At 56.4% G+C, this 57,671-nt stretch carries 47 protein-coding genes (1 of these 47 running past the window's edge); 29 read left to right on the top strand and 18 right to left on the bottom strand.

What is annotated here, in order from left to right:
- Both JFT85_RS23980 and JFT85_RS23985 read right to left on the bottom strand, forming a co-directional pair.
- Positions 1–644, bottom strand: partial view of a methyl-accepting chemotaxis protein gene (locus tag JFT85_RS23980; protein WP_053257418.1) — the 5' portion only. It extends 922 nt beyond the left edge of the window; the window shows 644 of its 1,566 coding nt (coding positions 1–644); its start codon is at positions 642–644; its stop codon lies off the left edge, out of view.
- 73 nt (positions 645–717) lie between these two features.
- The gene (locus JFT85_RS23985) at positions 718–1,509 is read right to left on the bottom strand and encodes a CPBP family intramembrane glutamic endopeptidase (protein ID WP_053257417.1); all 792 of its coding nucleotides are present in this window, start codon (positions 1,507–1,509) and stop codon (positions 718–720) included.
- Positions 1,510–1,929: 420 nt separating this feature from the next.
- On the opposite strand from JFT85_RS23985, the gene JFT85_RS23990 reads away from it, so the two are divergent.
- Positions 1,930–2,790: a DMT family transporter gene (locus tag JFT85_RS23990; RefSeq protein WP_053257416.1), complete on the top strand. Its 861-nt coding sequence runs from the start codon at positions 1,930–1,932 to the stop codon at positions 2,788–2,790.
- A gap of 69 nt (positions 2,791–2,859) precedes the next feature.
- Here JFT85_RS23990 and JFT85_RS23995 read toward each other — a convergent pair whose 3' ends face one another.
- Complete coding sequence (locus tag JFT85_RS23995) at positions 2,860–4,263, bottom strand: FAD/NAD(P)-binding protein (RefSeq protein WP_187601800.1); 1,404 nt, start codon at positions 4,261–4,263, stop codon at positions 2,860–2,862.
- Positions 4,264–4,854: 591 nt separating this feature from the next.
- Between JFT85_RS23995 and JFT85_RS24000 the strand changes: the two genes are divergently transcribed.
- From JFT85_RS24000 to JFT85_RS24040, 9 genes are all read left to right on the top strand, one after another.
- Complete coding sequence (locus JFT85_RS24000; protein WP_083272171.1) at positions 4,855–5,829, top strand: glycosyltransferase family 2 protein; 975 nt, start codon at positions 4,855–4,857, stop codon at positions 5,827–5,829.
- 4 nt (positions 5,830–5,833) lie between these two features.
- Positions 5,834–6,904: a dTDP-glucose 4,6-dehydratase gene (gene rfbB / locus JFT85_RS24005; RefSeq protein ID WP_069551465.1), complete on the top strand. Its 1,071-nt coding sequence runs from the start codon at positions 5,834–5,836 to the stop codon at positions 6,902–6,904.
- The gene (rfbD, locus tag JFT85_RS24010; protein ID WP_078827120.1) at positions 6,901–7,797 is read left to right on the top strand and encodes a dTDP-4-dehydrorhamnose reductase; all 897 of its coding nucleotides are present in this window, start codon (positions 6,901–6,903) and stop codon (positions 7,795–7,797) included. Before rfbB ends, rfbD (JFT85_RS24010) begins: the two co-directional genes overlap by 4 nt.
- A gap of 2 nt (positions 7,798–7,799) precedes the next feature.
- A complete protein-coding gene (gene rfbA, locus JFT85_RS24015; RefSeq protein ID WP_201230541.1) occupies positions 7,800–8,684 on the top strand; it encodes a glucose-1-phosphate thymidylyltransferase RfbA in 885 nt (294 codons plus the stop codon).
- Complete coding sequence (gene rfbC / locus JFT85_RS24020) at positions 8,684–9,229, top strand: dTDP-4-dehydrorhamnose 3,5-epimerase (RefSeq protein ID WP_201230543.1); 546 nt, start codon at positions 8,684–8,686, stop codon at positions 9,227–9,229. Before rfbA (JFT85_RS24015) ends, rfbC begins: the two co-directional genes overlap by 1 nt.
- Positions 9,229–10,050 (top strand): ABC transporter permease, encoded by an 822-nt coding sequence (locus JFT85_RS24025; RefSeq protein WP_201230545.1) that lies wholly within the window; start codon positions 9,229–9,231, stop codon positions 10,048–10,050. Before rfbC ends, JFT85_RS24025 begins: the two co-directional genes overlap by 1 nt.
- Entirely contained in the window at positions 10,040–11,461 is a 1,422-nt protein-coding gene (locus JFT85_RS24030; protein ID WP_201230546.1) for an ABC transporter ATP-binding protein, read from the top strand. Before JFT85_RS24025 ends, JFT85_RS24030 begins: the two co-directional genes overlap by 11 nt.
- Positions 11,462–11,464: 3 nt before the next feature.
- On the top strand, positions 11,465–15,193 hold the full coding sequence (locus JFT85_RS24035; RefSeq protein WP_201230550.1) for a glycoside hydrolase family 99-like domain-containing protein: 3,729 nt from the start codon (positions 11,465–11,467) through the stop codon (positions 15,191–15,193).
- Between the two features lie 260 nt (positions 15,194–15,453).
- On the top strand, positions 15,454–15,930 hold the full coding sequence (locus JFT85_RS24040; RefSeq protein ID WP_201230552.1) for a hypothetical protein: 477 nt from the start codon (positions 15,454–15,456) through the stop codon (positions 15,928–15,930).
- Positions 15,931–19,004: 3,074 nt separating this feature from the next.
- Here the strand turns inward: JFT85_RS24040 and cysN are convergent.
- Both cysN and cysD read right to left on the bottom strand, forming a co-directional pair.
- A complete protein-coding gene (cysN, locus tag JFT85_RS24045) occupies positions 19,005–20,891 on the bottom strand; it encodes a sulfate adenylyltransferase subunit CysN (RefSeq protein WP_201230554.1) in 1,887 nt (628 codons plus the stop codon).
- Positions 20,891–22,333: a sulfate adenylyltransferase subunit CysD gene (cysD, locus tag JFT85_RS24050; protein ID WP_274610650.1), complete on the bottom strand. Its 1,443-nt coding sequence runs from the start codon at positions 22,331–22,333 to the stop codon at positions 20,891–20,893. Before cysD ends, cysN begins: the two co-directional genes overlap by 1 nt.
- A 339-nt stretch (positions 22,334–22,672) precedes the next feature.
- Between cysD and rfbD (JFT85_RS24055) the strand changes: the two genes are divergently transcribed.
- The 3 genes from rfbD (JFT85_RS24055) to JFT85_RS24065 are packed head-to-tail and all read left to right on the top strand — an operon-like array spanning position 22,673 to position 25,447.
- A complete protein-coding gene (gene rfbD, locus JFT85_RS24055; RefSeq protein WP_201230556.1) occupies positions 22,673–23,569 on the top strand; it encodes a dTDP-4-dehydrorhamnose reductase in 897 nt (298 codons plus the stop codon).
- A 2-nt stretch (positions 23,570–23,571) separates the two neighbouring features.
- Positions 23,572–24,456, top strand: coding sequence for a glucose-1-phosphate thymidylyltransferase RfbA (rfbA, locus tag JFT85_RS24060; RefSeq protein ID WP_201230558.1), 885 nt, complete (start codon positions 23,572–23,574; stop codon positions 24,454–24,456).
- A gap of 40 nt (positions 24,457–24,496) precedes the next feature.
- A complete protein-coding gene (locus JFT85_RS24065) occupies positions 24,497–25,447 on the top strand; it encodes a WxcM-like domain-containing protein (RefSeq protein WP_201230560.1) in 951 nt (316 codons plus the stop codon).
- 67 nt (positions 25,448–25,514) lie between these two features.
- Here the strand turns inward: JFT85_RS24065 and JFT85_RS24070 are convergent, their stop codons facing one another.
- Positions 25,515–26,417 carry an EamA family transporter gene (locus tag JFT85_RS24070; RefSeq protein WP_201230563.1) on the bottom strand — a complete coding sequence of 301 codons (903 nt, stop codon included), beginning with the start codon at positions 26,415–26,417 and terminating at the stop codon, positions 25,515–25,517.
- A 64-nt stretch (positions 26,418–26,481) separates the two neighbouring features.
- Positions 26,482–28,107, bottom strand: coding sequence for a methyl-accepting chemotaxis protein (locus JFT85_RS24075; protein WP_069551099.1), 1,626 nt, complete (start codon positions 28,105–28,107; stop codon positions 26,482–26,484).
- A 389-nt stretch (positions 28,108–28,496) separates the two neighbouring features.
- Here JFT85_RS24075 and aceK point away from each other — a divergent pair, with 389 nt between their 5' ends.
- The 5 genes from aceK to JFT85_RS24100 all read left to right on the top strand — a co-directional run bounded on the left by aceK (position 28,497) and on the right by JFT85_RS24100 (position 36,451).
- Positions 28,497–30,212: a bifunctional isocitrate dehydrogenase kinase/phosphatase gene (gene aceK / locus JFT85_RS24080; protein ID WP_201230565.1), complete on the top strand. Its 1,716-nt coding sequence runs from the start codon at positions 28,497–28,499 to the stop codon at positions 30,210–30,212.
- 70 nt (positions 30,213–30,282) lie between these two features.
- Positions 30,283–34,194 carry an ATP-dependent RNA helicase HrpA gene (hrpA, locus tag JFT85_RS24085; protein WP_201230568.1) on the top strand — a complete coding sequence of 1,304 codons (3,912 nt, stop codon included), beginning with the start codon at positions 30,283–30,285 and terminating at the stop codon, positions 34,192–34,194.
- Positions 34,195–34,422: 228 nt separating this feature from the next.
- Complete coding sequence (locus JFT85_RS24090) at positions 34,423–35,544, top strand: beta-ketoacyl-ACP synthase III (protein WP_201230569.1); 1,122 nt, start codon at positions 34,423–34,425, stop codon at positions 35,542–35,544.
- 65 nt (positions 35,545–35,609) lie between these two features.
- A complete protein-coding gene (locus JFT85_RS24095; RefSeq protein WP_053257399.1) occupies positions 35,610–36,224 on the top strand; it encodes an RNA polymerase sigma factor in 615 nt (204 codons plus the stop codon).
- Positions 36,218–36,451, top strand: coding sequence for an anti-sigma factor family protein (locus JFT85_RS24100; RefSeq protein ID WP_053257398.1), 234 nt, complete (start codon positions 36,218–36,220; stop codon positions 36,449–36,451). The genes JFT85_RS24095 and JFT85_RS24100 overlap by 7 nt, the downstream gene beginning before the upstream one ends.
- 118 nt (positions 36,452–36,569) lie before the next feature.
- Here the strand turns inward: JFT85_RS24100 and JFT85_RS24105 are convergent, their stop codons facing one another.
- Positions 36,570–37,892 carry a putative porin gene (locus tag JFT85_RS24105; RefSeq protein WP_053257397.1) on the bottom strand — a complete coding sequence of 441 codons (1,323 nt, stop codon included), beginning with the start codon at positions 37,890–37,892 and terminating at the stop codon, positions 36,570–36,572.
- A 284-nt stretch (positions 37,893–38,176) separates the two neighbouring features.
- Here JFT85_RS24105 and JFT85_RS24110 point away from each other — a divergent pair, with 284 nt between their 5' ends.
- A complete protein-coding gene (locus JFT85_RS24110; RefSeq protein ID WP_201230570.1) occupies positions 38,177–39,301 on the top strand; it encodes a GNAT family N-acetyltransferase in 1,125 nt (374 codons plus the stop codon).
- Between the two features lie 37 nt (positions 39,302–39,338).
- On the opposite strand, the gene JFT85_RS24115 is transcribed toward JFT85_RS24110, so the two are convergent.
- From JFT85_RS24115 to JFT85_RS24130, 4 genes are all read right to left on the bottom strand, one after another.
- Positions 39,339–41,171: an ABC transporter ATP-binding protein gene (locus JFT85_RS24115; RefSeq protein WP_069551094.1), complete on the bottom strand. Its 1,833-nt coding sequence runs from the start codon at positions 41,169–41,171 to the stop codon at positions 39,339–39,341.
- A gap of 82 nt (positions 41,172–41,253) precedes the next feature.
- Complete coding sequence (locus JFT85_RS24120) at positions 41,254–41,817, bottom strand: peptidylprolyl isomerase (RefSeq protein ID WP_073639100.1); 564 nt, start codon at positions 41,815–41,817, stop codon at positions 41,254–41,256.
- A 3-nt stretch (positions 41,818–41,820) separates the two neighbouring features.
- On the bottom strand, positions 41,821–42,624 hold the full coding sequence (locus JFT85_RS24125; RefSeq protein ID WP_053257393.1) for an alpha/beta fold hydrolase: 804 nt from the start codon (positions 42,622–42,624) through the stop codon (positions 41,821–41,823).
- A gap of 14 nt (positions 42,625–42,638) precedes the next feature.
- Positions 42,639–43,562, bottom strand: coding sequence for a LysR family transcriptional regulator (locus tag JFT85_RS24130; protein WP_053257392.1), 924 nt, complete (start codon positions 43,560–43,562; stop codon positions 42,639–42,641).
- Between the two features lie 49 nt (positions 43,563–43,611).
- Here JFT85_RS24130 and JFT85_RS24135 point away from each other — a divergent pair, with 49 nt between their 5' ends.
- The 3 genes from JFT85_RS24135 to JFT85_RS24145 all read left to right on the top strand — a co-directional run bounded on the left by JFT85_RS24135 (position 43,612) and on the right by JFT85_RS24145 (position 45,759).
- Complete coding sequence (locus JFT85_RS24135) at positions 43,612–43,926, top strand: hypothetical protein (RefSeq protein ID WP_053257391.1); 315 nt, start codon at positions 43,612–43,614, stop codon at positions 43,924–43,926.
- 151 nt (positions 43,927–44,077) lie between these two features.
- The gene (locus JFT85_RS24140) at positions 44,078–44,680 is read left to right on the top strand and encodes an FMN-dependent NADH-azoreductase (RefSeq protein ID WP_078827090.1); all 603 of its coding nucleotides are present in this window, start codon (positions 44,078–44,080) and stop codon (positions 44,678–44,680) included.
- A 212-nt stretch (positions 44,681–44,892) separates the two neighbouring features.
- Complete coding sequence (locus JFT85_RS24145) at positions 44,893–45,759, top strand: carboxylate/amino acid/amine transporter (RefSeq protein WP_069551091.1); 867 nt, start codon at positions 44,893–44,895, stop codon at positions 45,757–45,759.
- A gap of 47 nt (positions 45,760–45,806) precedes the next feature.
- Here JFT85_RS24145 and JFT85_RS24150 read toward each other — a convergent pair whose 3' ends face one another.
- On the bottom strand, positions 45,807–47,105 hold the full coding sequence (locus JFT85_RS24150; protein ID WP_053257388.1) for a mechanosensitive ion channel family protein: 1,299 nt from the start codon (positions 47,103–47,105) through the stop codon (positions 45,807–45,809).
- Between the two features lie 193 nt (positions 47,106–47,298).
- On the opposite strand from JFT85_RS24150, the gene JFT85_RS24155 reads away from it, so the two are divergent.
- Entirely contained in the window at positions 47,299–48,645 is a 1,347-nt protein-coding gene (locus JFT85_RS24155; protein ID WP_069551090.1) for a DEAD/DEAH box helicase, read from the top strand.
- 47 nt (positions 48,646–48,692) lie between these two features.
- On the opposite strand, the gene JFT85_RS24160 is transcribed toward JFT85_RS24155, so the two are convergent.
- Positions 48,693–48,968 carry a hypothetical protein gene (locus tag JFT85_RS24160; protein ID WP_201230571.1) on the bottom strand — a complete coding sequence of 92 codons (276 nt, stop codon included), beginning with the start codon at positions 48,966–48,968 and terminating at the stop codon, positions 48,693–48,695.
- Positions 48,969–49,123: 155 nt separating this feature from the next.
- Here JFT85_RS24160 and JFT85_RS24165 point away from each other — a divergent pair, with 155 nt between their 5' ends.
- Positions 49,124–49,513 carry a transcriptional regulator gene (locus JFT85_RS24165; RefSeq protein WP_069551088.1) on the top strand — a complete coding sequence of 130 codons (390 nt, stop codon included), beginning with the start codon at positions 49,124–49,126 and terminating at the stop codon, positions 49,511–49,513.
- A gap of 66 nt (positions 49,514–49,579) precedes the next feature.
- Here the strand turns inward: JFT85_RS24165 and JFT85_RS24170 are convergent, their stop codons facing one another.
- The 3 genes from JFT85_RS24170 to JFT85_RS24180 all read right to left on the bottom strand — a co-directional run bounded on the left by JFT85_RS24170 (position 49,580) and on the right by JFT85_RS24180 (position 51,626).
- Entirely contained in the window at positions 49,580–50,449 is an 870-nt protein-coding gene (locus JFT85_RS24170) for a DUF6279 family lipoprotein (RefSeq protein ID WP_078827116.1), read from the bottom strand.
- A 66-nt stretch (positions 50,450–50,515) separates the two neighbouring features.
- Positions 50,516–51,238 (bottom strand): TorF family putative porin, encoded by a 723-nt coding sequence (locus tag JFT85_RS24175; RefSeq protein ID WP_053257384.1) that lies wholly within the window; start codon positions 51,236–51,238, stop codon positions 50,516–50,518.
- 208 nt (positions 51,239–51,446) lie between these two features.
- Positions 51,447–51,626 (bottom strand): hypothetical protein, encoded by a 180-nt coding sequence (locus tag JFT85_RS24180; protein ID WP_003193095.1) that lies wholly within the window; start codon positions 51,624–51,626, stop codon positions 51,447–51,449.
- 322 nt (positions 51,627–51,948) lie between these two features.
- Between JFT85_RS24180 and JFT85_RS24185 the strand changes: the two genes are divergently transcribed.
- The 3 genes from JFT85_RS24185 (at position 51,949) to JFT85_RS24195 (ending at position 54,877) form a co-directional block, all read left to right on the top strand.
- Complete coding sequence (locus JFT85_RS24185) at positions 51,949–52,785, top strand: CvfB family protein (RefSeq protein ID WP_053257383.1); 837 nt, start codon at positions 51,949–51,951, stop codon at positions 52,783–52,785.
- Positions 52,786–52,837: 52 nt separating this feature from the next.
- On the top strand, positions 52,838–53,236 hold the full coding sequence (locus tag JFT85_RS24190) for a DUF2177 family protein (protein WP_201230579.1): 399 nt from the start codon (positions 52,838–52,840) through the stop codon (positions 53,234–53,236).
- A gap of 198 nt (positions 53,237–53,434) precedes the next feature.
- Positions 53,435–54,877 carry an NCS1 family nucleobase:cation symporter-1 gene (locus JFT85_RS24195; protein WP_069551086.1) on the top strand — a complete coding sequence of 481 codons (1,443 nt, stop codon included), beginning with the start codon at positions 53,435–53,437 and terminating at the stop codon, positions 54,875–54,877.
- Here JFT85_RS24195 and JFT85_RS24200 read toward each other — a convergent pair.
- A complete protein-coding gene (locus tag JFT85_RS24200; protein WP_169875076.1) occupies positions 54,789–56,009 on the bottom strand; it encodes an MFS transporter in 1,221 nt (406 codons plus the stop codon). The genes JFT85_RS24195 and JFT85_RS24200 overlap by 89 nt on opposite strands.
- 103 nt (positions 56,010–56,112) lie before the next feature.
- Between JFT85_RS24200 and ptrR the strand changes: the two genes are divergently transcribed.
- Positions 56,113–57,006: a putrescine utilization regulator PtrR gene (ptrR, locus tag JFT85_RS24205; protein ID WP_069551084.1), complete on the top strand. Its 894-nt coding sequence runs from the start codon at positions 56,113–56,115 to the stop codon at positions 57,004–57,006.
- A 142-nt stretch (positions 57,007–57,148) separates the two neighbouring features.
- Positions 57,149–57,271, top strand: coding sequence for a PA1414 family protein (locus JFT85_RS28570; RefSeq protein ID WP_003193089.1), 123 nt, complete (start codon positions 57,149–57,151; stop codon positions 57,269–57,271).
- The last annotated feature ends 400 nt before the right edge of the window (positions 57,272–57,671 follow it).

Consider the following 57,671-nt stretch of genomic DNA (forward strand, 5'->3'; position numbering starts at 1 on the left):
GCGATCAACGGGTCGGACGTGGTCTGCTCGGCCAGGCGCAGCAAGCGCTTGAGGCCGCGCTGCTGCCAGCTCAGGCCGAGCAGGCCCAGCGGCACCGACAAACCCGCCGCGAGGGCAAAGCCCCAGTGGGAGTTGAGCGAGGCACCGATCATGAAGCTCAACTGGCTGACCAGAATAAACGGCAGCCAGTCCTGCAGCACCGGTAGCCACTTGTCGCGCTGAGGCACGGCCGACTTGCCCTGGTTGATGCGTTGATAGAGCGCTTCGGCCCGTCGGATCTGCTCGGCGGTGGGCTTGATACGCACCGATTCGTAGCCGATCACCTGGTTGCCATCGAAGACCGGCGTCACGTAGGCGTTAACCCAGTAGTGATCGCCCGTCTTGCAGCGGTTCTTAACGATGCCCATCCATGGCAAGCCTTGTTTGAGCGTGGACCACATGTGCGCGAACACGGCCGGCGGAACATCCGGGTGACGTACCAGGTTGTGCGGCGCGCGGACCAGTTCGTCGCGGGTGAACCCACTGATTTCGACGAAGGCGTCGTTGCAGTAGGTAATCACGCCTTTGGCGTCTGTGGTGGAGATCAACCGTTGCTGAGCGGGGAAGGTACGTTCGCGCTGGGTAACGGGTTGGTTATTACGCATGATTGTTCAATCCGCAAGGCTTTGATGGGTTGTCGGCCATTGCGGGTATTTATTTAACTTATTTTTGCAACAATCAACCGGCCAGCATCGGGTAGGTAAACAAACCGAAGTGGAGCAGGTTCAAGCCAAAGTGCGTGGCGATCGCTGCGCCCAGGCCGCCAAAGCGATAGGCCAGCCCATAACCGACGCCTGCAATGCTCGCCAGCAGCACCCAATGCCAACCTGCGCCCAGGTGCACCAGGCCGAATAATAGCGAGGCCAGCAGCAATGCCAGGTTTTCCCCGTAGGGCAGGTGTTTGAAGCGTTGGCTCAGGCCGCCCTGGATATAGCCGCGAAACAACGCTTCTTCGACCAGGGTCACCAGCAGCAGGTTATTCAGCACCCACAGCCACGCTTGTTCCGGCCATTTGGGGGCCCAACTGATCATCCCCAGCAACGCGGCGCCACCCAGCGCTGCCACTGCTGTCAGGGTCACCGCCAGGGCGGCGACGCAGATCGACAGGCGCAACGAGCGGCGCGCCACAATCCATGGGCAAGCGAGTAGGAGCCAGAAGCCGATCAGCGGTTTGTCCTGGTTCAGGTACATCGAAAACGGCACCGCGTCCGGTGTCAGGCGCTCGGGCGCGATGCCGCGGCCGTTGTAGAAACCCGGCAGCCAGTGCATCGCCAGGCCCAGGGCCAGTACCACGAACAAGCCGTGCCCGAGGTAGCGCGCCCAAGGGCTGCGTTGCTGGCGTACGGCGTACCCGGCGATCAGCAGCATGGCCACCGAGACCGCCGCCAACATGCCCAATTGCCCGTAGGTCAAGGCCAATACATAGCCAATAGAGAGAAGCACCAGGTACAGCCAGGGCAAAGCGATCATGTGAAATCCTTCAAAAAAACTGGCCGGCATTATAGCGACCGGGCTTGTTCGCAGGCATGAAAACTCTTCCCCGCACGGCGCCTGGGTGAAGTGATTGCAAAACAGGAAGGCGGCTGGTTATAGTCGGCGCGTCGTTATCCCTTCAAAAAAGATCAGCACATGCCAGCTTCCCAGCGCATAGCGGTAGTCGATTCAGCGGTCAGCGCTGTGGTCGTGCCGTGCGGGAATAAACAGCCTGCGCAGATCAGTCACTACCCCCCACCTGTCAGTAGCACGCCGGTGTACGCAGTCGTATCACCGCCGGGTGTTGGCATTGCGGGCTGATCAGCGATTCGCTGTCCCCTGTGCCCGCCTGAAAAAAACCTACTGAGTTTCAGCCTTGGCTGAATTGGCTTTTTTGCCTGATTGCAGGTGGTAACCATGTCTGTTCTTTCGAAACAATCCGTGGCCGCGGCGGCCTCGACGAGCCTGTTTGTCCTGTTGTGGAGCAGCGGGGCGATATTCTCCAAGTGGGGGTTGGCCCATGCTTCGCCCTTTGCCTTTCTGCTGATTCGCTTTGCCATCGCCCTGGCCGGGTTGGTGGTTCTGGTGCCGATCCTCAGGTTGAAACTGCCACGCCCCGGCAAGCCCATGCTCTATGCGGCGGCGACGGGGCTGGTGCTGTTAGGCGCGTATCAGATTTTCTATCTGCTGGCGCTGGACCTTAAAGTCACTCCCGGCGTGATGGCCACCATCATGGGGGTGCAGCCGATACTCACGGTGGTGCTGGTGGAACGTCAGCGTTCGTTACGCCGGATGTTCGGTCTTGGACTGGGGCTGGCGGGGTTGATCATGGTGGTCTATCAGGGCATTGGGTTGTCGGGCATGTCCCTGGCCGGGATGCTGTTCGGCCTGCTGGCGCTGGCGAGCATGACGTTTGGCTCGATCATGCAAAAACGCATCACCGACAACCCTCTCGGTACGCTGCCCGTGCAGTATCTGGCGGGGTTGCTGCTGTGTGCCGTGTTTGTACCGTTCCAACCTTTCCACTTTGAACAAAGCGCCAACTTTTACCTGCCGGTGCTATGGATGGGGCTGGTGGTGTCGTTACTGGCGACGCTGCTGCTGTACCGTCTGATCGCGCGTGGCAATCTGGTGAATGTCACCAGTTTGTTCTATCTGGTGCCAGCAGTGACGGCGGTGATGGATTACCTGATCTTTGGTAACCGGCTCGCGCTGTTAAGCGTGTTGGGGATGGGGTTGATCATCGTCGGGTTGGGGTTTGTGTTTGGTAGACGTTGAGTGAGGTGCTGAGCACTGCCTCAACGCTGACGGGGGCCCGCGAAAGCGCGCGCCCGTCAGGTCTGCGATCTATTGTCGAGTGAGCGCAGTCGTCAGCGTCTGCGCCATGCTTTTCACGTAGTCGCGCAGTTCGGGTACTGCGGTGGCTTCCCAGTCTCGCGCCTGGAGGAAGGGGCCGACGTAGTACAGCCAGTCTGACGGCACGGCATTGCAATCGAGCAGCGCGCCTGAAGGGGCGATATCCATCCCGGTTCCGAGTGCGTCAGGCACTAACAGGCCATCTGCGCGCAGGGATTTGAGCAGAGGGTCGTCCAATTGGCGCAGGTCCAGGGCTGGCGTCGTGCAATTGATCACCGCTTTAACCTGCAACTGTTCCTCGGTGCTGGCGCCACGACGGCGTACTGAAACGCTTACGCCCTGAGGGTTTGACGCGTAGCCGACGATGCGCCCGGCCAACAGCTTGAGCTGGCCGCTGGCGAGTTCTTCGTGCATGCGGGCGCCGGGTTGGGGTGCACAACGATGGCGATGGGCGTCCCAGTAAGGGCGTATATGCCGCAAGAATCGTCGGCGTTCATCGAGCGGCAAGGCCTGCCACAGTTGCTGGGTGGCCGACCTCAATCCACCGATGATGTCGCGCCAGTCTCCTGCGCTTTGAGCGTGCAGCCTGACCGCGTCACGGACTGCGCGTACGTAATGACGCACCCTGCAATCGGTCAACATGTGCTGTGACAGCCCCTCGTCGTAAGCGGGGTGTGCATTCAATTCGCGGTGCGGTTGGGGCAGCAGGCCACGGCGTGAGACGGCTTGAATAGTGCCTTTGTGCCCTCGATCACGTAAGTCGAGCACGACATCCAGCATGGTCAGCCCGCTACCGATCAGGAAGACGGGGTCATTGGCACTGATGCCATCCAGTGCGCCGGGTTGCCATGGGTCATGCACGTAGCCCGGGCTTGCGTAGAACTGTCGATATTGCGGGGCGATAGCCGGTTCCTGGCGTGCACAGCTGCCAATGCTCAAAACGATGCTGTCGGCGCGATAATGCTCTCCGTTATCCATCAAGAGCAGTGCGCCGTTTGCATTGGGCTGGGGGACTATCTTGACCACTTCGCCAATCACCTCGTGCAGCTCACAACCCTGCGGCGCGCGGCTGATGGCGTCCTTCAGCAGCGCTTCCAGGTAATCGCCATAGACGCGCCGCTCTACGAAGGAGCCGGGTGTCGCAGTTGGGGCGTGGCGTTTAACGTAGTCATAAAAGCTGTCGTCTTCACCGGCGAGGGCGTTCATTCTGCCGGCGGGCACGTTGAGCACATGGGCGCGGGCGCGGGTGCTGTAGGCAACCCCGCGGGCCATGCTGCCAGGGCGGCTGATCAACAGAATTTTCAAGGCGGTGACCGGCGGGTGACGCAACAAGTGTACGGCCAGCGTCGAGCCGCAGAAGCCTGCGCCGATAATCGCGATGGTCTTGGTATTCATTCGAGCTCCAGTTTCAACGCTGCTTATTTTTCATTTGACAAAGTTGTTCTATTGCTCTTGTTGAATAAGAGCCGATAAGTGATGTGTAGAGTCAACCGATGGATTGTTGTGAGCGTGATAATGAAGTGGATCGGGTTCGTCAGCCAGTGCGCAACTGCAGCTATTCAGCGTTCGTTGATATAGGTCAGTCGCACTTCCGTTAGGCGTTGTCGACGCATCATAACTGAATATGCGCTATACCCTCTTCGGCGTTTGCAGGGCGGGCGACCGGGATAAGCAGGTTTTCGGCTCGCGGCGAACGCGGTCATTCGCAGTGGTTTGGCGTATTCACTGATGGCGCACTAACATGATTTAGCCATTGCGGGCGGATCAGGGAAGGTTACCCTCCGGTCATTTAGGCCGCCTTGCGTCACAAACCCCCGGTTTAGAGGTGCAACGCCTGATCCTAGAGCCTCTGAGCGGGGCGAGGACGTCGACCGTTGGTCATCAGTAAGATTGCTCTTACCATTTAATGCTGTAATAATTCCGACCTTATTGTGGCCTATATCCTACCTCCCTGCAGGATATGTAGTACGCTCGCAAAGGGATATTGTGTCTATTTTCGCATCGCGTAGCCTTTCCAATGCTCTGCCTAACGATGTTTGCCTCGCAAACGTCGCGGTTTTGATGTGCTCGTACAATGGTGAAGCGTTCCTTGCTGAACAGCTCGACTCCATTGAACGGCAGAGCCATAGCGGCTGGACATTAGTCATTTCTGACGACGGTTCCAAAGACAGTACTTCGCAGATCTTCCAGAAGTACAGCAATCGTTGGGGCAGCGACCGCTTGCGCGTAGTCGCTGGTCCTCAGAAAGGCTTTGTCGCCAATTTTCTGTCGTTGACGTGTCGCGCCGATATCCAGGCGGATTATTTTGCCTGGTGCGATCAGGACGATATCTGGAATGACGAGAAGCTGCAGGTAGCCATTGAGTGGTTGCAGACCCAGCCTTCAGACGTTCCGGCCCTTTACTGTGGTCGCACTCAGCTGGTCAGCGACTCGGGTGTCACGCTGGGTTATTCGCCGCTGTTCACGTTGCCTCCGCACTTCTCGAACGCACTCGTTCAGAGCATTGCGGGCGGCAATACCATGGTGTTCAACCAGGCTGCTCGTGAGTTGATCATGGAGGCGGGGCTGGATGTCGTCGTTCCGTCTCACGATTGGTGGGCATATCAGCTCGTCACGGGGGCGGGAGGCGTCGTTCACTACGATCCCGAGCCTCGAATGCTTTACCGCCAGCATGATGAAAATCTGATTGGCAGCAACTCCAGCTGGGCAGCTCGCCTGGTTCGGCTACGGATGATCTTTCAAGGACGTTTCTACGAGTGGAACGAACAGAACATTCGTGCACTCGAAGCCATGGAGCATCGTCTCTGCGAAGAGCATCGAACGACCCTTGCGCGCTTCAAAGGTGCGCGGAGTCAAACGTTATTTAGACGAGTGCTGGGGTTTTGGTCTGCTGGTTTGTATCGGCAGACGTTTATGGGGAACCTCGGGCTAATTTTTGCAACACTACTGAAAAAGATCTGACTCAATGACTATCTTAGTAACCGGCGGTGCTGGCTTTATCGGTGCAAACTTTGTATTGGACTGGGTAGCCCAGGCGGATGAGCCGGTCATTAATCTGGATAAGCTGACGTATGCCGGCAACCTGGAGAACCTCAGCTCGCTCGAAGGCGACAAGCGCCACGTGTTCGTACAGGGTGATATCGCCGATACTCAGTTGGTCCAGCGCCTGCTCGCTGAACACCAGCCGCGCGCTATCCTGAACTTCGCCGCCGAGTCGCACGTCGACCGCTCCATTCATGGCCCGGAAGATTTTATCGAGACTAACGTCGTCGGTACCTTCCGCCTGCTGGAGGCGGTGCGCGCCTACTGGAAAGGACTGGACGCTGATGCACAGCAGTCTTTCCGCTTCCTGCATGTGTCGACTGATGAAGTCTATGGCTCCCTGGCCAAGGAAGACCCGGCGTTCACCGAAACTCATCAGTACGAGCCTAACAGCCCTTACTCGGCGAGCAAGGCGGCGAGCGACCACCTGGTACGTGCCTACCACCATACCTATGGCTTGCCGGTACTGACGACCAATTGCTCGAACAACTACGGCCCGTATCACTTCCCGGAAAAATTGATTCCGTTGATGATCGTCAACGCACTGGCAGGCAAAGCCCTGCCGGTGTACGGCGACGGTCAGCAAATTCGTGACTGGTTGTACGTTAAAGACCACTGCAGCGCTATCCGCCGTGTACTGGAAGCCGGCACTGTGGGTGAGGTTTATAACGTCGGCGGCTGGAACGAAAAGCCAAACCTGGACATCGTCCACACCGTTTGCGCCTTGCTCGATGAGCTGCGTCCTCAAGCGGATGGCAAGCCTTACAGCGACCAGATTGCTTACGTGACCGATCGCCCAGGCCATGACCGCCGTTATGCCATCGACGCACGCAAACTGGAGCGTGAGTTGGGCTGGAAGCCGGCTGAGACGTTCGAGACGGGTATTCGCAAAACCGTAGAGTGGTACCTGGACAACCAGGATTGGGTAAGCAATATCCAATCGGGTTCGTACCGCGAATGGGTCGAAAAGAACTACGCCGAGCGTTCGGCATGAGGATCCTTCTACTTGGCAAAAATGGCCAAGTGGGATGGGAGCTTCAACGCAGCTTGGCCCCTTTGGGCCAAGTGCTTGCGCTCGACTCAAAAAGCCCGGACTACTGCGGCGACCTCAATGATCTGCAGGGGCTGGCCGCCACCGTGCAACGGTTTGCACCTGACGTCATCGTCAATGCAGCGGCCTACACCGCCGTCGATAAAGCCGAAAGCGAGCCCGCCCAGGCCCTGCGTGTCAACGCAGAGGCCCCGGCGGTACTCGCCGCCGAGGCGCTGAAGCTGAACGCCTTGCTGGTGCACTATTCCACCGACTACGTGTTCGCCGGCACCGGCGACACGCCGTGGCTGGAAAGCGACCCGGTCGGCCCGCTGAGCGTCTACGGGACGACCAAGCTGCAGGGCGAGCAGGCCATCCAGGCCAGCGGCTGTGCGCACCTGATCTTGCGTACCAGCTGGGTCTACGCAGCACGCGGTAACAACTTCGCCAAGACCATGCTGCGCCTGGCCATTGAGCGCGACAGCCTGAACGTGATTGACGACCAGTTTGGTACGCCCACTGGGGCGGACTTGCTGGCCGACGTCACCGCGCACGCGATCCGCACTCTGGGCTCGAACCCGTCGTTGGGCGGGGTGTATCACCTCGCCGCCGCAGGCGAGACCACCTGGCACCGCTATGCCCGCTTCGTGCTCGAACAGGCGCAAGCGGCTGGCGTGCAGCTCAAGGTCGAACCGGCCAAGGTGGGCGCGATCACCACCGCGGCCTACCCGACGCCGGCCAAACGCCCGGGCAACTCCCGACTCAACACTCAAAAACTGCAGAATGCCTTCTCACTGCGCCTGCCTGAATGGCAGGACGGCGTGGCACGGATGCTTAAAGAAATTCTAGAGAAATGAACATGCTTAAACGTAAAGGAATCATTTTGGCCGGTGGTTCAGGCACACGCCTGCACCCTGCAACCTTGGCAATCTCCAAGCAATTGCTGCCGGTTTACGACAAGCCGATGATCTACTACCCGCTGACCACGCTGATGCTGGCGGGGATTCGCGACATCCTGATCATTTCCACCCCACAGGACACCCCGCGTTTCGAACAGCTGCTGGGTGACGGCAGTCACTGGGGTTTGAATCTTTCCTACGCCGTACAGGCTTCCCCGGATGGCCTGGCCCAGGCTTTCATCATCGGTGAGGACTTTATCGGCAACGATCCGTCGGCGCTGGTGCTGGGCGACAACATCTATCACGGCCACCATTTTAATGAGCTGTTGCAAAGCGCAATGGTGCGACGAGAGGGCGCCAGTGTCTTTGCATATCACGTCAATGACCCAGAGCGCTATGGCGTTGTCGAGTTTGACGGTCAGGGCAAGGCGATCAGCTTGGAAGAGAAGCCAACTCAGCCAAAGTCCAACTATGCCGTAACCGGGCTTTATTTCTACGATAAACAAGTCGTCGATATCGCCAAAAGCATCAAGCCGTCTCCTCGCGGTGAACTAGAAATTACCGATCTTAACCGTGTCTATATGGAGCAAGGTGAGCTATCGGTAGAAATAATGGGTCGTGGCTATGCTTGGCTGGATACGGGTACCCACGACTCACTGCTCGAGGCCAGCCATTTCATTGCTACGCTTGAGCACCGCCAGGGCCTTAAAGTCGCTTGCCCTGAAGAGATCGCCTTCCGTCAGAACTGGATCGATGCAGAGCAACTGGAGCGCCTGGCCGCACCGTTGCTCAAGAACGGTTACGGCCAATACCTCAAACGCCTGCTCCACGAGACAATTTACTGATGAAAGTGACACCATTAGCTATAGCTGACGTATTGTTATTTGAGCCGAAAGTGTTTGGTGATGATCGTGGGTTCTTTTTTGAGAGCTTCAACCATCGCTCCTTTGAAGAGGCTATCGGCCGCTCGATACAGTTCGTGCAGGACAATCACTCTCGTTCGGTCAAAGGAGTGTTGCGTGGTCTGCACTATCAGATGCATCAGACTCAAGGAAAGTTAGTGCGCGTTGTACAAGGCGAAGTGTTTGATGTTGCTTTGGATATTCGTCGTAGCTCTGCGACATTTGGGCAGTGGGTGGGTGCTTATCTTTCTGCGGAAAACAAGAAGCAACTGTGGGTGCCTGAAGGTTTCGCTCATGGTTTTGTTGTGCTCTCGGATACTGCAGAGTTTCTTTATAAAACAACGGATTACTATGCGCCTTCGCATGAACGATCGATTCTATGGAATGACCCTGCTCTAGCTATAGAGTGGCCAATAAATGAGCCTCCAGCGCTATCAGCAAAGGATCTGCAGGGTTCGTTACTGGCTCAGGCTGAGGTTTTTGATTAATGCAAAATTTTTCCTACTCTCCTATAGAAATGGTTGCGAGTTATTGGCGTAATCGATCTCTTATTAACACGCTCACGAAGCGAGAGATATTAGGGCGATATCGGGGCTCCAGTTTTGGTCTGCTTTGGTCATTTTTTAATCCAATATTAATGCTTGCAGTTTACACTTTCGTTTTTAGTGTGGTTTTCAATGCGCGTTGGGGGGCGGGAAGTGGTGGGTCTAAAACAGAATACGCTCTTGTTCTGTTTGCGGGCCTCATAGTATTCAATATTTTTGCTGAATGTGCTAGTCGTGCTCCGGATCTGGTGTTGTCCAATGTTAATTATGTGAAGAAGGTTGTTTTTCCTTTAGAGATTTTGCCTTGGGTGATACTCGGTGCTGCCTTGTTTCATGGGTTGATAAGCCTGTTCGTATGGCTAATATTTTATTGTATATTCTTTGGTGTTCCTCATTTAACAGTACTCTATTTTCCCGTCGTTGTTTTTCCATTGATTGTTTTTTCGATGGGGATTTCCTGGGCGCTGGCTTCCCTCGGCGTGTATTTGCGTGATATATCACAGGTGATCGGTGTGGTGATTACTATGCTCATGTTTCTATCTGCAATATTTTATCCTGTATCATCCCTCCCTGAAGATTACCAAGTGATTATGCAAATGAACCCTCTTGTGCCCATTATTGAACAAGTAAGAGAGGTTTTAGTTTGGGGGAACGAACCGAATTATTTATTGTTGATTTTTTATCTTGGAGGGGCATTGATTTTTGCGTGGCTAGGGTTTGCCTGGTTCCAGAAAACACGAAAGGGGTTTGCTGATGTCCTCTGAATTTTCTGGGAATAATACGTTTGATCCTAACGTAGTGTTGTTGAAGCGCTCCTCGGAAGATGATGTGGCTATCCGTGTGAGCAATTTAAGTAAGTGCTACCAGATTTACAGCAAGCCAAGTGATCGACTTTTGCAGATGCTAAGTCGTGGATATAAGCAATTCTATCGTGAATTCTGGGCTTTGAAAAATGTCTCCTTTGAAATAAAGAAGGGAGAGACTGTAGGTATCGTTGGTCGTAACGGGAGCGGAAAATCCACATTATTACAGATGATTTGTGGCACTTTAAACCCTACAGGGGGAGAGTGCGTAGTTAATGGTTCGATTGCTGCACTACTGGAATTAGGGGCGGGATTTAATCCGGAGTTTACAGGGCGTGAAAATGTATATTCTTACGCAGCGATACTTGGTCTCACGGAAGAACAAATTAATGCTCGTTATACCGAGATTGAAGCGTTTGCTGAGATAGGCGCGTTCATTGATCAACCAGTAAAGACTTACTCAAGTGGCATGTTTGTTCGGCTGGCATTTGCGGTATCAGTCGCTCGCGAACCGGATATCCTGATTGTAGATGAGGCATTGGCTGTTGGCGATGATGCATTTCGCCGTAAATGTTTCGCGCGTATTGAAACACTACGAGCAAATGGCACCACCATCTTATTCGTATCCCACGCCGCAGCCATGGTTGTCGAACTTTGCGATCGGGCCCTACTTCTGGATAATGGCGAGTTATTGTTTGACGGCTCACCCAAAGAAACTACAGCGCTTTATAATAAGCTATTGTTCGCCCCTGAAGTTCGTCGTGCTCATGTTAGAGAGGAAGTGATCAGGGCTATGCAGGCCGCTGGTGCTGATACAGATATTGGCATGACGGCAATTGGACACTCAGTTGTCGCGCCAAATATTAAAACAGAAAGTGCACATTATATTGAAGGCATGGTTTCACAGACTCGAATGGAGTATGAGCAGCACGGTGCTCTCATTGTAGATCCGCATATCGAGACCATTGAAGGGGTGCGCGTCAACAGTTTAGTTGCGATGCAAGAGTATCAATATTGCTATGCGGTTCGCTTCGTGGAGAATGCGTATAATATTCAGTTTGGTATGCTGATTAAGACTGTCAGTGGCCTCGAAATTGGTGGCGCTAATTATCCTGCGACAAATAGGTTCTTACCCGTGGCGAAATCTGGGCAGACATATGAGATTCGATTTGGTTTTCGTGCTCTTATGAATCCGGGTACTTACTTTTTTAATGCGGGGCTGCAAGGTGAAACTTCAATTACTTCTGAGCGTATCTACCTCCATCGTATACTCGACGCGGTAATGTTTCGAGTCCAGGCCTATGAGGGTTGTATGACTAACGCCCTGGTTAATTTTGATATTGCCTCGATGGCGACTATTTCGGAAGAGTAACCTATGATTGAGAATACGAAGCGAGTCATAGTCGTGCTTGGTATGCATCGCAGCGGTACAAGCGCGATAACCCGTGGGCTACAAGTGCTTTCGGTAAATCTTGGAGATAAGTTGATCGGTGCGATTCCTGGAAACAATGAAAAAGGCTTTTGGGAAGATGCTGAGATCAACGCCTTTAACGAGGGTCTTTTAGAGAAGCTTAATTCATCTTGGCATAGTCTTGGTCCATTGGATGATCAAGCTTTGTTGCAGGAGGAATTTCTATCAGAGCGTATCGCGGCATTTACCCTTCTGGAAGGTAAGCTCTCGGATAATAGTGTGTTGGCGTTCAAGGATCCTCGCGTTGCTATACTACTACCATTCTGGCAGGCAGTATTCGCTGAGCTTGGTATGAATGCTAGTTACCTTATCGCTGTTCGTAATCCTCTAGAGGTCGCACAATCACTGCGCAAACGTGATAATTTTTCCGAAGTAAAAGGTCTGATGTTATGGGCTAAGCACTTGGTAGGAGTACTTAGAGGAACTCATCAGCAACAGCGTGTATTTGTGTCTTACGAGGCTATGCTTGATGCACCTGAAGAGCAGCTGAAGAGAATTGCTCGAGTACTTGAGTTGCCATCTCCGGATTATGCTCCACAAGCACTTCGAGAGTATGCGGAAGAGTTTCTTACTCCTGAGCTTCGGCATAATGTGGCAGCAGGCAGTCTACTGAGTGAGGCTGAGCAGGTTTCTCCATTCATTCAAGAACTTTATCTGCTACTTCAGCAACTATCTGCAGATATGCTACCTGTCAACGGAAGTGAATTTGAACAGCGTTGGAGAGCGCTTGAACAGCGCTTTCTCGAATTTATGCCGCTGATGGCGTACTTTGATAGCCTGGAGAATGCCTGCGATGTTGCGACTCGTGAATGCGCGAGTGCTTTAGAGCAGCTAGCTGAATCTTCTAGTTTAAGGGATATTGCAGTAGACGCTAGGCAAGGTTTGGCTGAGTCACATGACCAGTTGCTTGCCGAACTATCTAGCCAGCGCAACCTCTTTGAACAGCTGCAAATCCAGCATTTGACTACAGAGCACGCTTTGAATAAGTCTATAGATGAATATCGGATTGCGCGTGAGGTGTACGAGCAGAGCGTCATTGAAAAAACTGGTCTGATTGAGCAGCTAGATGCTGCGCGCGAAGCAGCCCAAAAAGACGCCCTTCGATTCACTGAAGTATTAAGCAACCGTTTTGAAGAATTTACGAAAATGTGCGTTGCTTATGAACAGCGCCTAAGTGATAAGTCTGAACTGGTTGACCAGGTTGGTATTAGTTTAAAAGTCGCTCAGGATGAAGTCTTGAGGCTTGCCGCGGCGCTAGATAGTAGAGTTAAAGAACACGCGCTGATTACGAGCTCATACGAGCAGCGCACAGAAGAACTGGAAAGATTGAGGGATAGTTTCGATCAACTGCAGAGCAGGCTAATGGTGTTGGAAAATTCACTTTTAGCTGAACAAAGTAAGGTGTTTGACCTAAGTCAACAGTTATCTGAATCTAATATGCAGGCAGCAAGTTCTAATGCTGAACTTTCCAAAATTATTAGCAGTAATTCTTGGTTTCTGACTAAGCCACTGCGATTCTTTCGCAGAAGTGCGGTTACTAAACCTGGGTATTTACTTCGACGAATAGTTTCTAATAGTGCTTATAGTCTTTGGCACAAACTGCCTGGTGGTGCAGTGGCGAAGAGCCGCCTTAAAGGCAAGATGTTTACCGCGCTGCCGGGCTTGTTTAGCTGGAGCCGATCCTATCGAAACTGGAAAAACTTCACCGCGCCGATCGAGGGTAGTGATTACATAATACCTGTTGTTGCTACCTTGCCAGTGCAAGGGGACGTCAGCGCAGAGTATGTCCCTTTGCTTCGCGGCGAGCCCTTAGAAAACAAGTCAACAAAATTGATCTGTTTCTACTTGCCACAGTTTCACCCAATTGCTGAGAACAATGAGTGGTGGGGAGAAGGATTTACTGAGTGGTCTAACGTACAACCGGCTCAACCCCAGTTTGTTGATCACTACCAGCCTCATATTCCTGGTGAGCTTGGTTATTATAGTCTGTTGGATACTGAAGTTCAGCGGCGTCAAATTGAACTTGCCAAACTTTATGGGATTGAAGGTTTCTGCTTCTACTTCTATTGGTTCGGTGGTAAGCGCCTGCTAGAAACACCGATTGAAAACTATCTTAAAGACACCAGCTTGGACCTGCCATTTTGTTTGTGCTGGGCAAATGAGAACTGGAGTCGACGCTGGGACGGCTTGGACAGCGAGATTTTGATTGATCAAAAACACTCACCTGAAGACGATCTGGCTTTTATCGCCTATGTAGCTCAATACATGTGTGATTCGCGCTATATTCGTATTGATGGAAAGCCACTTCTAATGGTGTATCGTCCTAGTTTGTTACCGTCGGCCAAGGAGACGGTCGAGCGCTGGCGTGCCTGGTGTCGGAATAATGGAATTGGTGAAATCTATCTAGCTTATACTCAGTCATTTGAAACTGTTGATCCAAGTAAATATGATTTCGATGCAGCTATCGAATTCCCACCAAATAACTCCGCCCCTCCGAATATTACGGAAAGTGTGACTCCTCTAAGAGACGATTTCGGCGCAAATGTTTACGATTGGCGAATTTTTATCGAGCGCAGTCAGAATTATAAAAAGCCTGCATATACTCTGTTTAGAGGCGTTTGTCCGGCCTGGGATAATACTGCACGACGTAAGAGCAAAGGTTCAATCCTTCTTAATAGTTCACCGTTGGGTTACCAACAATGGTTGAGTAATGCTATAGACGATACCTGTGAGCGTTTTGAAAACTCTGACGAGCGATTGATTTTCGTCAACGCATGGAATGAGTGGGCAGAGGGCGCGCATTTAGAACCGGATCAGCGTTATGGTTATGCATATCTTGAAGCCACTCGCATGGCGCAGGTGCGTAAATCTATATCCCATCAGGCACCATCTTCTGAGTGTCCTTTGGCGATTGTTGTACATGCCTTCTACGAAGATGTTTTCGATGAAATACTCGATTATTTAGATAAAATTTGCTCGACGCCGTTCATGCTCTATGTAACTACGACTTACGAGCAGCAAGCGTCTGTCCGTAATAAGCTGTCTCTACGAGGTCATAATTTTAAATTGCTGCCGGTTAAAAATCGTGGCCGAGATGTTTTGCCATTTATCAAGATTTTGCCTCAGGTGATTTCCGGTAGACATGAGTATGTAATAAAGGTGCATACGAAAAAATCAACCCATCGTGAGGACGGAGATGCCTGGCGGAGGGATTTGTTTGAGCAGCTTTTAAGCAATGAATCTATTAGCCGCAGTATTAATATCTTTGAACAGAATCCTGATCTTGGTATTTTAGGGCCAACCGGACATGTAGTACCGATGAGCTTCTACTGGGGGTCAAACTCCAGCCGTACGGAGGCTCTGGCTGCTAGACTTGGCGTAGATAGTCCTACCCTGCATAGCTTGGATTTTGTTGCGGGTACAATGTTTATGTCTAGAATCAGTGTGCTGACGCCGTTGGTTAGTCTTGCGCTGGTAGATGAAGATTTTGAGGTTGAAATGGGGCAAGTTGACGGTACGCTGGCTCATGCTATTGAGCGGGTTATTTCGGCTAGTGCTAACTCGGTACAGAAAACAGTTGTTTGTAAAGAAAAAAGATCTGTTGAAAGCTACGCATATGCATCACGAGAGTAAGGTTATAGGTGATATGCCTAGAGTTTTGCGAAAGTAATAAAATCGTGTAGGGGGGGGTAGGCTCAATTAGATTAGCGTCTGAGTCTTCCTCCCTCTTGTAAAGGTTTAGTTGTTAAATAAGAGGTTTTACTTCTGTTTGGTTTTTATTTAAGTTTCACGTTGGGCTAAGGCCTTTTCATAAGTCATGGCTTTTCGTTATATTTAAATAGAAAGTTATTGCTTCGCCAAAGAGAAAGTAATGCAATTCTAAAGGAGGTCTTATGAAAGACGTAAAAATTTTAAAATTCCCGCTGTTTTTTTCAGTTGTAACTGCTGTTGCATTAAGCGGTTGTGATGCTGGAAGCACTAGTGCGCCCAAGCCTGTAAGTGTTGCTTCAACCGGATGCTTCTTGGATAGTGTTGGTGGGAGTAACTCTGCTTCGGTTCATGTTAAACCTGGCATCGTGGACTTTAGTGGTTGGGCTGTGGACAGTAAGACTAGCACTAGCCCAGAGCAGGTATCGTTGATTTTAAAGGATAGTGCTGGTGTAGAGTATTCCTTTGATAAGGCTAATAGGTTCGAGCGCCCGGATTTAGTATCCCTTTATAAGCAGGAAGGGTATTTAAAATCTGGATTTAGCTTGAAGGTGGATGTTTCTACTTTGAAGCCAAGTACTTATAATGTGATAATAAAAATGTCTGAAGGAGCTAGTTCTATTTCTTGTGCGGTTGAGAAGACGGTTGTTGTTGGAAGTTAGTGCTTTTTAAGGTGTAGTTGAGTTCGGTGCATTTCTCGGACTTTATACGGGGACGGATTGGTAAATCCCTACGTCCTCGTGTTCTCTTTTAAATCTAAAGTTTAAGTTGTTAGTGTTAATCGTTAAAAGTTGAAGCGTGTGGTCATGTGAGTTAAATTAATTGTCATCTCGAATGGTTTCGTTTTTTGATTGGTAATTATGTTGCATTACTATAGTAGCGTCTTTTTCGACTTGCGAGATATATGTCTAAAGCTGTCCAAGGGCGAAGCCTCATAAATAAGGTTTATCCTGATTAGCCTGCTTACTCTGTCAGCGAGCATTCGGAGATAGCCCTTGTACTCGCAGGACATATCTTCGATTCAGAAGAGATCGCCGCACTCAACACTAGCATTGGGCTGTCACTATCCCTCGATGTGATTGCTGTTTAGCGTTACCCATTATGTCAACTATCCTAGGCGGTTCACGTGTGGAAATAGCACAATTGGTAGTCCTCTCAGTGACTCGCAAGTTTACGGCTAAGTTAGTGGTGCTAAAGTATAGGCTGAAACGTTGATAGCTCCGTGTTCCTAAGTGTAAATTCTAGAACAGGTTGTTAACCATGTGACGTTCGCGGTTTAGTTGTCGAAGCATGGCGCAAATATCAGGCATCTTACCTGTGAGTTTCACTGAATTTGAGCTCCTACCTAATTAACCTGTACTTCACACGTGCCTTAAAGATTTGCAGTATCCCAGACTTTGAAGGGGGTTTTTGGCACGTCGTGAGGCCATCCTTGAACTCAGCTCTGATTACTTTTGAGCGTCTGCCAAAGACACTGCAGTCGCATGATCACGTTTGTCGAAATACAGTGGTTAGCTTCCTCTCAGAACTAGATTGTCTTCAGATTCGCTTGATCAGCACTAGCAAACCTCAGCACTGGCATTAAGAACGGTTGGAATTTCTAGAGAATATCAATCGCGAAACGCCCAAGGGGCTTTAATGACATTTTATTCTCAAAAACTACACCATCCCAAGTCTCTAAAGTTTGTGGCGTGGCTGTAAAAATATAAACACTTCCGCATGCACTTCATACTAGCATCTAGTTCGTGGGTAAGTGTAGTCGAACGTTTTTTCGCAACGGTACTGTGCACGGTAGATTCAGTTCAGTGCACTAGTTGGATGCTTAATTTACAGTGTTCCCTTACCTTCTACACTACAGTCGATACGATAAATAGGATGTGCAAAACGGGCAGAAATATTGACCAATCCAGCTCTCCCTCGAAGTAGCGAAATTTTCTATGAATGAGTTTAATAATGCTGAGATGGTACGCAAGGCTTTCAGCGCATTCGCTTCGTTCATGGTGTTGTGTTTATATTTTTGTTTTTTAAATGCTAGGGTGTGAGAAAGTATTTAATGGTTGTTGTTCTATATTTTTGTGGGATATTTGATCTGGGTGTTAAGCGAAGCTTTTAAAGTAAGCTGCAAAGCGCTGTAGTTTGGTTTTTACCTTCTAATTTAAGGACGCTGCTGTGCGTATAAAAGAGATCCTCATCTCGAAGTATTTATAATTTTTTGTCAGTCTGTTTTTTTGTGTGTTTCACATGTCTTTCTCTCTGGTATTAAATTTTTGATCACAATCTCCCAGGTACTAGGTCATATCTAATTTCAATAACGTAATGGTTTGGGTTTGTTGTAGGCTGCGTGCCTTGTAGGCCTATAATAGTCTGTTGCAACTTTATATTAAGGGGTTGCAGTGCAGTAGTTTTCATCGGACTACTTTGCGCCGTACAGATTTAGTGTGTGCGGCGTCGAGCTTGAGGGTGTGTAGAGGTATTACAGTTGATTTTGATTGTTGCTATTTTGCTGCGGTAGAGAAGTGTATATATTGCCGAATTTCTTTATTATACGTTTTGCAGTAGCGTTTCCTGAGAGTTAAGTTGGTCTATAGGTAGAGTAGGGTTTTGGAATTATTATCTGCATTCCAATTGTAAGGCAGCTTAAAAAGTCGGCGTTGTTTGGCGTGTGTTTGCGTAAATATACTGAAGCGTGCAGTTGAGAGGGTAATATATTTTCGCGCGACTTGGATATATGGGTGATTTATTGCTTCGATGAATTGGTTTTTTTAATTTATGTTGTTGTGGGGTTGAACATCGGTAGTCTAATTATTAGTGTGCCAAACATAATACGTCGGATTGTTATGTTGACGGCGTGCCCCATCGATAGGTTGTTATAGCTATACCAAAAAAATTAGTTGATCGTTGCGAAAATTAACATTTTTCCGTATTGGTTTTATCAAAGATTGTTCTATTAATTGATTTGTACGCTGGTAAGCAACCACGCCTAGCATTAATTCAGGGTGCTGGTAAATTAGACTTGATTGATAATAATACTCTGCAATATTTTCTGGCAAGCCAAGATTGGTTAAGGTGGCGTACCACGGAATTCTGAAAAAGAGAGTGATTATGAGTATCGAAGTCGCGAAAAATATTTGTTGATAACAAAAATATAAGCGGAAAAATCGACTAGAAGAGCGTCTTACACCAGTTTCCCAACTAGCTCAAGCGTGGGCGGCCTATTTTTCTGGGAAAAGATTAGTGTGAAAGATAGGCTTTGTAGTATTGCACATGGCGAAGCGTAACTATTAAGTGCGATAATGTCTCTTGTGTGATGTATTCCCATCTATAAATAAAATAGCAGTGCTGTCCTAATAAACTGAGAATTAAATAGTTTTTATTGGTGTTTGCTCGTCTTTAGATGAGTTCTTAGGTAAGCATGGAGTGAATGCGCTAACAAAAAAATTATCACACCCGACCCTCCGGAATAAACAAGGGGGCTAGCCACCCGGGAGGAGCGAGATTTGGTTGTGGGGTTTGACTCATATGGCAATAACAAACAAGCCATACCCCTATGCCTCGTAATGATTCAATAAAATCAAGTTTTATGGTTGCATTTGCATCTTGTCGTTCTATTCACACGGTTGCTGGAATTTTGGCGTGATGTTAGTTCCGTAACTCCTGTCTGTAAGCAGGTATCCCCAGCCGCCAGCGTTTCCGTTAATAGTATACTTCGCAAGCTTCACTCTTTACCGGCGCTGGCTTAAGTTATCATGGTCAGCAATTTTTCTACGCTTGTCATCAGATCAAGGTCTGTGGTGTTAATCTCACAGTTCGTATTCTCTGGTGGCTCATAAGCACTGCCGACTCCCGATAAATTAGGTAGTTGTCCTGATCTCGCTTTTTTGTAGAGCCCCTTGACATCCCGATTTTCGCAAGTCTCAAGAGGCGTGCTGACGTATATCTCTGTGAAGTTTTCTTTCCCAATCAGCTCCTTGGCCATTTCCCGCTCTCTTCTGAACGGTGAGATAAACGCCGTCAAGACGATCAGCCCTGCGTCCATCATCAGTTTGGCCACTTCAGCAATACGCCGGATGTTTTCCACGCGATCAGCGTCAGTGAAGCCCAAGTCTCTGTTCAGGCCTTGGCGCACGTTATCGCCGTCCAGAATGTAGGTCCGGTAGCCTTTAGCATGCAGTTCCAGTTCCAGCGCGTTGGCCAGCGTTGACTTGCCCGACCCTGACAGCCCGGTAAACCAGATGACTTGGCCCTTGTGGCCATTAAGCTTTTCGCGGTCTTCCCGGGCAATCGAGAGCGCCTGCCTGTGCACGTTTTGCGCGCGCCGCAGGCTGTGATTGATCATGCCCGCCGCGACGGTGGCGTGAGTGACGCGATCGACCAGGATGAAGCTTCCCAGTGTTCTGGACTGTTGATAGCTATCGAAGACCAAGGGCTTGCTGGTCGCGAGGGTGCAGACGCTGATGTCGTTCAGCGAAAGGTGCCTGCTGGCGTCACGGGCAAGGGTGTTGGTGTCGATGCGATATTTTATGTTGGTGATTGAGGCGGACGCCCATTGTGTCGCCAGCTTGATGTCATAACTGCGCCCGTTCAGGCCCGCGTCCTCGTTCATCCAGATCAGCACTGCTTCAAACTGGTCGCTGACCTCCAGCGGACTTTGGCTCAGGGACAGGGTGTCGCCACGCGAGACGTCGATTTCCTTGTTCAGCTTCAGGGTAATGGCGTCTCCGCCTGCGGCGAACTGCACCGGGCCAGCCATGCCGATAATGTCGGTGACCGCTGCTGTTTGGCCAGAAAGGCTGGCGCGAACCTCGTCGCCCACACGGACCTGCCCTTCGGCGACATACCCGCTGAACCCGCGGAACGATGCATCCGGTCGAATAACCCCTTGCACGGGGAATACCAGGCGCTCGGATTCAGAGGCGGGGATCTCCAGTGTTTCCAGGCAGCCCATCAATGTTGGGCCGCTGTACCACGGGGTGTTGGTAGAGCGTTGCGTGATGTTGTCACCCTTCAGCGCGCTGAGTGGGATGGCAATGATCTTGTCGAAGCCCAGGCTTTGCGAAAACTGGCGAAACTCGTCGGTGATTTGGCGGAAAACCGTCTCGTCGAACCCGATCAAGTCCATCTTGTTCACCGCCACCACAACCTGGCGAATGCCCATCAGTGACGCCAGGTACGCATGCCGACGTGTTTGCGTGAGCACGCCTTGGCGGGCGTCGATCAGTATCACGGCCACATCGGCGGTTGATGCGCCTGTCACCATGTTGCGCGTGTACTGCTCGTGGCCTGGCGTATCGGCGACGATGAATTTGCGTTTGGTGGTGGCGAAGTAACGGTAGGCAACATCGATGGTGATGCCTTGCTCACGTTCTGCCGACAGGCCATCGACGAGTAGCGCGAAGTCGAGGTCCTTGCCCTGGGTGCCATGTTTTTTCGAGTCGATCTGCAGGGCCGTCAACTGGTCGTCGGTCAACTGCTGTGCATCCCACAGCAAGCGTCCGATCAGTGTGCTTTTGCCATCGTCCACGCTGCCGCAGGTGATGAAACGCAGCAGGTCCTGGTCTCGCTGTTGCGCGAGATAGTCTTCAATCGTTGGCTCGGTAGAGGGCGCAAGTGATTCGAGTGCCATTAGAAATAGCCCTCCTTTTTCTTCTTTTCCATACTCGACGCGCAATCGCTGTCAATCGCGCGGCCCTGGCGTTCCGAGCGGGTGGACCCCGCCAGCTCCAGTAATACATCGGCGGCGGTGAGCGCGTTCGACTCCACCGCGCCGGTGAGTGGGTAGCAGCCCAAGGTACGAAAACGGACGTTGCGCGCTTCAATTTTTTCGTCCGGCAGCAACTTCATGCGTGAATCATCCACCATGAGTGCCACGCCGTTACGGATGACGACAGGCCGTTGTTTTGCAAAATACAGAGGTACCAATGGGATGTTTTCCTGGTGGATGTATTGCCAGATATCGAGTTCTGTCCAGTTGGACAACGGAAATACGCGAATGCTCTCGCCAGGGTTTTTATGTGTGTTGTAGAGGTTCCACACCTCTGGTCGCTGGTTTTTTGGATCCCATTGATGGGTTTGGCTGCGGAACGAAAAAATGCGCTCCTTGGCGCGCGATTTTTCTTCGTCGCGGCGGGCGCCACCGAATACCAGGTCAAACTTGTATTTATCCAGGGCTTGCTTCAAGCCTTCGGTCTTGGTCAGGTCAGTGTGCAGCGCAGAACCATGGTCGAAGGGATTAATGTCTTTGCTGACCGCATCGGGGTTGGTATGCACGAGCAGGTCCATGCCGCTCTCACGCGCCATGTAGTCGCGGAACAGGTACATTTCCTGAAACTTCCAGCGTGTGTCGACATGCAGCAATGGAAAGGGCGGCAGCGAGGGGTAAAAGGCCTTGCGGGCAAGGTGCAGCATGACCGCACTGTCTTTACCCATGGAATACAGCATCGCCGGGTTCTCGGACTCGGCCACGGCTTCGCGGATGATTTGCACGCTCTGCGCTTCAAGCTGTTTGAGATGAGGCGCAAGGGGGCGTGTCGGGGCGCGTGACGCGTTGAACGTGCTCTCGTCCAGTACCGGCGCATAGCTCAGCAGTCCGAACTCTACGTTGGCGGGCGCGTCGGTGTGCCTGCATACAGCGGTGAGGCGCCCGCTTGGAAAAATCACGACGAATTTGGCGATATGTGTTTGCAAACGTTTCAGGGCGATCGCCAGCGCCTCAGCATCGAGCGGTACGGCGCCGAGTGGCAGCCAGTAGCGGGCGCCTCTGGCGTCGTTGGCGTGTAAAAAGTCTTGCCCATCCGCAGTGCGGAACAATTGCGCGAATATCACCAGCCTGCGCTTGGCGCGGGCCCTTTCAATGTCCCACGTCAGGACCGACTGGGTGGGCGGGCGCCCCCGCTCATCCTCCAGGTTTTGCACCGTCAGCTCGGCGGGCAGCAGGCCCAGTTCGTGCAGTCTGCGTTCGGCCGTGCGCTTGGTGTCGGCTTGTTCGAGTGCGTGAAGGTGCTGGTAGGCTGAGTGCGTATCCCAAACAATGGGCGCATCCAATCCGAAAAAGTCTGGGTTGGGCATTATGACCTTTGTCGCATTTTGCGAATTGATCTATCGATATTTGTAAAATACATCATTTTTTATTGGATTGCTGAGTGCTTGTTTGGATTTTTGCAAATAGCGACGCGCTGCTCCATGGATTGTTGGTTGGTCGTTGGGTTCGCCTTTGCCCGGGCCAAGGGTTAATGTCCATGCACACCTGCCTTGCCATGGTTGCGGCTCTATACTGTCGGCTTACTGAAGTGGGGCGGTGGGGCAGGTTGCTCGCACGTTAATCGTCTGGACGGATGAACCCGTCATCAATATCCAGTCCGGCTCTTGCCGCGAATGGGTCGTGAAGCACTATTCCGAGCGTTTGGTATGAAGATTCTATTGCTGGGTAAAAATGGCCAGGTGGGCTGGGAGCTCCAGCGGAGTATGGCGCCCTTGGGCCAAGTGCTTGCGCTCGACTCAAAAAGCCCGGACTACTGCGGCGACCTCAATGATCTGCAGGGGCTGGCCGCCACCGTGCAACGGTTTGCACCTGACGTCATCGTCAATGCAGCGGCCTACACCGCCGTCGACAAAGCCGAAAGCGAGCCCGCCCAGGCCCTGCGTGTCAACGCAGAGGCCCCGGCGGTACTCGCCGCCGAGGCGCTGAAGCTGAACGCCTTGCTGGTGCACTATTCCACCGACTACGTGTTCGCCGGCACCGGCGACACGCCGTGGCTGGAAAGCGACCCGGTCGGCCCGCTGAGCGTCTACGGGACGACCAAGCTGCAGGGCGAGCAGGCCATCCAGGCCAGCGGCTGTGCGCACCTGATCTTGCGTACCAGCTGGGTCTACGCAGCACGCGGTAACAACTTCGCCAAGACCATGCTGCGCCTGGCCATTGAGCGCGACAGCCTGAACGTGATTGACGACCAGTTTGGTACGCCCACTGGGGCGGACTTGCTGGCCGACGTCACCGCGCACGCGATCCGCACTCTGGGCTCGAACCCGTCGTTGGGCGGGGTGTATCACCTCGCCGCCGCAGGCGAGACCACCTGGCACCGCTATGCCCGCTTCGTGCTCGAACAGGCGCAAGCGGCTGGCGTGCAGCTCAAGGTCGAACCGGCCAAGGTGGGCGCGATCACCACCGCGGCCTACCCGACGCCGGCCAAACGCCCGGGCAACTCCCGACTCAACACTCAAAAACTGCAGAATGCCTTCTCACTGCGCCTGCCTGAATGGCAGGACGGCGTGGCACGGATGCTTAAAGAAATTCTAGAGAAATGAACATGCTTAAACGTAAAGGAATCATTTTGGCCGGTGGTTCAGGCACACGCCTGCACCCTGCAACCTTGGCAATCTCCAAGCAATTGCTGCCGGTTTACGACAAGCCGATGATCTACTACCCGCTGACCACGCTGATGCTGGCGGGGATTCGCGACATCCTGATCATTTCCACCCCACAGGACACCCCGCGTTTCGAACAGCTGCTGGGTGACGGCAGTCGCTGGGGCTTGAATCTTTCCTACGCCGTACAGGCCTCCCCGGATGGCCTGGCCCAGGCTTTCATCATTGGCGAGGACTTTATCGGCAACGATCCGTCGGCGCTGGTGCTGGGCGACAACATCTATCACGGCCACGACTTCAACGAGCTGCTCAAAAGTGCCATGCAGCGTCAGGACGGCGCCAGTGTGTTTGCTTATCACGTCAACGATCCCGAGCGTTATGGCGTGGTTGAGTTCGATGCCCAGGGCAAAGCGATCAGCCTGGAAGAAAAGCCACTGCAGCCCAAGTCGAACTACGCCGTCACCGGTCTGTATTTCTACGACCAGGACGTGGTTGAAATTGCCAAGAGCATCAAGCCGTCGCCGCGTGGCGAGCTGGAAATCACCGACCTCAACCGCATTTACATGGAACGCGGCAAGCTGTCGGTCGAAATCATGGGCCGTGGCTACGCCTGGCTGGACACCGGCACTCACGATTCCTTGCTCGAAGCCAGCAGCTTCATTGCCACGCTTGAGCACCGTCAGGGCCTTAAAGTGGCCTGCCCTGAAGAGATCGCCTTCCGTCAGAACTGGATCGATGCAGAGCAACTGGAGCGCCTGGCCGCACCGCTGCTCAAGAACGGTTATGGCCAATACCTCAAGCGTGTGTTGCTTGAGAAGATTTTTTGATGGGCCTGTCGTGAAGAATCAAGCCGACCTGGAGACCACAATGAGCAGCACCAAGCACTTTTTCGTCCACAGCCATGCGCTGTGCGAATCCGAAAATATCGGTAAAGACACGCGTGTCTGGGCCTTCGCGCATATCCTGCCGGGCGCCACGTTGGGCAGTGAATGCAACGTGTGCGACAACGTTTTCATCGAAAACGATGTGATCATCGGCGACCGCGTAACACTCAAGTGCGGCGTGCAAGTGTGGGATGGCATCACCCTTGAAGACGACGTTTTTATTGGGCCGAATGCGACCTTTACCAATGACCTGTTTCCGCGCAGCAAGGTCTATCCGCAGACCTTTGCCCGCACGATCGTTCGAAAAGGCGCGTCGCTGGGTGCCAACTGCACCATCCTTCCAGGCCTGACGATTGGCACCAATGCCATGATTGGTGCCGGGGCCGTCGTCACACGGTCTATTCCGCCCAACGCAATCGTTGTCGGTAACCCCGCCAAAATCATTGGTTATGTTGATACTAAGCCCGTCGATGCAACCCAGGATGGGGCTGAAAAGGTCGCAAGCATGCCGGGGGCGGTCGCCACTTCTGTCAACGGCGTCACCTTGCACACCATGACGGAGGTCGCCGACATTCGCGGCAGTCTGTCTGCGGGCGAGTTCGAGCGAACAGTACCGTTCAAGTCAGAGCGTTACTTTCTGGTGTATGACGTGCCGACGGCAGAAACACGCGGCGAACATGCACACCGGGTCTGTCATCAGTTCCTGGTAGCGGTAAAAGGTTCGGTGCACGTGGTTGCCGATGATGGCAAGAACCGCGAGGAATTCGTGCTGGATCGGCCGAACAAGGGCGTGTATTTACCGCCGATGACCTGGGGGATTCAGTACCGCTATTCTCAGGACGCGGTACTGATGGTGTTCGCTTCACACCGCTATGATGCAGCCGATTACATTCGCAATTACGACGAATTCAAAATGCTCATCACCGGCGCTTGATGGCCATAACTGCCTGCGGTCCATCCATTACTGCCCGCGAGTCACGCCGCTGAGGTTGCCAACGCAATCAGCGGCGTTTCCCTGCCAATAATGTCCCTGGCCGCAACACCAGCCACAGTGCCCCCGCAATCAACACCCCGCCATACACGTGCGCCATCGACAACGGCTCATCCAATAACAACGCCCCCCACAACACCCCGAATGGCGGAATCATGAAGGTCACCGTCATCGACTTGACCGGCCCAATGGATGACAGCAAGCGGAAGTACAGGATGTAGGCAAACGCCGTGCACACCAGTCCCAACCCCAGCAGTGACGCCCACACCTGCCAGCCGCCCCAGCTTGCCGGAGGATGGCTGATGGCGCTGTAGGCAAAGAACGGCAGCAAAAACAGGCTAGCGCCCAGCATGCTGCCCAGCGCCGAGAGTCGGCTGTCCAGGCCGCCACGTTGATCGAGCCAGCGCCGTGCGAGGAAGCCGGCAAAGCCATAGCAGGTGGTGGCCAACAGGCAGGCTAATGCCCCCATCAGTAATTCCAGATCAAACGCCACCGGGCCCGCGCGCGTCAGCACACCTACGCCAAACAAGCCCAGGCTGACCCCGGCGATTTTCGACGGCGTCAGGCGTTCACTGAAGAACAACCCGCCAATCAACACACCCATCAACGGCGTGGTGGCATTGAAGATCGCCGAATAACCCGCCGGCAGCACCTGGGCTGCCACCGAGTACATGGTCGCGGGAATCCCGGAGTTGATCACGCCCAGCAGCAGGACGGTCTTGAATTTGCCCTGGAAGTCCCAGTTCACGCGCATCAGCGTGAGGATCACCAACAAACCCGCCGCTGCAATCGAGACGCGAAAAAACGCCGTCGGCAGCGTGCCGATTTCCGGTGCGATGATGCGCATGAACAGGAAGCTCGCGCCCCAAATGGCGGCCAGCCCCAACAGGTACAGGGTGTCGACAGGTCTCACGGAACACTCCTACATCAATAAGGCGGCGAGTGTTGCCTAGAGGCCTGCCCGACACAATCGCTAATTACAGGGCAAACCGCGTGACCAGGCCATTGAGGTCCACGGCCAGGCGTGACAGTTCCTGGCTGGCCGCCGAAGTCTGGGTGGCGCCGGCGGCGGTCTGGGTGGACAGGTCGCGAATGTTCACCAGGCTGCGGTCGACGTCACGCGCGACCAGCGCCTGTTGTTCGGCGGCGCTGGCAATGACCAGGTTGCGCTCGCTGATCTGCGAAATGGCGGCGGTGATTTTATCCAGGGCGTTGCCGGCGCTGTTGGCCCGCTGCAGGGTCTGGCCGGCGTGTTCGGCGCTGCTGTTGAGCGCCTCGACGGTGTCCTGGGTGCCTTGCTGGATACCGTGGATCATCTGCTCGATTTCTTCGGTGGAATCCTGAGTGCGTTGCGCCAGTGACCGCACCTCGTCGGCGACCACTGCAAAACCACGCCCGGCTTCGCCTGCGCGGGCAGCTTCGATGGCGGCGTTGAGCGCCAGCAGGTTAGTTTGCCCGGCGATGCCGCGAATCACTTCCAGCACTTTGCTGATGTCCTGGGCCTGGACCGCGAGGCCCTCGGCCTTGTTCGACGCACCGAGCACTTCGTCGACCAGGTTCTGGATTGCGCTGATGGTTTCGCTGATCTGGTAGTGGCCGTGCTTGCTGTCTTCGTCGGACGCCTTGGACGCCTCGGCGCTGGACACCGCATTGCCTGCCACTTCGTCCACGGCTGCACTCATCTCGTTGACGGCGGTCGCGGCCTGTTCGATTTCATCGTTCTGCGCCTGCAGGCCACGGGTGCTTTGTTCCATCACCGAGCTCATCTCTTCGGCGGCAGAGGCCAGTTGCTGCGCCGACTCGCTGATGCCGCGAATGGTCGATTTAAGCTGGTCCTGCATCGTGGCCAGGGCCGTCAGCAACTGCGCCGGCTCGTCGCTGCCCTTCACCATGATCGGCCGGCTCAGGTCGCCACCGGCAATGGTGCGCGCCACCGCCAGGGCCTGGCCGAGCGGTGCAGTGATGCTGCGGGTCAGCAGCCAGGCCAGCAATAAGGTCGCAATCAACGCGCACACGATGATCAGGCCGACCACCCATTGCGCGCGGGTGTACATCTGCGCCGCCGAATTGACCGCGGCTTCCACGCCTTTCTGGTTGAAGGTGATCATGTCCTCCAGGCTTTTATTGAGGACTGTGCCCTGAGGGCCGAGGCCAGTGGTAAGCAGGTCTATCGCGTCTTGCTGCTGGTCGTTGTCGACCCGTTCAACCAACTGGCTGACGATGCTGTCGTAGGTGTTCACGTTGACGTTGAGCTGCTTGAGCATGGCCCGTTCTTCGTCACCGCTGAGCAGGCTTTCGTGGTGCTCAAGCAGGGTTTTGAGTGCTTTGCGCTGGCTGGCGATCAGGTTTTTGCTGTTGTCGCGGATGCGGGACTCGTCGGTAGTCGCCATGCGCATGGATTCCAGGCGGATGCTGGCAATACAGGCAGCAGCGTCGTGGATATTCTCGATGCTTGGCATCCACGAGGCTTCGATGATCAGCGCGCTTTCACGCAGCTTGGCCATCTGGCCCAGGCCAAACAGGCCGACAATCACCAGCATGGCGGCCAAAACCCCGAAACTCAGACTGGCGCGTAGACCGATTCGCATATTCCTCAATGACATCCTGGTGCTCCTTAGGCGATTAGCTTCTGTTCCCGGACCGGTCTTCGGACCTGATTTGAGTGGGAAAGGGCGCGCTGTATATCAAAGTGCCATCAAGGTGGTAATCAGGGTTTCCCTTACGGTGCATCGAGGCGGTGACCTGTGCTGAGAATCGGCGACAGCACTGGTTTTCGCTCGCGCCAGCGCCACGCCATGCGGTTGTGGGGCTGCAGGCGTGCGCAGTGAGACTTTTCGGTGCGTTTATTGACCGCTTGGTCGAGTTGAGAAAATTGAAAGTAAATGTACAAAGCGCGCGAAGGTGTACAGATAAGCCCGGAAAATCATCCTTCTCCTGCTTCGTTTCACTGGCTAAGCTCAGGGCTTCCAGATGCCCGTTCGAGGTTTCCCGCATGTCGCAATCCGCCCTCGCCATCGCCCGCATGATCCTCGATGGCTTCGACGATTACCGTGAGCACTTTCGCCAGATCACCGACGGCGCCCGCGAACGTTTCGAAAAGGCCCAGTGGCAGCAGGGGCAGGCGGCTTCGGCGGCGCGTATCAACCTGTATGAAGACAAGGTGGCTGAAGTGACGGCGCGCCTGCGGGCCAGCTTCGACGAGGCGGCCTTGCTGGACATCGACACGTGGCCCCTGGTCAAGAGCGCGTATATCGGCCTGATCGACCTGCGCTTTGACGATGAACTGTCGGAGACCTGGTACAACTCGATCTTCTGCGGCCTGTTCAGTCATGACCTGATCAGTGATGGCTGCATGTTCATCCACACCACGCGGCCCAGTCTGCGCCGCGCGCGCGCGGCGCAGACCCGGACCTATAAGCCGACGGGCGACCTGGCGTCGACGCTGGCGCAGATTTTCGCCGATTACCGTTTCAGCGAACCCTACGCGGACCTCGCGGCCGACTTGCGCCGGCTCCAAGCCCAATTGCGCGAGAACCTGCCGGACTGGGTGTGCAAAGACCCGGACCTCAGCGTCGAGCTGTTTTCCTCGGTGCTCTACCGTAATAAAGGCGCCTACCTTGTAGGGCGCATCTATACCCGCGATGAACAATGGCCGCTGGTTATTCCGCTGTTGCACCGCGAAGGGCGCGGCATCCAGATCGATGCGCTGATCACTGACGAAGCCGACGTGTCGATCATCTTCTCCTTCACCCGCTCCTATTTCATGGTCGACGTGCCGGTGCCGGCGGAATTCATCGGCTTTCTCAAGCGCATCCTGCCGGGCAAGCACATCGCCGAGTTGTACACCTCCATCGGGTTTTACAAGCATGGCAAGTCGGAGTTTTACCGCGCGCTGATCAACCACCTGGCGACCACCGATGATCAATTCATCATGGCTCCCGGCGTACGTGGCATGGTCATGAGTGTGTTTACCCTGCCGGGCTTCAACACCGTGTTCAAGATCATCAAGGATCGTTTTTCGCCGTCGAAAAACGTCAATCGCGCCACGGTGATCGAGAAGTATCGCCTGGTAAAAAGCGTCGACCGAGTCGGGCGCATGGCCGACACCCAGGAGTTTGCCGACTTCCGTTTTCCCCTGAGCAAGTTCGAGCCCGAGTGCCTGGCCGAACTGCTTGAAGTCGCCGCCGGTACGGTGGAAGTGGAGGGCGACAGCGTGCTCATCCGCCACTGCTGGACCGAGCGGCGCATGACCCCGCTCAACCTCTACCTCGACAACGCCAACGCCGCTCAGGTGCGCGAAGCCCTTGAGGACTATGGCCTGGCCATCAAGCAATTGGCGGCGGCGAACATCTTTCCCGGTGACATGCTGCTGAAGAACTTCGGCGTCACCCGACACGGTCGCGTGGTGTTCTACGACTATGACGAAATCTGCTTCCTCACCGAGGCCAACTTTCGCCATATCCCCGCACCGCGTACCCCCGAGGATGAGATGGCTTCGGAGCCCTGGTACTCGATCGGCCCGCTCGACGTGTTCCCTGAAGAATTCCCGCCTTTTCTGTTCGCCGACGCCGGCCAGCGCAAGCTGTTCGACGAGCTGCATGGCGAGTTGTACAACGCCGACTATTGGAAAGGCCTGCAGGACGCGATTCGCGCCGGCAAGGTCATCGACGTGTTCCCGTACCGGCGCAAAGACCGTGATAACGAATGAGGGGCGCGCGCGTTGGCGGTTTTCTGCGACAATCCGCCCCCTGCATAAATAGACGACCCAAACGCATCTGATGACTGACCAAGCGCCTGCTATCGACCAACTGCTGAAAAACCTCGATCACGCCATGCTCGCCGACCGCCACCGCTTGCGGCGTCAGTTGCTTGAGCTGCGCAAGAAACCCGATGAGGAGAAGCTGGCGCAATGGGTTACGCGCATGCAGGCGTCCTGCGCCCAAGTGACCGCGCGGCGTGCCAGCCTGCCGGTGATTCGTTATGACGACAGCCTGCCCATTGCGGCCAAGCGCGATGAAATCAAAGCGGCGCTCCTCAAGCATCAGGTGCTGATCATTGCCGGCGAAACCGGCTCGGGCAAGACCACCCAGTTGCCGAAGATCTGCCTGGAAATCGGTCGCGGCCAGCACGGTTTAATCGGCCACACCCAGCCGCGCCGAATTGCGGCGCGCAGTGTTGCCAGCCGCGTCGCGGAAGAACTCGCGACGCCGCTGGGCGCGCTGGTTGGCTATCAGGTGCGCTTTGAAGACCAGAGTGATTCCAACACCCTGATCAAGCTGATGACCGACGGTATTTTGCTGGCCGAAACCCAGAACGACCGCTACCTGGAACGCTACGACACGATCATCGTCGACGAAGCCCACGAGCGCAGCCTGAACATCGACTTCCTGCTCGGCTACCTGAAAACCCTGCTGCCGCGGCGTCCCGACCTTAAAGTCATCATCACCTCGGCGACCATCGACCTGGAGCGCTTCTCCAAGCACTTCGACGATGCGCCGATTGTCGAGGTCTCGGGGCGCACCTTCCCGGTCGACACCTGGTATCGCCCGCTGACCCTGGAGCAGGACGAAGAGGGCAACCGTGTCGAGGACGACTTGACCGTTGACCAGGCAATCCTCGCCACCCTTGATGAGATTGCCGCCTATGAGCGCAGCGAACGGCGCAGCCCCGGTGATGTGTTGGTGTTTTTGCCGGGCGAGCGCGAGATTCGCGACGCCGCCGACATGCTGCGCAAGGCCCAGCTGAAACACACCGAAATTTTGCCGCTGTATGCGCGCCTGTCACCGGCCGAACAGCAGCGCATTTTTCAGTCTCATCCGGGCCGGCGCGTAGTGCTGGCAACCAACGTGGCGGAAACCTCGCTGACCGTGCCGGGAATTCGTTATGTGATCGACAGCGGCACCGCGCGTATCAGCCGCTACAGCTATCGCGCCAAAGTGCAGCGCCTGCCAATCGAGGCGATTTCCCAGGCCAGCGCCAACCAGCGTAAGGGCCGATGCGGCCGTGTTGAGCCGGGTATCTGCATCCGCTTGTACAGCGAAGAGGATTTCATTGGGCGCCCGGAATTTACCGACCCGGAAATTTTGCGCACCAACCTTGCTGCCGTGATCCTGCAGATGCTGCACCTGCGCCTCGGCGAAATCACCGACTTCCCGTTTATCGAGCCGCCGGATGGCAAGGCCATCAGCGACGGTTTCAACCTGCTGCAAGAACTCTCGGCGGTCGACCGTAACAGCCAACTGACGCCGTTGGGGCGCCAACTGGCGCGTCTGCCGGTGGACCCGCGTATGGGGCGCATGTTGCTCGAAGCCGCCAAGCTCGGCAGTTTGCAGGAGGTGTTGATTGTCGCCAGTGCGATGTCGATCCAGGACCCGCGCGAGCGCCCGCCCGAGCGTCAGCAAGCCGCCGATCAGGCCCACGCGCAGTGGAAGGATGTGGATTCCGACTTTGCCGGTTTGGTTAACCTGTGGCGTGGTTTTGAAGAACAGCGCCAGGCCCTCACCGCCAGCCCGTTGCGTAACTGGTGCCGCAAGAACTTCCTGAATTACCTGCGGCTGCGTGAGTGGCGTGATTCCCATCGCCAACTGAGCCTGATTTGCCGCGATATGCAGCTGACCCTGAACAAAGAGCCAGCGGACTTTGCCAAACTGCACAAAGCCGTGCTGTCCGGTCTGTTGAGCCAAATTGGCCAGAAAACCGAAGACGGCGATTACCTCGGCGCGCGCCAACGGCGCTTCTGGATTCATCCGTCCTCGGGCATTGGCAAAAAGCGCCCGCAATGGCTGATGACCGCTGAACTGGTGGAAACCACCAAGCTGTATGCGCGCATGGTCGCCAAGATCGATGCGGACTGGATCGAGCCGCTGGCCGGGCACCTGATCAAGAAAAACCACTTCGAACCGCACTGGGAAAAGAAGCGCGGCCAAGTGGTGGCGTTTGAGCAGGTCACCCTGTTCGGGTTGATTGTGGTCGGACGGCGGCCGGTGCATTACGGGCCGATTGACCCGGTGGTGTCCCGCGAGCTGTTTATCCGTGAAGGTTTGGTACGCGGCGAGATTCAATCCCGGGCCAAGTGCCTGACGGCGAACCAGCAACTGCTGGAGCAGCTGGATGAGCTGGAAGCCAAGGCGCGGCGTCGCGACATTCTGGCGGACGAAGAAACCCTGTACGCGTTCTACGACGCGCGGCTGCCGGCAGAGATCCACCAGACGGCGACTTTCGACAGCTGGTACAAGGTCAACAGTCAGAAAGCCCCGCAATTGTTGATCATGCGCGAGGAAGACGTGCTGGCCCGCGAGGCCAGTGAAGTCACCGCCGCGCATTATCCGGACACCCTCCACCTGGGCGACTTGGCCCTGGCCTTGAGTTATCACTTTGAACCCAACCACCCGCGCGACGGTGTGACCCTGCGCGTGCCGGCGCCGCTGTTGCCAGCGCTGCCGCCGGAGCGGCTGGAGTGGCTGGTGCCGGGGGTGATCGAAGCCAAGTGCATCGCGCTGGTGCGCAACCTGCCCAAGGCGCTGCGCAAAAACTTTGTGCCGGTGCCGGATTTCGTCAAGGCGGCGCTGCAACGTATCGAATTTGGCCAGGGCTCGCTGCCCCAGGCGCTCGGGCGCGAATTGCTGCGCATGACCGGCGCGCGTGTCAGCGATGAAGCCTGGGCCGAAGCGGCGCAGCAGGTGGAAAACCACCTGAAGATGAACCTGGAAGTGGTCGACGGCCAGGGCAAGTTCCTCGGCGAAGGCCGCGACTTGGCCGAGCTGACGGCACGCTTTGCCGAGGCCAGCCAGGCTGCCTTGGCCGTGCCGCAAACCGCGAAAAGCCAGCAGCCGGTTGAGGCCAAGGTGTTCGCGCCGGTGGCGGAGACGACCCAGCAAAAGATCGCCGGCCTGTCGATGACGGTCTACCCGGCGCTGGTCGAAGAGAACGGTACGGTCAAGGAAGGGCGCTTTTCGACGGCCGCCGAAGCCGAGTTCCAGCACCGCCGCGCCTTGCAACGGCTGCTGATGCAACAACTGGCGGAACCGGCGAAATTCCTGCGTGGCAAATTGCCCGGCCTGACCGAGTTGGGCCTCATGTACCGCGAGTTGGGGCGCATTGACGCGTTGGTGGAAGACATTTTACTGGCCAGCCTCGACACCTGCGTACTGGACGGCGAAGCCAGCCTGCCGCGAGACGGCGCGGGCCTGGCGGCGTTGGCCGAGCGCAAGCGCGGCAGTTGGACCGAACACGCCGAGCGCCTGGCGCGCCTGACCCTGGAAGTGCTGAAGCTGTGGCACGGCTTGCAGAAGCGTTTCAAAGGCAAGATCGACCTGGCCCAGGCGGTGGCGCTGAACGACATCAAGCAACAGCTCAGCAACCTGGTTTATCCCGGTTTTGTCCGGGAAACGCCGGCGCAGTGGTTCAAGGAGTTACCGCGTTTCCTCAAGGCCATCGAGCTGCGCCTGGAGAAGTTGCCAAGCCAGGTGCAAAAAGATCGCGTATGGAGCTCGGAGTTGGGCGGCCTGTGGGTGCAGTACCAGAACCGCCTGAACAAACATGCCCAGGAAGGCAAGCGCGACCCGCAGCTGGCGCTCTATCGCTGGTGGTTGGAGGAATATCGGGTGTCGTTGTTTGCCCAGCAGTTGGGCACCAAAGTGCCGATTTCCGACAAGCGTTTGAGCAAGCAATGGAGCCAGGTAGAGGCTTGATCACAGGCATGGGTAGGGGCGCTTATCCGGGAGATGGCGCCAAAGTCGTGGGGTTGTGGCAAACTTCGCGGTTATAAATACCGGGATCGTCGTGATGGGCTGGTGCGCAGCCGCGGCGCGATGGAATAAAGCGTTGCCAGTTTGATGCCCGCTGGACGGGATCGAACGACTTAAAGTTTGGTACGACGGTACCAATATCTTCTGCCTGACAGATTTAGAGGAACGACCGTGCATAACGTCGTCATCAGCGGCACTGGCCTGTACACCCCGGCCAACAGCATCTCCAACGAAGAGCTGGTGCAGTCTTTCAATGCCTACGTGCAGCAGTTCAACAGCGACAACGCTGCCGCCATCGAGCGCGGTGACGTGCAGGCGCTGACCGAGTCCAGTGCAGCCTTTATCGAAAAGGCGTCGGGCATCAAGAGCCGTTTTGTCATGGACAAGGACGGTATCCTCGACCCGCAGCGCATGGCGCCGCGCCTGCCCGAGCGCAGCAATGACGAGTGGTCGGTACTCTGCCAGATGGCGATCGGCGCTGCCGAGCAAGCCCTGCAGCGCGCCGGCAAGACGGCTGCCGACATCGACGGCGTAATCGTTGCCTGCTCCAACCTGCAACGCGCTTATCCGGCCATCGCCATCGAAGTCCAGGAAGCCCTGGGCATCGCAGGCTTCGGTTTTGACATGAACGTGGCCTGCTCCTCGGCCACCTTCGGCATCCAGAACGCCGCCAACAGTATCCAACTGGGCCAGGCGCGGGCGATCCTGATGGTCAACCCGGAAGTCTGCACCGGCCACCTGAATTTCCGCGACCGCGACAGCCACTTCATCTTTGGTGATGCGGCCACTGCGGTGATCCTCGAGCGTGCCGACCTGGCGACCTCCGCGCATCAGTTCGACGTGGTGAGCACCAAGCTGCTGACCAAGTTCTCCAACAACATCCGCAACAACTTCGGCTTTCTCAACCGCACGGCGGAAGAGGGGATCGGCGCGCCGGACAAACTGTTCGTGCAGGAAGGCCGCAAAGTCTTCCGTGATGTCTGCCCGATGGTCGCCGAACTGATCGCTGTGCACCTTGAGGAGAACCAGCTGAATATCTCCGATGTGAAGCGCTTCTGGCTGCACCAGGCCAACCTGAGCATGAACCACCTGATCGTGAAAAAGCTGCTGGGCCGTGAAGCCTCGGTGGAAGAGGCGCCGGTGATTCTCGATACCTACGCCAATACCAGTTCGGCCGGCTCGGTGATTGCGTTTCACACCTATCAGGATGACCTGCCGAAAGGCTCCGTGGCAGTCCTCAGTTCGTTTGGTGCGGGCTATTCGATCGGCAGCGTGATCCTGCGCAAGCGCTAAACAGGGTCAAGGTGGCATCGGGTTTGCCACACTGATTGGGTTTGCACTTTGAAATCGAGGTTCTAATGGCGGCAGCGGACGACGCGCACCTGCTTGAACGGCTGCTCAAGGGCGAGCAGCGGGCCTATAAAGAATTGGTCACGACCTACCAGAGCGCCATGCGCGCGGTGGCCTATGCGATTGTCGGGCAGCGTCACGCCGACGAAATCGTGCAGGACGCCTGGCTATCGGTGGTGCGCAACCTGGCCAAATTTGAAGGGCGCTCCAGCCTCAAGACGTGGCTACTGACCATCACGGCCAACTCTGCCAAGGGCCGCTATAAACAAAATCGCCGGGAAGTATTGCTCGACGATTTGCCCTCACCCCATGGCACCCTCGGTGACGATCGCTTCGTCCCCGACGATGGTCACTGGGCGGTCGCTCCCTATGCCTGGCACCAGGACACCCCGGAAGCCCTGCTGACCGAGGATGAGCTGCGCAAATGCCTGGAGCATACGTTGCTGAGTTTGTCGGAGTTGCAAAGCAGTGTGCTGGTGCTGCGTGAGCGCCAAGGTTTGGAATTGGAGGAGATTTGTAATCTTCTGACGCTCTCGCTCTCCAATGTTCGTGTGCTGTTGCATCGAGCACGGCTTAAAGTCTTCGCTACGGTGGAGCATTTTGAGGAAACGGGCGAATGTTGACCTGTAAAGAGCAAGTGGCGCGGTCCAGTGACTATCTCGATGGGCAATTGACCCTTCGTGAGCGTCTGCTGGTGCGTCATCACTTGATGTTCTGCCCTAATTGCCGGCGATTTATCCGTCAGATGCGCCTGATGCAGGCGACGCTGAAAATCATGCCGGAAGCGCCGGTGAAGGATGCTGATGCATTGGCTGAACGGCTCGCCGCCGAACGGCTGAAGGATCAGTAACGGCGGGGCAGAGGCAGACTCGCGTGGGTGAGTCGAACGGATGAGGGGGATCGCCCCACCCACGCAAAGCTGTTGAAACCACCTCGGGCCGTCCTGGCCCAAGGCTTGTTACACATATTTAGAACTTGGCTTCAGCATCCAACTGCAGGGTGTTGGTGTTGGCATCACGCTGGGTGCGGCTGGCGTAGTCAGCCTTGGTCAGGAAGTACGTGGCGCCAAGGGCAAAGTTCTTGTCGATGTCGTAGCTGACCTTCATCTTGTGACCGCGCGAGCCGGTGGTGCCGTTGGCAAAGTCCGAATCGGTGAAGGCACCCACCACGGCGTTACGCTGGATATCGCGGTAGTTGTAGTCCAGGTTGAAGCCGAACACCTTGGACTTGGCACCGATCAACCACGCGGTGTCCTGATCGGTCACGGCATCGTTGTTTTTCACGTACTGGCCGTAGAACGCCAGGGGCACTGCCAGGCCGCCGATGTCAGCCTGGGCGAAACCTTCATACAGGCGGAACTCGTTGTCGGCCGAGTTACCGTTGACTGCCAGTGCGCACGGCGTGGTGGTCGTGGTGCAGCGGCTGTCCTTGTCGTTCTGGTAGGCGTAGACACTGCCGCCCAGGGTCATTTTCAGGTTGTCGGTGACCGAGAAACGCGTCCCCAACTGGCCGGATGTCAGGCGCAGGTCGTGGCGAAATTGCACGCCGTCGCCGTCGACGTTGTCCTTGAGGTTGTAGTTACCCAGGCTGCCGAACAGCTCTGCGCTGCTGCCCAGTGGGTATTTGTAGGTGAGGGCCAGGCCTTCCGGGTTGATGTCGCTATCCCAGATCACATCGCCCATGTTCACCCACGGCTGCAGCATCTTGCCGCCGATCACGTGCAGGTTCTTGATCTGGTCCGGGTGGTAGTCGATGTAGCCCAGGTCCAGCCAGATCGACTTCTTGTCGAAATAGTTGTCCTGGTCCTGGTTGGTCGACCGCGCGTCGTCGCTGCTGCCGGTGGCAATGCGAATGCCGGTGTCCACTTGCGAGTTGACTTCGGTGTACGCGCCGAGGCGGGCACGGATGCGCTGACGGTCCTTGTCACGGCCACCGTTGTTGGATTCGCCCTGAATCTTCACGGTTTCCTGACGGAAGCGCACGTCACCCTTGAGTTGGGTACGGGCGGCCCAGGCGAGCTTCTGGTCGAACACGCTCAGGTCGTTGGTTTTTTTCGCGGTGGCCGCGATCTGTTCGTTGGTCTCTTGTTGAGCTTGCTGTGCGATCTGCTTTTCTTTCTGGTCTTTGGCCAATTCCGCTTGCAGTTCGCTGTACTGCGCCGCAGTGATCTGGCCGTTGGCCTTGAGCATGTCGAGCAATTTAGCGTCGACTGCAGCGCTGACCGGAACGCTGAGGGCGAGCAACAGGCCGCCACACAGGACCGCCGCAGTTTTAGTGGAAGCAAGACGCATATCAATCTCCGAAAGTGAGGAGGGATGGCAAACCATCCAGGACACAACCGACCGATGACGGACGGAAAATAGCCGCCTGCTAGAACCAGGCGCTCTAAAAAACAGGCGTCAGTATCGCGATCACTTATGACGGGGGAGTGGCGAAGTGATGTCATGCAGATGACAAATTATTTAATAACGGAACCAATTGTTTCTGGGTTTGTCCGGGTTGGTTTGAGGTGTGCCCGGCGCTGTGATAGGCGATACTCGCGAGGCTTTCACGCCAACCAACAGTGAGGATGCCGATGCCGTTGCAACGCCTGGACAAGCTGTCCGAAATCGCGCCCCATGTTTGGGATGCCCTGGTGCCGCAGGCTCAGCCCTTTGTGCGGCATGCGTTCCTGAGTGCCCTGGAAGACAGCGCCAGCCTTGGCCCGCAATCGGGCTGGCAACCTGAGCATTTGCTGCACTGGGAGGGCGATCACCTGGTGGCGGCACTGCCCAGTTATCGCAAGTGGCATTCCTACGGCGAATACGTGTTCGATCACGGGTGGGCAGATGCCTGTGAGCGCGCGGGCATTGATTACTACCCCAAGCTGCTGACGGCGGTGCCGTTCAGCCCGGTCAGCGGGCCACGCTTACTGGCGAGGAACGTCGAGGACGGTTTTGAGCTGCTGAACAGCCTGCCGGGCTACCTGGAAATCGAAGGGCTTTCCAGCGCCCACATCAATTTCACCGACCCGCTGGCCGACGATGCGTTGTCTCGACAACCGGGTTGGTTGCACCGTCTGGGCTGCCAGTTTCATTGGCAAAACCGCGGCTATCGCGACTTCCAGGACTTCCTCGACGCGTTGAGTTCGCGCAAGCGCAAACAGATGCGTAAAGAGCGCGAGCAAGTCGCGGGGCAGGGTATCGACTTCGAATGGCTGCAAGGCCATGAGTTGAGCGAGGCGCAGTGGGATTTTGTCTACGCCTGTTACGCCAACACCTACGCGGTGCGCCGCCAATCGCCCTACTTGACCCGTGCATTTTTCAGCCTGCTGGCCGAGCGTATGCCCGAGGCGATTCGCGTGGTGCTGGCCAAACAAGGTGCACGCCCGGTGGCCATGGCCTTCAGCTTGATCGGCGGCGACAGCTTCTACGGGCGCTATTGGGGCTGCCTGGCGGAGTTTGACCGCCTGCATTTCGAAACCTGCTTCTACCAGGGTATGGATTACGCCATCGCCGAAGGCCTGCAACGTTTCGACGCGGGCGCTCAGGGCGAGCACAAATTGATTCGCGGGTTTGAGCCGGTGATTACCCGCTCATGGCATTACCTGCGCCATCCGGGGTTGAAGAGTGCTGTCGAGGATTTTCTGGAGCGCGAGCGCATGGGGATTCTGGCGTACGCCGAAGAGGCGAGGGCAGCCCTGCCTTATCGGCAGGGCTGAATGCGTTCAGAGGGGGGCTTGCCCGGGCCCCTGCGCATTAATCGATACCGACAAACCCGCCAGTCTGGTGCTGCCACAACCTGGCATACAGCCCACCCTGGACGAGCAACTCGGCATGGCTGCCCGTCTCGGCGATCTGGCCTTTCTCCAGCACGACCAGCCTGTCCATCCGTGCAATGGTCGACAGCCGGTGAGCAATTGCAATCACCGTCTTGCCCTGCATCAGGGTTTCCAGGCTTTCCTGGATCGCCGCTTCCACTTCCGAGTCCAGCGCCGAAGTGGCTTCATCCATGATCAGAATCGGCGCGTCCTTGAGCAACACCCGTGCGATGGCGATGCGCTGGCGTTGCCCGCCGGAGAGCTTCACGCCGCGTTCGCCCACGTGGGCATCCAGGCCGGTACGCCCTTCGGCGTCTGACAGCAGCGGGATGAACTCATCGGCGCGGGCCTTGCGGATGGCGGCGGTGAGTTCCTCGTCGGTGGCATCCGGCTTGCCGTACAGCAAGTTGTCACGGATCGAGCGGTGCAGCAGCGAGGTGTCCTGGGTGATCATGCCGATCTGTGCGCGCAGGCTTTCCTGGGCGACCTCAGCGATGTTCTGGCCATCGATCAGGATGCGCCCGCCTTGCAGGTCGTACAGGCGCAGCAGCAGGTTGACCAAGGTCGATTTGCCTGCACCGGACGGGCCGATCAAGCCGATTTTTTCCCCGGCCTTGATGTTCAGGTTCAGGCCACCAATGATCCCGCTCTGCTTGCCGTAGTGGAAATCCACCTGTTCGAAACGCACTTCGCCATGGGGCACGTTCAGGCGTGGGGCGTTCTCGCGGTCGGTCACCGCCAGCGGCGCCGCGATGGTTTTAAGACCGTCCTGCACCATGCCGATGTTTTCGAAAATACCGTTGACCACCCACATGATCCAGCCAGACATGTTGACGATCCGAATCACCAGGCCGGTGGCCAGGGCAATCGCGCCGACGGAGATCAGTGACTGCGTCCACAGCCACAATGCCAGGCCGGTGGTGGTGACAATCAACAGGCCGTTCAAGATGGCAATCGTCACGTCCATGCTGGTGAGCACGCGGGCGGCCAGTTGGGTTTTTTCGGTTTGCTCGATGATCGCTTCCTTGGCGTATTCCTGCTCATTCTGCGTATGGGCGAACAGCTTCAAGGTTGTGATGTTGGTGTAGCCATCGACAATGCGGCCCATCAACTTGGAGCGCGCCTCGGAGGAAATCACCGAGCGTTCCTTCACGCGGGGCACGAAGTAGCGCAGTGCAACGCTGTAACAAATAATCCAGGTGATCAGCGGGATCATCAGCCGCCAGTCGGCCTCGGCAAACAATACGAGCGAACTGATCGCATAGATCGACACGTGCCAGATGGCTTCCGCCGTCGCCACCGCCGAGTCACGCAAGGAGTTGCCGGTTTGCATGATGCGCTGGGCGATGCGCCCGGCGAAATCGTTCTGGAAGAAATTCAGGCTCTGCTTGAGCACGTAGCTGTGGTTTTGCCAACGGATCAGGCTGGTCATGCCCGGGTTGATGGTCTGGTGCACCAGTAAGTCATGCAGGCCGTTGAAGATCGGGCGCAGCAGCAGGGCGACCACGGCCATCCAGATCAACTCGGTGCTGTGGATCTGGAAGAAGTTGGCCGGCGGCGTGCCTTGGGCCAAGTCAATGATGCGGCTCAGGTAGCTGAACAACGCCACTTCGATCAGCGCGCCGATCAGGCCCACCACCAGCAAGGCAGCGAAGCTTGGCCACACCTGGCGCAGATAGTAGAGGTAGAAGGGCAGGACTTTGTCGGGAGGGGCGGCGCTGGGGGCGTCGCGGAAGATATCAATCAGTTGTTCAAAGCGACGATAGAGCATTAGGTTGACGCCCGCCTGGCGGGCTCTCCTGTTCAAATATGCGCGGTGCCTTGTGAGCACCGCACGGAGCTGCCTGCAGACCTCAGTCGATGCGTTTGGCCGACTTGATCAAAACAGGATCGATAGGCACGTTTTGCATGCCCTGCTTGGTGGTGGTCTGCGAGTTGACGATGACGTCTACCACGTCCATGCCTTTGACGACTTTGGCGAACACGGCATAACCGGCGTCACGGCCCGGGTCGAGGAACGCATTGTCGGCCACGTTGATGAAGAACTGGCTGGTGGCCGAGTTCGGTTCACTGGTGCGCGCCATCGACAGGGTGCCACGCACGTTATGCAGGCCGTTGCTGGCTTCGTTCTTGATGGGTTCGTCGGTCGGCTTCTGCGACATCTGCGCGGTGAAACCGCCGCCCTGAACCATGAAGCCCGGGATTACCCGGTGGAAAATCGTGTTGGTGTAGAAGCCCTTGTCGACATAGGCCAGGAAGTTCTTGGTGCTGATCGGCGCCTTGACCGGGTCCAGTTCGATTTCAATGTTGCCATTGGTGGTGGTGATCAGAACGTGTGGCGCCTTGGCCGGCTCGGCGGCCATCAGGTTGGCGGCGAACAAGACAGAACCGGCAAAGAAGGCGATTTTTTTCAACATGGGTCAGTGATCCTGGGTAGTGGTTTCGACGGTCTTTAGAAAATCGAGCAAGGTAGCGTTAAAGACATCGGGTTGATCCAAGGGCGTGGCATGGCGGGAATCCTCGATCACCACCAGCCGCGCATCGGGCAGCAGTTTTACATAGATTTCTTTCTGCGCCACGGGGGTGTAGTCATGGTCGGCGCTGATGACCAGGGTTGGACAGGTAATTCTGGAAAGTTGTTCCTGCACGCCCCAGCCCACAATCGCGTCGAAGCTGGCGAGATAAGCACGTTTGTCGTTCTTTGCCCAGCGCTCGGCCATCTTGCGACGCAGGTCATGTTGCTCCGGCTTGGGGAATAATCGGTCACCCAACGCCTTGCCGATGGTCGACAGGCTAAGCAGTCGCGCCAGGCTCCAGCGCTTGGCCCATTGCCAATAGTCATCGGCACTGCGCACTTTGACTTCGGGTGCGCTGTTGACGATGCACAGGCTCTTGACCTGGGCGGGTTCATCCACGGCGAACTGGAAGGCAATCATGCCGCCCATGGACAAGCCCACCACATGGGCCGGTGGCAGGTTCAGGTGTTCGGTCAAGGCGCTCAGGTCGGCAGTGAAGCCTTTGATGCTGTAGCGCTCGCGCGGTTTGTCGGAACGACCATGGCCGCGTACATCCACTACGATCAGGCGGTAATGCCTGGCCAGCACCGGAATTTGCAGCTCCCAATCCAGGCTGCTGGAACCCAGGCCGTGGATCAGAATCAGCGGGTTGCCGTGGCCATATTCCTCGTAATGCAGGCTGCATCCTTCATGGTCGAACCAGGCCATGCACGAACTCCGTTTCAGGCTTGCTGGGGGGCGGCGAAAGGCGCGTCCAGAGGGGCGGTGTCAAAGGTGCGCAGCAACTCCACAAGAATCTGCGTGGCCGGGCCCAGGGGTTTGTCCTTGTTCGCATACAGGTAGAACGTCGGGTTGCGGCTGCCGCCCTTTTCCAAGGGTAGCTGCTTGAGCAGGCCTTCGTTGAGTTCGCGCTCAATCATGTGCCGGGGCAGCCACGCAAAGCCCAGGCCGCTGCTGACAAAGGCGGCGGCGGTGGCCAGGCTGCCGACGGTCCAGCGTTGTTCGGCGCCGAGCCAGCCGACGTCTCGCGGCTGCTGGCGGCCGGAGTCGCGGATCACCACCTGCATCTGGCTTTCCAGGTCCTGGAAACTCAACTCGCGGTTCAAGCGATGCAGGGAATGCTCGGGGTGGGCCACGGCGATAAACTCGACATCGCTCAGTTCTGTGCCCAGGTAGCCCGGGATGACGAAGCTGCTGATGGCCAGGTCGGCCACGCCCTCCATCAATAGCTCTTCAACGCCTGACAGCACCTCTTCACGCAAGCGCACGCGACACCCACGGCTTTGCGGCATAAAGGCGGTCAGCGCGCGTACCAGGCGCGCATTGGGGTAAGCGGCATCCACCACCAGCCGCACTTCGGCTTCCCAGCCTTGTTCCATATGGTGGGCGAGGTCTTCCAGTTGGCTGGCGTTTTTCACCAGTTGCCGGGAGCGGCGCAACAGCACTTCACCGGCTTCAGTGAGCACCGCCTTGCGCCCGTCGATGCGCAGCAGCGGCACGCCGAGCTGGTCTTGCATGCGCGCCACGGTGTAACTCACCGAGGACTGCGAACGGTGCAGCGCTTCAGCCGCCTGGGCGAAGCCACCATGGTCGACCACGGCCTGCAGCGTGCGCCATTGATCAAGGGTAACGCGGGGCGCTTTCAAGATGAGCTCCTCTTGTCCTAAGCTGGCAGTCCTTATTGGAGACTGCCGAATGAGAAAATTCTGTTGTGTGCTGCTGGCGCTGCTGCCATTGACGGCGTTTGCCTATACCACCGATGTTTCCAAAGATATTCAGGGGGTGAAGATTGATTACAGCGCGTCCGATATCGACAGCACTATCAGCTCGATTCGGTTGACCAACTACGGGGCCAACGACGCGGTGTGCAAAATGGTCTTCACCAACGGCCCGGAGGCGCCCCGTGCGCGTAAAGTTACGGTCGAGGCGGGCAAAAGCACCAACACCACGGTCAATTTCAGCCGGAGCATTATCAAAATGCGCATCAAGCTGACGTGCGCTCCAAAATAACGCAGCAGCGGAGCGTGCCCACAGCAATACTCCGCTTATAAACAAATTTCTAGATGGGTTGTAGCAGTTTTTTGCGCTTTTTTATCGAATCGGCCCTGGCTAATCTTTTCTCCATCGCCTTACAGCATTTGCAGATGGAGCCTACCGAGCCATGTCCAACGTTCTGATCATCGAAAGCAGCGCCCGCCAGCAGGATTCGATCTCTCGCCAACTGACCCAGCAGTTCATCAGCCAATGGCAGGCGGCTCACCCGGCGGATCAGATCACCGTGCGTGACGTGGCGCTGAACCCCGTGCCGCACCTGGACACGCATCTGCTCGGCGGCTGGATGAAACCTGCCGAACAGCGCAGCGCGATCGAACAGGCTTCCCTGGACCGCTCCAACCAATTGACCGACGAATTGCTCGCCGCCGACGTGCTGGTGATGGCTGCACCGATGTACAACTTCGCTATCCCCAGCACCCTCAAAGCCTGGCTGGACCACGTGTTGCGTGCCGGTGTGACCTTCAAGTACACCGCCACCGGCCCCCAGGGATTGCTGCACGGCAAGCGCGCGATTGTGCTGACCGCTCGCGGCGGCATTCATACCGGCGCCAGCTCCGATCACCAGGAACCGTACCTGCGCCAGGTCATGGCCTTTATCGGGATTCATGACGTCACGTTCATTCATGCCGAAGGGGTTAACTTGAGCGGTGACTTCCAGGAAAAAGGCCTTAACCACGCCAAGGCGTTGCTGGCGCAACTTGTGGCATGAACCGAGTCAACGGTTAATCGTCACATAATCGCCGGGTGTTTATATCGCTTCACGCAAACCCTTCAAGTACGCGTATCGAACCTCCCTTTGCACTTGTTGCTCCTGAGTGCTCCTACCCGACTGCCGCTATAGCGAGGTCGGGTTTTTTTTGCCCCGAGTTCCGTCAAACACCGAAAACCCTTAAAGTCGCGCCCATTCGAAACGAGGCGCGCATGGGCTATCTACTGGTTGTCACCCTGATTCAGGCATTTTCCTTCAGCTTGATCGGCGAATACCTCGCCGGTCACGTCGACAGCTACTTCGCGGTGCTGGTGCGCGTGGTGCTCGCCGGGCTGGTGTTTATCCCGCTGACCCGCTGGCGCTCGGTAGAACCCAGGTTCATGCGCGGCATGCTGGTGATTGGCGCGCTGCAGTTCGGCGTGACCTATGTGTGCCTGTACCTGAGCTTTCGCGTGCTCACCGTGCCGGAGGTGTTGCTGTTCACCATCCTCACGCCGTTGCACGTGACCCTGATCGAAGATGCGCTGAATCGACGCTTCAATCCTTGGGCGCTGATCGCGGCACTGGTGGCGGTGGGCGGCGCGGCTGTGATCCGTTTCGACCAGATCACCCCGCACTTCCTTGGCGGCTTCCTGCTCCTGCAACTGGCCAACTTCACCTACGCGGCCGGGCAAGTGATGTACAAGCATCTGGTGGCGCGTTATCCGAGTGATTTGCCGCACTACCGGCGGTTTGGCTACTTCTACCTGGGCGCGTTGATCGTGGTGTTGCCGGCATTCCTGCTGTTCGGCAAAGCCGACTTCCTGCCGCAAGCGCCACTGCAATGGGGCGTGCTGGTGTTCCTCGGATTGGTCAGCACCGCGCTGGGTATGTACTGGTGGAACAAGGGCGCTTGCCTGGTCAATGGTGGCACCCTGGCGGTGATGAACAACCTGCATGTGCCGGTGGGGCTGTTGCTGAACCTGTTGATCTGGAACCAGCACGAGCCGCTGGGGCGCTTGGCGTTGGGCGGCTTGGTGATTCTGGGGGCGGTGTGGATCAGTCGGTTGGGCGCACGCCAGGAGGCGATCCTGCGCTGAATGCCTGCGGGGGCGGGCAAACTCGCTCCCACAGGCGAAGGGTGGCCTTATACCGCGCTGCGTTCGAGCGCAGGCACATGACTGGCGCCCAACACCGCGGGCAATACGCCTGCGCGTAAATCATTGCCGCTCGGCTGTTGATACACGCTCAAGCCGAACTCCGGCAACACCGCCAGCAGATAATCAAAAATATCCCCCTGGATACGCTCGTAATCGGCCCACGCCGTGGTGCGGGTGAAGCAGTAGATTTCCAGCGGCACGCCCTGGGCGGTGGTTTGCATCTGGCGCACCATGCAGGTCATGTTCGGCTGGATGTCCGGGTGGCTTTTCAGATACGCCAGGGCATACGCGCGGAAAGTGCCGAGGTTGGTCATGCGGCGGCGGTTAGCCGACAGTTGCGCGCTGTTGCCTTGGGCTTCGTTCCAGGCCTTGAGTTCGGCCTGCTTGCGGCTGATGTAGTCAGTGAGCAGGTGCACCTGGGTCATCCGCACTTCTTCATCGTCGCGCAGGAAACGCACGCCGCTGGCGTCGATGTGCAGGCTACGCTTGATACGGCGCCCGCCGGACGCCTGCATACCGCGCCAGTTCTTGAACGACTCGGACATCAGGCGCCAGGTCGGGATGGAAACGATGGTCTTGTCGAAGTTCTGCACCTTGACCGTGTGCAGGGTGATATCCACCACGTCACCGTCGGCGCCGACCTGAGGCATTTCGATCCAGTCGCCGACCCGCAGCATGTCGTTGCTGGTCAGTTGCACGCTGGCGACGAATGACAGCAGGGTGTCCTTGTACACCAACAAAATCACTGCCGACATCGCACCCAAACCGGACAGCAGCAACAAGGGCGAGCGGTCGATCAGGGTGGCGACGATGATGATCGCGGCGAACACGAATAGCACCATTTTCGTCAGTTGCACGTAGCCCTTGATCGAGCGGGTGCGGGCATGTTCGGTGCGTGCGTAGATATCCAGCAAGGCGTTGAGCAGGGCGCTCACCGCCAGCGTCATGAACAGGATGGTGAACGCCAGCGCCACATTGCCGATAAACAACGTGGCGGTTTTGCTCAGGCCCGGTACCAGGTACAGGCCGAACTGAATCACCAGAGATGGCGTCATCTGCGCCAGGCGATGAAAGACTTTGTTGTGCCGCAGGTCGTTGAGCCAATGCAGCGCCGGTTGCCGGCCGAGCAATTTGACGGCGTGGAGAATGAGGTAACGCGCTACCCGTCCGAGCAGCAGGGCCACCACCAGTAGAACCAGCAAACCCAGGCCGGAATGCAGCAACGGGTGTTGGTCGAGGGTGCCCCAAAGGTCTTGGAGGTTGAGCCAGAACTGTTTGATATCCATGTGCGAAACCGATTCTTCTGTAAGACAACACGGGCCGATTAGAGCATTTAAGTGCGACAAAGTTGGTTTTACGGACAAATGTCTTAACAAAAAAGCAGCTGATTCACGCCGTTCGCGTAAAGAAACTCGGTTTGGACGCCCGAAACCGTTACCCTATGCAGCTGATATTTTGTATTTCTTCGAGGTAGCACCCGTGTTTTCCCAATTCGCCCTGCACGAACGCCTGCTCAAAGCCGTGGCCGAGCTTAAATTTGTCGAGCCTACGCCTGTGCAAGCAGCGGCCATCCCGCTCGCGCTCGAAGGGCGTGACCTGCGGGTGACGGCTCAAACCGGGAGTGGCAAGACCGCCGCTTTCGTTCTGCCGATTCTGCACCGCCTGATTGGCCCGGCCAAAGTCCGCGTCAGTATCAAGACCCTGATCCTGCTGCCGACTCGCGAGCTGGCCCAGCAGACCTTGAAGGAAGTGGAGCGTTTCTCGCAGTTCACCTTCATCAAGTCCGGCCTGATCACCGGCGGCGAAGACTTCAAGGTCCAGGCCGCGATGCTGCGCAAAGTGCCGGACATTCTGATCGGCACCCCAGGCCGTATGATCGAGCAACTCAACGCCGGCAACCTTGACCTCAAGGAAGTCGAAGTGCTGGTGCTTGACGAAGCCGACCGCATGCTCGACATGGGTTTTGCCGACGATGTGCAACGCCTGGTGTCCGAGTGCGTCAATCGCCAGCAGACCATGCTCTTTTCCGCCACCACCGGCGGTTCGACCCTGCGCGACATGGTCGCCAAGGTCCTGAACAACCCTGAGCACCTGCAGGTCAACAACGTCAGTGACCTGAACGCGACTACGCGTCAGCAGATCGTCACTGCCGACCACAATGTGCACAAAGAACAGATCCTCAACTGGCTGCTGGCCAACGAGACCTATCAGAAAGCCATCGTGTTCACCAATACCCGCGCTGCTGCTGACCGTATCTACGGTCGTTTGGTCGCGCAGGACTACAAGGCCTTCGTGCTGCACGGTGAGAAGGACCAGAAGGATCGCAAGCTGGCCATCGACCGTCTCAAGGCCGGCGGCGTGAAAATCCTGGTTGCCACCGATGTGGCTGCGCGTGGCCTGGACGTGGATGGCCTGGACATGGTCATCAACTTCGATATGCCACGCAGCGGCGATGAATACGTGCACCGTATCGGCCGTACCGGGCGTGCCGGCAACGATGGCCTGGCAATCTCGCTGATCTGCCACGGCGACTGGAACCTGATGTCGAGCATCGAGCGCTACCTGAAGCAGTCGTTCGAGCGCCGCACCATCAAGGAAGTCAAAGGCACTTACACCGGGCCGAAGAAGGTCAAGGCGTCGGGCAAAGCCGTTGGCGTGAAGAAGAAAAAAGTCGACGCCAAGGGCGATAAGAAGAAGGCCGGCGCCAAGTCGCCAACCAAGCGCAAGATCGCCAATCGGCCGAAGACCGACAACCTGTCGCTCGTCAGCAAGGACGGCATGGCGCCGCTCAAGCGCCGCAAGCCAGAAGCGCCTGCTGCCGAGTAAGGCTGCGCTGCTATAAAAAAACCGGACGATGTCCGGTTTTTTTTGCGTCAGTTTTTGGTCTCGGCAGCGGCTTTAGCGAGGTCTTTCAGGCGTTGATCGATCAATTGGCATTTGTCGGGTAGATCGGCAGCTGTTGTGTCCATGTCCATTTTCTGCAGCTCAGCATTTATTTCTTTGGCCTTGGTGGGGTTTTGCTTGGTGAGCTTGGTCACTTCCTGGGCCAGTTGTTCGCGTTTCGCTGTAGCTTCTTCGGGCGTGCACGCCCAGACGGGCAGGGCGGTCATCAACATGGCGGTTAGGGCCAGGTTCTTCAGGGTTTTCATGGTTAGACGTCCTTGGCAGTGATGTTCAGTTGAGGGGGCGAACGTCTGGAAAGTTCAGAGAAATGACGCCCGTCCATTCGGCTGAACGGCCAGTGACGGGGCCTGTCACACCTTTAGACGGGCTGCTTTTCCAACGGCCTGCAGGAGGAATCAGGATGACGACTTACAACTGGGATTTGATCGAGCGTCTGCTGCATGAAGTGCAGAATGGCGAGGGCAGCTTTGCACCGCGTAAATACGCCGAGCAGGAAGCGGCCGAAAAGGCCACGGCGGGCGAGTCCACCGGCAATCTGGACACGCTGAAAAAGACCGCTGCCGATTACGAAGCGCTGCTGTTCAAGCGTGGGTTTATTGAATCGCGGCCGGAGGAGGAGGGCGGCAATGGTGAAAACTTCATCTTGACCGCTCGCGGCGCACAGCTGCTGGCGTTGATTGACAGCTCCATACCGGGCAACGATCACCCGCGCCAGGTGCTGGATGATCAGGCGGATGCGTTGGAGCCGGCCACGTTTGATGAAGTGGCCTCAAAGGCGCAGATTGCTTGATTTAACAGGCGCTGTATGACCCTGTGGGAGCGGGCAAGCCCGCTCCCCCATTGGGTTGCATGCAGATCAGGTATTGCCGACGGCCTTTAGGCATTTAAGTGCCTTGAAATCGCTACGCACACCCTCAATCTTCTGCGTCAGCTTAATGCGCTGCTGCACCGTGCTTTCGGCCATCAGGTCGACAATCAGGCTGCGCGCCGCCGTTTCCGTCTGGGCATAGGCGACCTTGTATTGCGCGGTCCACAAGCTTTCTCGAGCCATCAATAGCTGCTGCATCTTCTGTGGGAAGTCCGCGCTCTGACGCTGTTGCACCGCGGCGATAAATTGCGCCTGCCAACGGGCGCGGTTGCCGATCCACTGCTCGTTTTGCTCACCGAGGCCAATGGACCAGGCGGTGACTCGATTCTGCTGGCTGGCACTGAGCGGGCCCATCCAGGCGTCCAGACGCTTGCTCATGCGTCGGGCGCGCTCCTTGATCTGCTGTTCCAGTGGCGGCTTAAGGTATTCATCCTGGCGCTTACGCAGGTCTTTGGCGAGGGCGTCGCTCATGTCCTTGACCTGCTGATCATCCAGGCCTTGAAGCAATTGGATGGCCGACGGTGTGATTTCTTGCGCCACCTCGGCAATCGCCTGCTTGGCTTCGACGGTGCGGGCCTGCAGCGCGGCATCGGTGACTTGGTTGTTGTCGACCATCTGTTGCAGGCGATCAAGCCAATCCAGGTAGCCTGGCAATTGCGTGGTGCAGTGCCAGGCCAGGTGTTGCTTGAGGGTGTCGTTGAACCAGCTCTTCTGCCCGGCATTCATGTCCAGGTAGTCGCTGAGGGTCCAGGGGATAATCACGTCCAGGTTTCGGTAGGCGAGGCCAACACGATTGCAGCCGGCGAGTACCAGGCTCAAGGTCAGCAGTACCACCAGAAGTTTGAGCCGACGCAGCATGGGCAGGTCCTTGTGCAGATGGGGTTCATGCATGTGAACCTGCGCTGGGCGCGACAGTTCAGCCCATCAATAAAACGACCGCGCGGCCTTCAAGGTCAACAGCCCATCGCATTGCGAATTATGTCCTGAGTAGGCTGAGCAGCTCCCACCGCTGAGGCTGGAGTCGCTGTAGATCAAGTCCAGGTCGACGCCTTTCCAGGCGCGGGAGAACTGTACCGACCAGTCGCTGAAGCTGCTGATGGAACCGCTTTCCACCGAGGCCGGGGTGCCCAGTTGATGAGTGGTGTACTTCATGCTGACGCCGATGCCGAACGGTTGCGTGCCGCCCAGATCGGCAAAGAGCGTGCTGTCCTGGCGATCCGGGTCGTTGCTGAAGGAGACGCCGAAGCGATTGCCCAGCAGGTTCAGGCCGCCATAGAACTCCTGGCTGTCCAGAGGGCTGAGCTTGGGGTAGCTGTAGTGGATCATGCCCACTTCGTAGCCCAGGGTTTGGTCGAAGGGATGTTTGAAGCCCAGGTAGGAATCGACTTCGAGGTTGTTGGCGGATGAAAGCCCCATGTTCGGTGAAAATTGGCCGAAATACAGACCGCTGTCGTGGCTCAGGTCCAGCCCGCCGTGGAACGAATCGCTACCGGGCGAGGTGGGTTTGACCAGGCCCTGAGCCATGCTGCGACTTGGCGTGGTGCCCAATTTCAGGTCGAAATCGCCTAGTTCGCGCTGAAATATCTGCGCCTGCGCAAGGGGGCTGGCCGCAAGGGCAACGATCAGAAAAAAGCAGGGCTTGAGCAAGCTTCACTCCATGAAAAGCGAGGAGCAGTGACAGGGGGAATCGGGCAGATGCCCGTACTAGACGTGTGCAAGCATACCGGCGAAAGCTGGGCGGTGAGCCCCGTTCGTCGATTAGCGCAATACTGTGTGATGCAGAGAGGGTGTCTCGGGCTCTAGTCCTAGCGCCTTGAAGACAAGACGCTTAGGGACCAGGTGTAATGCGCGGGTGTTACTTCTTGCCCAGGCTTATCTGCTTGGACGGGCCGAAAGTCTGGCCGCTCACGCCCTTGGCAATTTGCTGGATTTCGCCGCCGGACTTGAGGAACGCAGCAATCTGGCTGTTGATCGATTCGCTGGTTTCAACGGCTGGAGCTGGCTTTGCTTTGCTGTTGGATGCTTTTACGCGCATGGCGGCCACTAACCTGTAGAAAATTAACTTGGCCAGGCATCGTACAGGAAATACTTGACAATTGCTTGGTAAATATCCCCCGGGAATAAGCGAGGCGCTCATATTCAGCCGAAGTTTGGCGTTGAAATAACCCGCTAACTTACTGTTTTAACTGGAAACCATAGGGCGGATGGGCACTCGTCGCCGGTAAAATTGAATTGACTGATCTGACGAGCGGAGCGCTGCCAGTAAAACGCCACGCCAGCCCTTGATTTTTCAGGCGGGCGCGCGTGCCGAGCGCAACTCGGGTAGAATGCTGCCCACGTAACGAGGGTATTTGGAAATGGCTTTAGTCGGGCGCTACAACAGCTTGCAAGTGGTTAAACACACTAACTTTGGTTTGTACCTGGACGGTGCGCAAGATGGCGAAATCCTCTTGCCCAATCGGTATATCCCAAAAGATATTCCCAGTGAAGATGAAGACTGGCTTAACGTTTTCATTTATCTGGACAGCGATGACAAACTTATCGCGACGACTGAGAAGCCGAAAGTTCAAGTCGGCGAATTTGCCAGTTTGAAAGTAGTGGAAGTCAACAGTATCGGCGTATTCCTTGACTGGGGTTTGCCCAAGGACCTATTGCTGCCGTATTCGGAAGAAAAACGTCAGCTGACCGCCGGGGAATACTGTGTCGTGCATGTCTACCTCGACAAGCACACCAAGCGCATTACCGCCACTGCGCGGCTGGACCGCTACCTGGACAAGACGCCTGCCCACTACGAGGTAGGCCAGGAAGTCGACCTGCTGGTGGCTGAAGCCACGGACATGGGCTTCAAGGCGATCATCAACAACAAGCACTGGGGCCTGATCCACAAGAACGAAGTGTTCAAGTTCCTGCGTCCGGGCAAGGAAGAGAAAGGCTTTATCAAAGAGATTCGTGCCGATGGCAACATCAGCCTGAGTCTGCAGCCGGTCGGCCAGGAAGCCGCCTCCAGCCTGAACTCGAAGATCCTCGCCAAATTGCGTGAAAACAACGGCACCTTGCCGGTCAGCGATAAAAGCGACCCGGCGGTGATCAGCAACTTGTTCGGCGTCAGCAAAGGCAACTTCAAGAAGGCCATTGGTGCGCTCTACAAGCAGGGTCAGATCGTGATTCATGCCGATCGCATTGAACTAAGCTAAAGGTGGTTTGCTCTTCTGTAGGAGCAAATGTGCTCCTGCAGAGGTGGTGTGAATGTCCAAAAAATCGTTGTTCGCCTATCTCTGCACCTTGCTGGCTTTCCTGGTGCTCGACGGCCTCTGGCTCGGCGTCCTCATGGGCCCGACCTACAAGTCCCTGCTGGGTTCGCTGATGCTTGATCAGCCCCGTCTGTTGCCCGCCGTGTTGTTCTATCTGCTTTATGTCAGCGGTTGCGTGGTGTTTGTCGTCCTGCCAAGCGGCAGTTGGCAGCGTGCTGCGCGCCTCGGTGCCTTACTGGGGGTGGTCGCCTATGGCACCTACGATTTGAGCAATTGGGCCACGTTGCAAGGCTGGTCCGCAGGCCTGGCGATCATGGACATGGCCTGGGGTACGTTTCTGACGGCCGCGTGCTGCACTGTCGGCTATCTGTGTGCACATCGGGTGCGCGATTGATTGTGTACAGGATTCATGTGCACCGTTGCTGAGCGTAATCCCCGTCTTTAAATGGTTGTGAAGCCCTTTGGAACATAGTTTCAAGGGGATTGTGTGCCATTGGCACGCATTCTGCTGAATGCCTCGTATACAAACCATGCCGCCTCCCGTATGCACCCTGTTACGGGAGCGCAGGCCGGTATTTCGAGGAGCCAAGCGATGACCGAACAATTGCCCAAAGGCTACAGCCCGCGCCTGTACAACCAGGACTTGGGCCCACTGCCGCAAAAATGGACGTGGTACAACATTTTCGCCTTTTGGATGAGCGACGTGCACAGCGTCGGCGGCTATGTATTCGCCGCCAGCCTGTTCGCCCTTGGGCTGGCCAGCTGGCAGGTGCTGATCGCCTTGCTCGCGGGTATTTGCATTGTGCAATTGATCGCCAACCTGGTAGCCAGGCCGAGCCAGCAAGCTGCGGTGCCGTACCCGGTTATCTGCCGGCTGGCTTTTGGTGTGTTCGGCGCAAACATACCGGCGGTGATTCGCGGTCTGATCGCGGTGGCGTGGTACGGGATTCAAACGTACTTGGCGTCGAGCGCCTTGATCATCGTAGTGCTGCGCTTCTTCCCTCAAATGGCGGTGTATGCAGAACCGCATTTCGCAGGCTTGTCCTACTTGGGCTGGTTTGGTTTCCTCAGCTTATGGGTGTTGCAGGCTGCCGTGTTCTGGGCCGGCATGGAATCCATCCGCCGCTTTATCGACTGGGCGGGCCCGGTGGTCTATGCGGTGATGTTTGCCCTGGCCGGCTGGATTGTGTGGAAGGCGGGCTGGGCGAATATCAGCTTTACCCTTGCGGAAAAATCCTTGTCGGGCTGGCAGGCGGTTGGCCAGGTGATAGTGGCGACGGCGCTGGTGGTGTCTTACTTCTCCGGGCCTACGCTGAATTTCGGTGATTTCAGCCGCTACTGCCGCAGCATGCAGGACGTGCGCCGCGGCAATTTCTGGGGGTTGCCGGTGAACTTCCTGGCATTCTCGCTGGTGACGGTCGTGATCGTTTCGGGCACCTTGCCGGTGTTTGGCGAAATGCTGCACGACCCGATTGCCACCGTTTCGCGCATCGACAACAGCATGGCTGTGTTGCTCGGTGCCTTTGCCTTTGTGACGGCGACCATCGGCATCAATATCGTCGCCAACTTCGTGTCACCGGCGTTTGACTTCGCCAACGTCGCGCCGAGCAAAATCAGCTGGCGTGCCGGTGGCATGATCGCCGCAGTGGCCTCGATCTTTATCACACCGTGGAACCTGTTCAACAACCCGCTGATGATCCACTACACCCTGGATATCCTCGCCGCCTTCATCGGGCCGCTGTTCGGAATCCTGTTGGTGGATTTCTATTGGGTCAAAAAACAGAAAATCGATGTGGATGCGCTGTTCGATGACAGCCCGAGCGGGCGCTATTACTTCGATGGTGGCGTGAACTGGACGGCGGTCAAAGCGCTGCTACCGGCGACGCTGGTGGGCGTCGCGATCACCTTCACCCCGGCGTTGCAGGGCATGGCCAACTTTGCCTGGTTTACCGGTTGCTTTCTGGGTGGGCTGTTTTTCCTGATCCTGGCGCGGCGAGAACAGGTTCGCGTACCCGCGCCGATGGTTGCTGGCTGACAGCAGTGGCAGGGCGCAGTAACACCGCGCCCGCCACCAACAGGCCTGTACCTGCAATCACCAGGGCCGGTTGCAGGCCGCCGCTCAGATGACTGCTCACCGAGGCCAGCAGCGGCCCGCCCAATTGGCCGATGGCGAAGCTCGCCGTCAACAAGCCGGTGCTGCGTGGGTAGCCGTGGGGCGCGACGTCCCGCAAACGCTTCATCACCAGCATCATGCACGCCAGGAACGGCGTCCCGCACAACAACACCCCCAGGGCCAGGCCCCAGCCGTTGCCGAGTAAGCAGGCGAACACGCCGGCCGCTTGCAGCCACAGGGTTGTCATCAGCCAACGACGGGTGGTGTGTGGGTGATGGCGGCGCAAGCTCACCACCACGACCCCGATTGCGGCAGCGAGGCCGAAGCACGGCCAGAACAGATCGGCTTGCCACGCCCCTTGGAATTGCGCGCTGGCCATCTGCGACAGAAAGGTCGCCGGGATGATGTAGCCCAGACCGTACAGGCAATAAATCCAGCACAAATGCACGATGCTTTCGTTGCTGCCCGTGCGGGTGGAAGTCGGTGCAACCGTCGTCGTCGGTTGAGGCAAGAACGGCAGGATTGCCAGCAGCATGACCAGTGCCACCACGCCATAGACGAGCCACAATGTGGCAGAGCTTTGCCCCAGCAGGTTCGAACCCAGGGCCAGCAAACCGGTCAGCACAATCCCCAGCCCCGGCCCGGCAAACACCAAGGCCCCCAGGCGTGGGCGCCCGGCGTCAATCGCCAGCGGCTGGCTTAAACTGGTAATCATCACCAACGCCCAGGCACTCGCGACGCCCGTTCCGAAGCGCAGCAGCAGATGGGGCCAGAACCCCTGCGCCCAATACGACGCCAGCGTCAGCAGTACGCACAACCACAGCCCGCCATACAGGCGCCCGCGCACATGATGATGGCTGCGGGCAAACATCGAATCCACCGCACCGACGAAGTAGCCGAGGTAGTTGGCAGCAGCAATCAGCCCGGCGCCGGTCAGGTCGATCTGCCCCTCGCTGAGTAAATGCGGCATTTGCGGGGTGAGGGCGAAACGGCCAATGCCCATGGCCATCATCAAGGCGATAAAGCTGGCGAGTAAGCGAATCAGCGGTGACATGTTCAGGTTTCCTGCACGCAAGCGAAGACCTTCAGGCTAAAGCGGATTGACTTTCTGTAAAAATGAATAATAGTGAGTAACTTGTTCAGTTTTGGAGAAAGGTATGGAGTTCAGTCAATTGCGCATTTTCCAGGCCGTGGCGGAAGAGGGCTCCATCACCCGTGCGGCCGAGCGCCTGCACCGGGTGCCGTCGAACCTGTCGACGCGGCTCAAGCAAATGGAAGAGCAGCTCGGTGTGGAACTGTTTGTTCGCGAGCGTCAGCGGTTGCAGCTTTCTCCGGCTGGCAAAGTGTTGTTGGACTACAGCACCCGTCTGATCGCGCTGCACGATGAGGCCTATGGCGCGGTTCAAGGCGGTCAGCCGGCCGGCGATTTTGTGTTGGGCAGCATGTACAGCACCGCCGCCATTCATTTGCCAAAATTGCTGGCGCGCTATCACAAGGCTTATCCCATGGTGAACCTGCAAGTGCAGTCGGCGCCCAGTGGTGAACTGCTGGAAGGCCTGATTACCGGGCGCTTGGATGCGGCGTTGGTGGATGGCCCGCTGACCATTGCCACGTTGGACGGGGTGCCGCTGTGCGAAGAACGCCTGGTGATCATTTGCGAAGCCGATCATCCGCCGGTACGCGGGCCCCAGGATGTTGCCGGCCGCTCGGTGTTCACTTTCCGACGCAGTTGCGCCTATCGCACACGCCTGGAGACGTGGTTTTCCCACGAGCGGGTGGCCATGGGCAGGGCGATTGAGATCGAGTCCTACCAAGGCATGCTCGCCTGTGTGATCGCAGGTTCCGGTGTGGCATTGATGTCCGAATCCATGCTCGACAGCTTGCCAGGCAAGGACAGCGTGTCCGTTCATCCGCTGACAGGGCCTTTTGCTACTGCCACCACCTGGCTGATGTGGCGAAAGGGTATGCTCGGCGCTAACCTCAATGCGTGGATTGACCTGCAACAGGCAGGTCAAACCGGGTTTTTGCAGGACGCGCGCGCCATTGCCTGAACGATCCGGACTGATTTGGATCAATTCAGTAATAGTTCGTTGTGGTTTCGTTCAAGCATTACGTAGGACTTAGAGCTACTATCACTGTAGGAAAAGGCGACAGAATTCCCGCCGACCCGCATTACCCGCAAAGGGGGCAACCATGAAAGAGAAAATCCAGAACTGGCTCCATGACCTCGGCGTTGCGCTGGGCCTGATTGAGCCCCCGCTGCAACCGGTGCCGATTCGCACGGATGACGAGCAGCGCCGTCCACGTCGCCGCTAAGCGTACGGCTGATTCAGTTTAAATGTGGGAGCGGGCTTGCTCGCGAATCCGGTGTATCAGTCGGTAAAAAGTTGACTTGTACCCTGCATTCGCGAGTGAGACCGCTCCCACAGTTTTTTTGCGCAATGCAAAGAAACTGGGTGCGACATCCGACGGCGCGCCTGCGGTAGAAATCACTCTAAATCCCCTATCCCCTTGGTCGCCTGCGCCACCGACACGGCTGCCGGCGCGACAACACATTCGCCAATCCAACCGCCAGAATGATTTACACAATCGTCCAATGCTCGCTTGTCAGTTCGGCATTGCGTTTATGTGTAGGAATTGGACTGCCTAGCTATCAGAAACGGCTGGCTTATCTCGTTCTAAACATAGGCGTAGGTTGATTTCCGACAGGGAAGAG

This window comes from Pseudomonas sp. TH04, assembly GCF_016651355.1.
In the GTDB taxonomy this organism is placed as follows: Bacteria; Pseudomonadota; Gammaproteobacteria; order Pseudomonadales; family Pseudomonadaceae; genus Aquipseudomonas; species Aquipseudomonas fluorescens.

What these genes read in the sequence shown, in the direction of transcription:
- JFT85_RS23985 (WP_053257417.1), bottom strand. Translation starts at nt 1,509, where the DNA reads ATGATCGCTTTGCCCTGGCTGTACCTGGTGCTTCTCTCTATTGGCTAT.
- JFT85_RS23990 (WP_053257416.1), top strand. Translation starts at nt 1,930, where the DNA reads ATGTCTGTTCTTTCGAAACAATCCGTGGCCGCGGCGGCCTCGACGAGC.
- JFT85_RS23995 (WP_187601800.1), bottom strand. Translation starts at nt 4,263, where the DNA reads ATGAATACCAAGACCATCGCGATTATCGGCGCAGGCTTCTGCGGCTCG.
- rfbB (WP_069551465.1), top strand. Translation starts at nt 5,834, where the DNA reads ATGACTATCTTAGTAACCGGCGGTGCTGGCTTTATCGGTGCAAACTTT.
- rfbD (WP_078827120.1), top strand. Translation starts at nt 6,901, where the DNA reads ATGAGGATCCTTCTACTTGGCAAAAATGGCCAAGTGGGATGGGAGCTT.
- rfbA (WP_201230541.1), top strand. Translation starts at nt 7,800, where the DNA reads ATGCTTAAACGTAAAGGAATCATTTTGGCCGGTGGTTCAGGCACACGC.
- rfbC (WP_201230543.1), top strand. Translation starts at nt 8,684, where the DNA reads ATGAAAGTGACACCATTAGCTATAGCTGACGTATTGTTATTTGAGCCG.
- JFT85_RS24025 (WP_201230545.1), top strand. Translation starts at nt 9,229, where the DNA reads ATGCAAAATTTTTCCTACTCTCCTATAGAAATGGTTGCGAGTTATTGG.
- JFT85_RS24030 (WP_201230546.1), top strand. Translation starts at nt 10,040, where the DNA reads ATGTCCTCTGAATTTTCTGGGAATAATACGTTTGATCCTAACGTAGTG.
- JFT85_RS24035 (WP_201230550.1), top strand. Translation starts at nt 11,465, where the DNA reads ATGATTGAGAATACGAAGCGAGTCATAGTCGTGCTTGGTATGCATCGC.
- JFT85_RS24040 (WP_201230552.1), top strand. Translation starts at nt 15,454, where the DNA reads ATGAAAGACGTAAAAATTTTAAAATTCCCGCTGTTTTTTTCAGTTGTA.
- cysN (WP_201230554.1), bottom strand. Translation starts at nt 20,891, where the DNA reads ATGGCACTCGAATCACTTGCGCCCTCTACCGAGCCAACGATTGAAGAC.
- cysD (WP_274610650.1), bottom strand. Translation starts at nt 22,333, where the DNA reads ATGCCCAACCCAGACTTTTTCGGATTGGATGCGCCCATTGTTTGGGAT.
- rfbD (WP_201230556.1), top strand. Translation starts at nt 22,673, where the DNA reads ATGAAGATTCTATTGCTGGGTAAAAATGGCCAGGTGGGCTGGGAGCTC.
- rfbA (WP_201230558.1), top strand. Translation starts at nt 23,572, where the DNA reads ATGCTTAAACGTAAAGGAATCATTTTGGCCGGTGGTTCAGGCACACGC.
- JFT85_RS24065 (WP_201230560.1), top strand. Translation starts at nt 24,497, where the DNA reads ATGAGCAGCACCAAGCACTTTTTCGTCCACAGCCATGCGCTGTGCGAA.
- JFT85_RS24075 (WP_069551099.1), bottom strand. Translation starts at nt 28,107, where the DNA reads ATGTCATTGAGGAATATGCGAATCGGTCTACGCGCCAGTCTGAGTTTC.
- aceK (WP_201230565.1), top strand. Translation starts at nt 28,497, where the DNA reads ATGTCGCAATCCGCCCTCGCCATCGCCCGCATGATCCTCGATGGCTTC.
- hrpA (WP_201230568.1), top strand. Translation starts at nt 30,283, where the DNA reads ATGACTGACCAAGCGCCTGCTATCGACCAACTGCTGAAAAACCTCGAT.
- JFT85_RS24095 (WP_053257399.1), top strand. Translation starts at nt 35,610, where the DNA reads ATGGCGGCAGCGGACGACGCGCACCTGCTTGAACGGCTGCTCAAGGGC.
- JFT85_RS24100 (WP_053257398.1), top strand. Translation starts at nt 36,218, where the DNA reads ATGTTGACCTGTAAAGAGCAAGTGGCGCGGTCCAGTGACTATCTCGAT.
- JFT85_RS24105 (WP_053257397.1), bottom strand. Translation starts at nt 37,892, where the DNA reads ATGCGTCTTGCTTCCACTAAAACTGCGGCGGTCCTGTGTGGCGGCCTG.
- JFT85_RS24110 (WP_201230570.1), top strand. Translation starts at nt 38,177, where the DNA reads ATGCCGTTGCAACGCCTGGACAAGCTGTCCGAAATCGCGCCCCATGTT.
- JFT85_RS24115 (WP_069551094.1), bottom strand. Translation starts at nt 41,171, where the DNA reads ATGCTCTATCGTCGCTTTGAACAACTGATTGATATCTTCCGCGACGCC.
- JFT85_RS24120 (WP_073639100.1), bottom strand. Translation starts at nt 41,817, where the DNA reads ATGTTGAAAAAAATCGCCTTCTTTGCCGGTTCTGTCTTGTTCGCCGCC.
- JFT85_RS24125 (WP_053257393.1), bottom strand. Translation starts at nt 42,624, where the DNA reads ATGGCCTGGTTCGACCATGAAGGATGCAGCCTGCATTACGAGGAATAT.
- JFT85_RS24135 (WP_053257391.1), top strand. Translation starts at nt 43,612, where the DNA reads ATGAGAAAATTCTGTTGTGTGCTGCTGGCGCTGCTGCCATTGACGGCG.
- JFT85_RS24140 (WP_078827090.1), top strand. Translation starts at nt 44,078, where the DNA reads ATGTCCAACGTTCTGATCATCGAAAGCAGCGCCCGCCAGCAGGATTCG.
- JFT85_RS24145 (WP_069551091.1), top strand. Translation starts at nt 44,893, where the DNA reads ATGGGCTATCTACTGGTTGTCACCCTGATTCAGGCATTTTCCTTCAGC.
- JFT85_RS24150 (WP_053257388.1), bottom strand. Translation starts at nt 47,105, where the DNA reads ATGGATATCAAACAGTTCTGGCTCAACCTCCAAGACCTTTGGGGCACC.
- JFT85_RS24160 (WP_201230571.1), bottom strand. Translation starts at nt 48,968, where the DNA reads ATGAAAACCCTGAAGAACCTGGCCCTAACCGCCATGTTGATGACCGCC.
- JFT85_RS24165 (WP_069551088.1), top strand. Translation starts at nt 49,124, where the DNA reads ATGACGACTTACAACTGGGATTTGATCGAGCGTCTGCTGCATGAAGTG.
- JFT85_RS24170 (WP_078827116.1), bottom strand. Translation starts at nt 50,449, where the DNA reads ATGCTGCGTCGGCTCAAACTTCTGGTGGTACTGCTGACCTTGAGCCTG.
- JFT85_RS24180 (WP_003193095.1), bottom strand. Translation starts at nt 51,626, where the DNA reads ATGCGCGTAAAAGCATCCAACAGCAAAGCAAAGCCAGCTCCAGCCGTT.
- JFT85_RS24185 (WP_053257383.1), top strand. Translation starts at nt 51,949, where the DNA reads ATGGCTTTAGTCGGGCGCTACAACAGCTTGCAAGTGGTTAAACACACT.
- JFT85_RS24190 (WP_201230579.1), top strand. Translation starts at nt 52,838, where the DNA reads ATGTCCAAAAAATCGTTGTTCGCCTATCTCTGCACCTTGCTGGCTTTC.
- JFT85_RS24195 (WP_069551086.1), top strand. Translation starts at nt 53,435, where the DNA reads ATGACCGAACAATTGCCCAAAGGCTACAGCCCGCGCCTGTACAACCAG.
- JFT85_RS24200 (WP_169875076.1), bottom strand. Translation starts at nt 56,009, where the DNA reads ATGTCACCGCTGATTCGCTTACTCGCCAGCTTTATCGCCTTGATGATG.
- ptrR (WP_069551084.1), top strand. Translation starts at nt 56,113, where the DNA reads ATGGAGTTCAGTCAATTGCGCATTTTCCAGGCCGTGGCGGAAGAGGGC.
- JFT85_RS28570 (WP_003193089.1), top strand. Translation starts at nt 57,149, where the DNA reads ATGAAAGAGAAAATCCAGAACTGGCTCCATGACCTCGGCGTTGCGCTG.